Raw genomic sequence first — 56,415 nt, forward strand, 5'->3', positions numbered from 1 at the left:
AACTCATCACTGTCGCCGGCGCAAACCGGCTGGATGATCTTGGCTGAAAGGGGTTCTTGTCAGGCTCTCGACGTCCAACCTCGTGTCCCGGGCTCTGAAGTCCGGGTCGGTGTCCGTGTCGCTCTGACTCGACAAAAGTTACGGGAGCGAGAACGCAAGAGCAAATCGCCAGGTCACGCATTCAGCCGGCGCACAACGCCCCTGGTCAGGACTCGACCCGCATCGAAAACTTCGGCCCGGAAGGCACTTTCGCGAACTGTGACGCCGCACACTCACCTCGCACCGGCTCCCGGCCCATCCCCCGAATGCACCGAAGGGCGCCTCCCCCGCATCAGCGAGAAGTGGCGCCCTTCGAGAAGGATGAACGTGTGCGGCTGTCAGTCGGCGTCCGTCACCCGGACGATGTCGCCGCCGAGCGCGGATAGCTTCTCCACGAACAGCGGATAGCCCCTGTCGATGTGGTAGACGTCGTGGACCTCGGTGGTTCCGTCCGCCACCAGTGCGGCCAGCACCAGACCGGCGCCGGCCCGGATGTCGGACGACCACACCGGCGCGCTCGACAACCGGTTGATCCCGCGCACCACCGCGTGGTGTCCGTCCGTCCGGGCATCGGCTCCGAGCCGGATCATCTCCTCGACGAAGCGGAACCGTGCCTCGAAGACGTTCTCGGTGATCATCGACGTTCCGTCCGCGATCGCGGCGAGTCCGATCGCCATCGGCTGCAGGTCCGTCGGGAACCCCGGGAATGGCAGCGTCGCGAAGTTCACCGCCGTCGGGCGGGACTCCTGCACCACCCGGAAGCCGTCCGGCTCGGACGTGACCTGCGCGCCCGCGGTTCGCAGCTTGTCCAGCACCAGCGACAGGTGCTTCGGGTTCACCCCGCGCACCCGGACGTCGCCACGGGTCATGGCAGCGGCGATCCCCCAGGTCGCGGCGACGATCCGATCGCCGATGACCCGGTGGGTGACGGGCTCGAGGCGACTCACGCCCTGGATCGTCAGCGTCGAGGACCCCGCACCCTCGATCCGGGCACCCATCCGCGTCAACAGGTTGCACAGGTCGACGATCTCGGGCTCACGTGCGGCGTTGTCGATCACCGTCTCCCCGGTGGCCAGCACCGCGGCCATCAGGATGTTCTCGGTGGCACCGACAGACGGGAAGGCCAGCCGGATCTTGGCGCCGTGCAGTTCGTCGGCCTCCGCGACCAGGCAACCGTGCTGGATCTCGCTGCGCGCGCCGAGCAGGGCCAGGCCGGTCTGGTGCATGTCCAGCGGCCGCGACCCGATCGCGTCGCCGCCAGGCAGCGCGACCACCGCGCGCCGACACCGCGCCACCAGCGGACCGAGCACACAGACGGACGCCCGGAACTGGGTCACCGCGGGGAAGTCGGCGTGGTACTTCGGCTCGGCCGGCGTCGTGATCCGGACCTCGTCGCCGTCGATGACGACGTCGCAGCCCAGTCCGCGCAGCACCTCCGCCATGTACGGCACGTCGAGGATGTCGGGGCAGTTGCTGATGACGGTGGTGCCCTCGGCCAGCAGCGCCGCGGCCATCAGCTTGAGCACGCTGTTCTTAGCGCCACCCACCGAGACCTCACCGGTCAGTCTGTTGCCACCGGTGACAAGAAAGCGTTCACTCACAGTCCGACAGCCTAGTCAGTTTCCCGGCCTCCCGATGCCGCCCCGGTAGCGTGGCGGCATGGCAGTCCACCTCACCCGCATTTACACCCGTACCGGCGACGACGGCACGACCGGGCTCAGCGACTTTTCCCGGGTCTCGAAGAACGATCCCCGGCTGATCGCGTACGCCGACTGTGACGAGGCCAACGCCTGCATCGGCGTGTCGATTGCGCTCGGAAACCCGAGCGCCGACATCGCCTCGGTCCTGCAGCAGATCCAGAACGACCTGTTCGACGCGGGCGCCGACCTCTCGACCCCGATCGTCGCGGATCCGAAGTACCCACCGCTGCGGGTCACCGCGGAGTACGTCACCCGACTCGAGGGCTGGTGCGACGAGTTCAACGAGCGGCTGGACCCGCTGAACTCCTTCATCCTGCCGGGCGGCACGGTGCTCGCGGCGCAGCTGCACGTCGCACGGACGGTGACGCGGCGGGCGGAGCGGGCGGCCTGGGCGGCGGTCGACGCCAGCCCCGAGGACACCAGTGCGCTGCCGGCCAAGTACCTCAACCGGCTCTCGGATCTGTTGTTCATCCTCGGCCGGATCGCCAACCCCGACGGCGACGTGCTGTGGCGGCCCGGTGCGGGCGGCGCCGCCACCGACGCCTGACCCCACACACGAAGAAACCCCGACCGGATCCGGTCGGGGTTCTTTTTTCTGCGGCGCGTCGGGTGTCAGACGGGCCGGCCACGCATCGAGCGGCCGTCCGGGCGCGCCTCGACCCAGGACAGGAATGCGGTGAGGGCGCCGCGGTCGAGTGCGACCTCGAAACTGCAGTCGCCGTCGAGGACGGAGAGGATCGTGATCTCGTCGGTCATGATGTCGAACTCGGTGTCGCAGGGCCTACGCCGCTTCCCCAGCTCGATGCCCTGACGGGCCAACCGGAAGTCCGGTCCCGGCCGCAGGCTCGAGAGCTTGAAGAAGACGAGGGTGTTGTCGCCGTACCGGATCACGCCGTGCCGCCAGCCGGCACCGGCAGCCGCGGGCGTCACCCGCAGGATCGCCGCGGTCCCACCGCGGCGCAACACGCTCAGCCGGTACACGAAAGCCGCGACGAGGGCCGCGAGCAGCACAACCAGAATGATCAACGCAGTCATCCCGAATGTCACTGTTCGTCGGCTCCCGTCGCGGCTTTACTCGAGTAACTTACGCGCGCTCGACAGCCCGGAGCTGACCCTTGGCGACCGCAATCGCCTCGAGGTCTTCCGAGTTCTCCGCCAGCACGGCCTTGGCCGCGTCGACGTCGATGTCCTGTGCCATGTCCGCGGACTCGGCCAGGATCGTCACCGTCGTGGCCGTCACGGAGAGGAATCCACCGTGAACCGCGGCAACGACGCGCTCGCCGTCGACCGACGTGATCGAGACGGTGCCACCCTCGATGAGCTGACCGAGAACCGGCTCATGCCCAGGCATGATGCCGATCTCACCCTCGGTCGTCTGAGCGCTCACGAGCGTCGCCGCACCCGACCACAGTCGTCGCTCGACGGCGACGAGCTCTACGGTCATCTCAGCCATCGCGGACTACTTCCCGGCCATCTTCTTGGCTGCAGCCTCGACGTCGTCGAGTCCGCCGCAGCTGTTGAATGCCTGCTCCGGAAGGTGATCGAACTCGCCCTTGCAGACGCGGTCGAAGGCCTCGATGGTGTCGCGCAGCGGCACGACCGAGCCCTTCTCGCCCGTGAACTTCTCGGCGACGATGAAGTTCTGGCCGAGGAACTTCTGGATACGACGGGCGCGACCGACGAGGATCTTGTCCTCTTCCTGAAGCTCGTCCATACCCAGAATTGCGATGATGTCCTGCAGTTCCTTGTACTTCTGCAGGATCCGCTTGACCTCGTTGGCGACGCGGAAGTGCTCCGCACCGACAATGCTCGGCTCGAGGATGCGCGAGGTCGAGCTCAGCGGGTCCACAGCGGGGTAGATACCCATCTGCGAAATCGGACGCGAGAGCTCGGTGGTCGCATCGAGGTGCGCGAACGTCGTGGCCGGCGCCGGGTCGGTGTAGTCGTCGGCGGGCACGTAGATCGCCTGCAGCGAGGTGATCGAGCGGCCACGGGTCGAGGTGATGCGCTCCTGGAGCTCACCCATCTCGTCCGCGAGCGTGGGCTGGTAGCCCACGGCCGACGGCATACGACCGAGGAGGGTGGAAACCTCGGAACCTGCCTGCGTGAAGCGGAAGATGTTGTCGATGAACAGCAGCACGTCCTGGCCCTGAACATCGCGGAAGTACTCCGCCATGGTCAGTGCGGACAGGGCGACGCGCATACGCGTTCCCGGCGGCTCATCCATCTGGCCGAAGACAAGGGCGGTGTCCTGGAGGACGCCCATCTCTTCCATCTCGAGGTGGAGGTCGGTGCCCTCACGGGTCCGCTCGCCAACGCCTGCGAACACCGAGGTGCCGGAGAACTCGCGGGCGATACGGGTGATCATCTCCTGGATCAGAACGGTCTTGCCGACGCCGGCACCACCGAACAGACCGATCTTGCCGCCCTTGACGTACGGGGTCAGCAGGTCGATGACCTTGATGCCGGTCTCGAGGATCTCGGTCTTGCCCTCGAGCTGGTCGAAGGCTGGGGGCTTGCGGTGGATGCCCCACTGCTCGCCGTCGCGGCCGAGGCCCGGGGTGTCGAGGCAGTCACCGAGGGCGTTGAACACGTGGCCCTTGACGACGTCACCGACGGGAACCGAGATCGGCTTGCCCGAGTCGGTCACTGCAGTGCCGCGAACCAGGCCGTCGGTGGGCTGCATGGAGACGGTGCGGACCAGGTTGTCGCCCAGGTGCTGCGCAACCTCGAGCGTCAGCGTCTTGGCGACCGAGGGAAGCGTGATCTCGGCGTTCAAGGCGTTGAACAGTTCCGGCACAGCGCCACGCGGGAATTCAACGTCCACGACGGGACCGATGACCCGCACGACGCGGCCGGCCACGGCCGAAGCCGAACCCGCCCCGTTGTTTTCGGTTACTGCTGCGGTCATGTGCTAGTCACTTCCTGCGCTCGAGGCGAGCGCGTTGGCGCCGCCGACGATCTCGCTGATTTCCTGGGTGATCTGGGCCTGGCGAGCCTGGTTGGCCTGACGGCTCAACGTGTTCACCAGTTCGTTTGCGTTGTCCGTCGCGGCCTTCATGGCGGTACGACGAGCGGCCGACTCCGATGCCGCAGCATCGAGAAGCGACGAGAAGATACGCGTGCTGACGTACTTCGGGAGGAGAGCGCCGAGAAGCTTCTCGGGCTCCGGCTCGAAGCTGAAGTCCGCGACGGGACCATTGCTGTGGTCGTCGTCGTGGCCGTTGGTCAGCATGTCGTCACCGAGCTCGATGTGCTCCTCGGACACGGACACCTCGAGCGGCGCCATCCGGCGAACCTCGGGGGTCTGCGTCAGCATCGACACGAAGCGGGTGTAGACGATATGGAGCTCGTCGACGCCCTCGATCGTGCCTTCGCCGTTCGCAGCGGCAATCTGGCTGCCCGAACCCGCCATGAACAGCTCCACCAGGTGGCGGCTGGCCTTCGCAGCATCCGAGTAGCCCGGATCCTGCGAGAAGCCCGTCCACGCGGCACCGATGTCGCGGCCACGGAACGAGTAGTAGCCGAGCCCCTTGGAACCGAGCACGTAGACGACCGGCTCCTTGCCCTCGCTGCGGAGCAGAGCCATCAGCTCTTCTGCCTGCTTGAGGACGTTGGAGTTGTAGCCACCACACATGCCGCGGTCACTGGTGACAACGAGCACCGCAGCCCGCTTGGGCTCCGGACGCTCGTTGAGCAGCGGGTGATCGAGCGAAGCAGACGCACTCGCCAATTCGGTGAGTACCTTCGTGATCTCCTCGGCGTACGGCTTGGACGCGGCGACGCGAACCTGAGCCTTCGTGATGCGCGAAGTCGCGATCAGTTCCTGCGCCTTGGTGATCTTCTTGGTCGAGTTGACCGACTTGATACGAGACCGCAATTCGAGAATGCTTGCCATCGATCGATCACTCTCCCTTCGTGATTCGCAGAGTCATGGGCGCGTCCGTCACTTGCTGACGGTCTTGCGCTTGACGTTGATCTGCTCGTTCTCGACCTCGTCGGCGCCCAGCGCGTCTGCCTCGGCCTCGTTCACAACCCGGCTGCCGTCGGAGGCGAGGAAGCCCTGCTTGAACTTGTCGGTCGCGGCGATCAGCGCAGCAGCGTTGTCGGCATCGAGTGCCTTGCCGCCGTTGATGCTGGAGTAGACGTCCGCAGCCGAGTGCTTGAGGTCCTCGAGCAGTTCCTTCTCGAAGCGACGGACGTCGCCGATCGGGACGCTGTCGAAGGTGCCCTCGCCGGCGAGGTAGATCGAGATGATCTGGTCCTCGACGGGGATCGGGCTGTACTGGTCCTGCTTGAGCAGCTCGACCAGACGGGCACCGCGCTCGAGCTGAGCCTTGGAGGCCGCGTCGAGGTCGGATGCGAAGGCGGAGAACGCCTCGAGCTCACGGAACTGAGCCAGCTCCAGACGCAGCGAGCCGGAAACCTTCTTCATGCCCTTGGTCTGCGCAGCGCCACCGACTCGGGAAACCGAGATACCGACATTGATCGCGGGGCGAACGCCCTTGTTGAACAGGTCGGACTCGAGGAACACCTGACCGTCGGTGATCGAGATCACGTTGGTCGGGATGTACGCCGAGACGTCGTTGGCCTTGGTCTCGATGATCGGCAGCGCGGTGAGCGAGCCACCACCGAGGGCGTCGGACAGCTTCGCCGAACGCTCCAGCAGACGGGAGTGCAAGTAGAAGACGTCACCGGGGTACGCCTCGCGGCCCGGCGGGCGACGCAGCAGCAGCGAGATGGCGCGGTACGCCTCGGCCTGCTTGGTCAGGTCGTCGAACACGACCAGGACGTGCTTGCCCTGGTACATCCAGTGCTGGCCGATGGCCGAGCCGGTGTACGGAGCGAGCCACTTGAAGCCGGCGGAGTCAGAGGCCGGGGCGGCGACGATGGTGGTGTACTCCATCGCGCCCTTCTCCTCGAGGGCAGCCTTGACGCCCGCGATGGTGGAGCCCTTCTGACCGATGGCCACGTAGATGCAGCGGACCTGCTTCTGCGGGTCGCCGGAATCCCAGTTGGCCTTCTGGTTCAGGATCGCGTCGATGCAGACCGCGGTCTTGCCGGTCTTGCGGTCGCCGATGATGAGCTGGCGCTGGCCGCGGCCGATCGGGGTCATGGCGTCGATGGCCTTGATACCGGTCTGCAGCGGCTCTTCGACCGGCTGGCGCTCGAGCACCGAAGCAGCCTGCAGCTCGAGGGCACGGTTCTCGGTGCTCTCGATCTCGCCGAGGCCGTCGATGGGTGCACCCAGCGGGTCGATGACACGGCCGAGGAAGGCGTCGCCGACGGGAACCGACAGAACGTCGCCCGTGCGCTTGACTTCCTGGCCCTCTTGGATGTTCTGGTAATCGCCCAGGATGACGGCACCGATTTCGGTGGCATCCAGGTTCAGCGCGACGCCGACGATTCCACCGGGGAACTCCAACAGTTCGTTGGACATAGCCGAAGGCAGGCCAGAGACGTGCGCAATGCCGTCACTGGTGTCGGTCACTGTGCCGACCTCCTCACGGGAGGCCTCCGGGGAGTAGCTCGCGGTGTAGTTGTCGATCGCGCTACGGATCTCGTCGGAGGAGATCGTCAGCTCCGCCATGTTTTTCCTGCTCTCGGTGTCTGGTCTTCGAAAAGATCTGGAGTATGGGTTCGGCTGAAGGACTACTTGAGGTTCTTCCGCAGTGCTGCGATTCGACCCGCTGCACTGCCGTCGATAACCTCGTCGCCCACCCGGACGACCAAGCCGCTAAGGAGTTCTGGATCGACCTCGACGTGCACTGCAACCGGCTTCCCGTAGGTGCGGGTAAGAGTGCTGGCCAAGCGATCCGACTGCTCCGCGCTCAACGCCGAAGCGCTGCGAACGTGAGCAACGGTGGTATCGCGCTGCGCTGCGGCAAGGTTCGACAGCTGATCGAAAGTGTCTGCGGGTGCAGACTTCAGCCGGCCGACGGCCTGCCCGGCGAGTGCCTCGGTGACCGCGGTGACCTTGCCGTAGAGCAAGCGGGAGAGGAACTCACGCTTGCGGGCGGCGGGAACCGACAGATCCGAGAGCGTCTGCTCCAGGCTGGAGTCCCCTGCCACGATGCGGCCGAGACGGAAGAGCTCGTCCTCAACGGTGTCCAGCTGGCCCTGATCGGCTGCGGCGCGAAGCAGAGCCTCGCGGCCGAGCAGTTCGAGCGAGCTGACCAAGTCGCGGGCCGCAGACCAGTCCTGGCCGGCAGCTGCCTTCACGGTGGCGAGCGCCTCGGCGCCCACCTTTCCGGAGAACAACTGCTCTGCCAGAGCCTGACGACCCGCAGCCGGTGCCGAAGCGTCAGCCAGCGCGCCACGAAGAGCGCGCTGGCCGTCGAGTACCTCGACCACCGAGAAGAGCTCGGACCCAGCCTGCGCAGCGGCCGCAGTCGCGGCTCCTGCAGAGACTGCGCCCAGGGCGCTGCTCAGCGCAGAACGAGTCTGCGCCAAGGCTTCACGGCTCGCTGCGTACATGCTGCTCACTTCCTGGCTGAATCAACGCTGACGGCGTCGAGCTCGTTGAGGAACCGATCAACCGTTCCGGCGCGCTTCACGTCGTCGGCGAGGGACTCCCCGATGACCTTCTCGGCCAGGTCCACAGCCGTCTTGCCGAGATCCGAACGGAGCTCGGTGACGATCTGCTGACGCTGGGCGACGAGCTGGCTGTGGCCTGCGGCCACGATGCGATCGCTCTCGTCCTGCGCCTGAACCTTCATGTCAGCGATGATCTGCTGACCCTGGACACGCGCTTCCTCACGGATCTGCGCGGCCTCGGTACGGGCCTCGGCAAGCTGCGCGCGGTACTGCTCGAGCGCATCCTTTGCCTCTGCCTGAGCCTCTTCGGCCTTCTTGATCCCGCCCTCGATCTGCTCGGTGCGTTCGGCCAGAACCTTCTGGAACATCGGAAGAACGAACTTCCAGAAGACCAAACCGACAACGACGAGGCAGACGATGGACCATACGATGTCGTACGTCGCGGGCAGCAGGGGGTTGTGAACTTCACCCTCAGTTGCCGCGAGCAGAGTAATGGTGGCTGCCATGTCGGTCTCTTAGAAAATGAAGCCGGCGACAAGGCCGATCAGCGCGAGGGCCTCGGTGAATGCAATACCGAGGAACATCGTGGTGCGAACCTGTCCGGCCATCTCCGGCTGACGGACCATGCCCTCGATCGCCTTACCGACGACGATGCCGATGCCGATGCCGGGGCCGATCGCTGCGAGGCCGTAGCCGACTGCACCAAAACCCTTGTTGGTGATGGTCTGCTCGGCAACTTCCTGCGCAAGGTAAGCGACGCTCATGGTGTTCCGTTCCCTTTCTGTTGACCTACGCCGGTTTCGGCGAGGCTCAGTTCGTGGTGTAGCTGGTAAGGAGGTGTGTGGGTCAGTGCTCTTCGGCGTGCAGCGCGAGGTCGATGTAGACCGCGGCCAGCAGCGCGAACACGTAGGCCTGCAGGACGATGACCAGCAGTTCGAAGAACGTGAAGGCAATGCCTGCGGCCAGGGACGCGACGCCGAAGATCGCCTCGAAGCCGCCGTTGAGGATGAAGAAGTTCGACGCGCCCAGGAACAGCACCAGCAGGATGTGGCCGGCCAACATGTTGGCCATGAGACGAACCATCAGCGTGAACGGTCGCAGGACGAAGGTCGAGATGAACTCGATCGGGATCAACAGGAAGTGCAGGGGCAGCGGCACACCCGGCACCACGACGCTGCTCTTCACGTACTTGAAGAATCCGTACTTCTTGATTCCCACGTAGTTGAAGACGATGTACGCCAACGCCGCGAGGACCAGCGGCATGCCGATGCGGGCGTTGGGCGAGATGTTCAGGAAGGGAATGATCGCGGAGGCGTTGCTGGCGATCACGAGGAAGAAGATCGTCGTGATGACCGGCAGGAATCGCTTCCCCTGCTCCTTGCCGAGAACGTCTTCGGCGATCTGAATTCGCACGAAGTCGAGTGCAATCTCGGCGACGTTCTGCAGTCCCCGCGGAACCAGGCGCGGACTGCGCATGGCGATCGCGAAGAACGCTGCGACCAGGACCGACATCAGGATGCGGATGAGCATCAGTCGGTCGAGCTCGAAGGGGCCCGCGTGAATCAGCACGGACTCGGGGAAAAAATCGTCTAGTGACGGCGCATGGAATTCCACGGCGGCCAGGGTGGTGACGCTCAGCGTTCTCTCCCGTAGTCGGTCCCCAGCCATCATTGACTGCGGTTCGATCGGACATTGACGAAACAAGTCGACAAGGTCGGCTCGCGTATTCGCCAGTTGCTGTGGCCCCGTGGGGCCGTGCGTCTGTCGGTGTCGGCGGACTGTCGTCGACTCGGCGGCCACACCCCGACGTTCCGTCACGCCCCGGAAGGGCATGTCGACATCATCGTTCGAGGCCACCTGCGCGGTTGCGGAACGGCGCAGAACTTACCTGAACTGTGCCGTGCCTACCCTCGCTTGGGCATGACCCTACCAAGACAACTGGGAGATTGTGTAGACAGGGTCCGTCAAGCTGGCATTACTACTGGTTGTCGTACTACTTTCCGTCGGAATCGGGGTCCCCCGCGTCGGGTACGACATAAGGGGCACGCGTCTTGAGCAGCCCGTAGGTCTCGGCCCCCAGCACGATGACCAGCGCGAGCACCATGACGATGACCAGCGCGCCCTTGCTGTAGAAGTCCATCCCCTTGAGGGTGCCCAGCACGAGCACCGCGAGGATCATCTTGAGCAGCCAGCTGCCGAGCAGGACCGCGCCGGAGGTGGTCGGCGGAAGCTTCTCGGTGAACAGCACGGCCAGTGCCGTGCAGAGCACGAAACCGCCGCCGACGGCGACACCGATCAACGCCCCCCACAGCCCGGGCAGGCCGGCCACCAGGGTCGCCACAATCGAGCCGACCACCGCGAGGGCAATCAGCCCGGCGGTGCCGTAGCGCACCGCGGCGCGCAGCGGCGCGGACTGGGCGGGCACTGGGTTCGTAGAGGAAGTCACGCCCGAAAGCCTAGCTGGCTACGCCTGCCGGTCCCGATCCCCACCGTGCTCGCGCTGCACCCGCAACGACGGGACGGCGGTGACGACCAACGCGAAGACCAGCCCGCCCGCGACCAACAGGACCACGAGCCTGCGGTCGATCAACGCCGAGCCGACGGCCCCGAAGGCCAGCACTCCGACCCACAAGTAGATGAGCAGCACCACCCGACGGTGCGAGTGACCGATCTGCAGCAGCCGATGGTGCAGGTGCATCTTGTCCGGGCTGAACGGACTGCGCCCGGCCATGGTCCGGCGGACCACCGCGAGCAGCAGGTCCAGGACCGGAATGAACATCACCGCGCCCACCAGCAGCAGCGGGGTGAGCAGGCCGAGGATGTCGCGGGAACCGTAGGCGTTGAGCGAGATCCGCCCGGACGCGCTGGTCGAGATCGCGGCCAGCATCAGCCCGATCAGCATGGAGCCGGAGTCGCCCATGAAGATCCGGGCCGGATTGAAGTTGTGCGGCAGGAACCCGAGGCAGGCACCCGCCAGGGCGGCCGCGAGCATGGCCGGCGGGTAGGCGCTCACGTCGCCGCCCTGCTCGTGCAGCAGCCCGACCGAGAAGACGCAGATCGCCACGGAGGAGATCAGCCCGAGCCCCGCCGCCAGGCCGTCGAGGCCGTCGACGAAGTTCATCGCGTTGATCATCACCACCGCGACCAGCACGGTGAACAGGCCGGCCTGGAGCTGGTCGAGGATCAGCGTGCTGCCGCCACCCCACGGCAGGTACAGCGCGAACCAGCTCACGCCCATCACCACCAGCACGCCCGCGGCGGTGACCTGGCCGACGAACTTGGTCAGCGCGTCCAGGCCCCACCGGTCGTCGACGACCCCCACGAGCACGATCAGCAGCCCCGCGACCAGGGCCGCCGGGATGTCCTTGGTGTTGTACTCGAATCCCCGGGCCAGCGCGGGTAGCTGCTGGGCGAAGATCAACGCCGCCGCGAAACCGAGGTACATGCCGATCCCGCCGAGACGCGGGGTCGGGGTGACGTGCACGTCGCGATCACGCGGCACCGCGACGGCACCGAACCGGAGCGCGAGCACCCGCACCACACCGGTGGCCAGGAAGGTCACGACGGCGGCGGTGAAGAGCACCAGCAGCAGTTCCCGCAGTGGGACGCCGGCTCCGCGGTTGGCCTGGGCCACGAGCGCCGCGCCGGCCAGCAGCGCGGAATCGTCGGCGATCACGTCGACGACGGTACCCGCAGGTGCATGCAGTTCATCCCGCCGCGCCCGGCCCGAGGAGGGACTCCACCGGGACGCCGAGAACCTCGGCGATGGCCGCCGCCGGCACCGCGCCCTCGCGCAGGATCCGCGGCTCGTCCGCGGTCAGGTCCACGATCGTCGACGCCACGGCGTGGTCGGCGGGGCCGCCGTCGAGGTAGACACCGACCGCCGACCCGAGCTGGCTGCGTGCCTGTTCGACCGTGCTGGCCGGGGCGTGGCCGGAGAGGTTCGCGCTGGAGACCGCGAGCGGTCCCACCTCGCGGAGCAACTCGATCGCGACCGGATGCAGTGGCATCCGCAGCATCACCGTGCCACGGGTGTCCCCGAGGTCCCAGGCCAGCGAGGGCGCCTGCTGCACAACGAGACTCAGTCCGCCGGGCCAGAAGGCCCGGATGAGTTCGCGCGCCTGCGGGCGGACCGCGAACACCAGCCCGTCGATGGTGTTCCAGGACCCGACCAGCACCGGGACCGGCATGTCCCGGCCGCGCCCCTTGGCGCGCAACAGGCTGGCGACGGCCTCGCCGTCGAAGGCGTTGGCGGCCAGGCCGTAGAGGGTGTCGGTGGGGATCACCACCAGCCGCCCCGCGTTGAGTGCGTGGGTGGCGGCGGTGATGCCAGCCGCGCGCATATCGGTATCCCGGCAGTCGTACACAGTGCTCACCCCGTCATCCTTCCACTCGCGTGATTGCGGCCGAAGCGAGCCCACCGCACACGGCGTCGGACCCGGCCGCGTCGGGTCACCGGCGCCGCGCCGCCTCGGCCTCCGTGGCGACCCGTCGGGCCACCACGAACCGCGGCTTGCCTGCGAGATCGGCGTGCTCGGCCACCTCGCCGAAGACCCGGCGCTGGTCGAGCATCGCCGCCAGCGCGGAGCCGTTGCTGTCGTCGTGCTCGATGGCCAGCGCCCCGTCGATCCGCAGCCAGCGGGCGATGTTCGAGACCATCGGGGTGATCACCGACAACCCGTCCGGCCCACCGAACAACGCGAGTGCCGGATCGTGGTCCGCCACCTCGACGTCGAGTTGTGCGGCCTCGGGGATGTACGGCGGGTTCGAGACCACCAGGTCCACCCGACCCTCCAACTCGGCGAGCAGGGCGCGGTCGGTGACGTCACCCTGGTGCAGCGCGATCGGGGTGTCGCCGTCCCGGGCCCGGGTGTCGGCGTTGCGCCGCGCCCAGGCCAACGCCTTCGGGTCCAGTTCCACCGCGTGCACCACCGCGTCGGGGCGGGCGTGTGCGATCGCCAACGCCAGGGCCCCCGAACCGGTGCACAAGTCCAGGACCACCGGACGCTGCCCGGCGGTGCCCTCGAGCTTGGCCAGCGCCCAGGCCAGCAGCAGTTCGGTCTCCGGGCGCGGCACGAACACCCCGGGGCCAACCTGGAGGTCGATCTCCCCCATCGAGGCCACTCCGGTGATGTGCTGCAACGGAATTCGCTCGGCACGCCGGGCGACCAGACCGCGGTACCTCTCGATCACCTCGGGGTCGACCAACGGCACCAGCCCGAGTCGGGTTCGCTCGACACCGACGACGTGGGCGGCGAGCAACTCCGCGTCGACGCGCGGGCTGTGCACCCCGGCCTCTTCGAGGAGACGGGTGGCTTCGAGGATCGCTAGGCGAAGGGGTTGACGGCTCACCCGGTCAGCCTGCCAGGCGCCGATGCGTTTGGCACAGCCGTCACGAACCGGACACGTACCGATCACGTGTCGCGACGGCGCTCGCCGGTGCGGATACGGTCGAGCTGTCGGGACACAAGGAAAGGGAATCTCATGAACAGGTCAAGGTCCGTCTTCCGCCTCGCCGCCGTGTCGGCCGCCGCGAGCGCCGCGATGCTCGCCGCCCCCGCCCTGGCGTCCGCGGCACTGATCGACGTCCAGCCCACGGCGCTGCTCTGCAAGAGTGGCATCGCCCCGGTCCAGTCCCTCACGCACGCGGACCAGGAGGCCATCGAACCCGACGACCTGCTGTTCGTTGTCAACGAGCAGGGCAAGTCGGGCCCCAACGTCAACTGGATCAACATCAACACCGGCGAGACCGGGGCCGACGTCATGTCCCCGACGGAGGGCATCTTCAACGCACCTGCGGTACTCGTCGAACCCGAGGGCGGCACCGCGATCTCCGCCGTGTGGGGCATGTACGAGAACGCCAAGGGCGAGAACTGCTTCCTGCTGCCCGGGATCGACATCAGCCAGCTGGCGGGCGAGCCCGACGACTGACCCCTGCGGGGCGGCCCGGCCGGTTCCGTCACCGGCCGCACAGGTCACTCGGCCGCGAGCCGGGCCTCCCGGTCGGACTTGCCCAGCGCGTCGAGCAACGCGTCGAGGTCGCCGTCGAGCACCGCGTCGAGGTTGTGCGACTTGAAACCGATGCGGTGGTCGGTGATCCGGTTCTCCGGGAAGTTGTAGGTCCGGATGCGCTCGGACCGGTCGACGGTACGCACCTGGCTCTGACGTCCGGCCGACGCCTCGTCCGCGGCGGCCTCCTCCGCGGCGGCCTGCAGCCGGGCGGCGAGCACCTGCATCGCGCGCGCCTTGTTCTGCAGCTGCGAGCGCTCGTTCTGACAGGTCACGACGATGCCGGTGGGCAGGTGGGTGATCCGGACCGCGGAGTCGGTGGTGTTGACGCCCTGGCCGCCCTTGCCGGACGAGCGGTACACGTCGATGCGCAGATCGGTCTCGTCGATCTGCACCTCCTCCACCTCGTCGGGCTCGGGGTAGATGAGCACGCCTGCGGCGGAGGTGTGCACCCGGCCCTGCGACTCGGTCACGGGCACCCGCTGCACGCGGTGCACGCCGCCCTCGAACTTGAGCCGGGCCCACACGCCGTCGCGGGTGTCGCCCTTCGACTTGATCGAGATGGTCGCGTCCTTGTATCCGCCGAGGTCCGAGATGGTGGCGTCGAGCACCTCCACCCGCCAGCCGTGCCGCTCGGCGTAGCGGACGTACATCCGGGCCAGGTCGGAGGCGAAGAGTGCGGACTCCTCGCCGCCCTCCCCCGACTTGACCTCGAGGACCACGTCGTCGCCGTCGTGCGGGTCGCGGGGGGCGAGCAGGTCCGTCAGTGCGACGTCGAGCGCGGCGACCGTGGTCTCCAGCTCGGGCAGCTCGGCGGCGAAGCTGGAGTCGTCGGCGGCCAGTTCACGGGCGGCCTCGAGATCCTCGCGGGCGGTCTGCAGCTTGGTGATCGTCGCCATCACCGGAGCGAGCTCGGCGAACCGCTTGCCCACTCGGCGGGCAGCGGCGGGGTCGTTGTGCAGCGACGGGTCGGACATCTGCTGCTCGAGGCCCGAGTATTCGGCCAGGATGTCGTCGATGGCCGACGGCCGGGTGTTGCCCGCCATGGTTCGCTCCGCTCGTAAGGGTGATCTCGCGTGTCGAGTCTTTCTCGCACAAAAAAGCCGACGCCCGGCCTGTGTGAACACAGAACGGGCGTCGGCGGTGAAGCTAGCTGTCGGCGTCGGCCTTCTTGCCGGCGCGCTTGCCGTAGCGAGCCTCGAAGCGCGCAACGCGTCCACCGGTGTCGAGGATCTTCTGCTTGCCGGTGTAGAACGGGTGGCACTGCGAGCAGACCTCGACGTTGATCCGTCCGGACTCCTTGGTGCTGCGGGTCTCGAACGTGTTACCGCAACCGCAGACGACGGTGGTCGCCACGTAGTTGGGGTGAATTCCTGCCTTCATGGTGTCCCTTTCAATGGTCGCCGGGTCGCCCTCGCCACTCGAGGACGTGAACCGGAACCGGACATGGTTTTGCTCGTTCGCGGCGGTTGCCGTGAGACGCGAGGGTTGATTCTGCCAGAGCAGCCCACGTTGTCCTAAACGGCCCCGGCGCGAATTCTGTTCCCGCATCCGCACGACGGTGCCGTGCGGATGCGGGCCGCGACTAGTCGTCGCCCATGGCTCCCGGCGCGGTCTTGGAGACCTCCATCAGGAACTCGATGTTGCTCTTCGACTTCTTGAGCCGATTGACGAGCAGGTCGATGGCCTGGTGGGTGTCGAGACCCGAGAGCACGCGGCGCAGCTTGTGCACGACCGCGAACTCGTCCGGGTTCATCAACAGTTCGTCCTTGCGGGTGCTGGACATGTTGACGTCGACCGCGGGGAACACCCGACGCTCGGCGATCTTGCGGTCGAGCTTGAGCTCGGCGTTGCCGGTGCCCTTGAACTCCTCGAAGATCACCGTGTCGCCGGTCGAACCGGTCTCGACCAGCGCGGAGGCGATGATCGTCAGCGAGCCGCCGTTCTCGATGTTGCGGGCCGCACCGAGGAAACGCTTCGGCGGGTACAGCGCGGTCGAGTCGACGCCACCGGAGAGGATGCGTCCCGACGCGGGCGAGGAGTTGTTGTACGCGCGCCCCAGTCGGGTGATCGAGTCCAGCAGCACGACCACGTCGCGGCCGTTCTCGACCAGGCGCTTGGCCCGCTCGATCGCGAGCTCGGCGACCGCCGTGTGGTCTCCCGGCGGGCGGTCGAAGGTGGAGGCGATGACCTCACCCTTGACCGAGCGCTGCATGTCGGTGACCTCTTCCGGACGCTCGTCGACCAGGACGACCATCAGGTAGCACTCGGGATTGTTGGTGGCGATGGCGTTCGCGATGTCCTGGATCACCGTCGTCTTGCCCGCCTTCGGGGGCGAGACGATCAACGCGCGCTGTCCCTTGCCGATCGGCATGACCAGATCGATGACGCGGGTGGAGATGATGTTCGGCGTGGTCTCGAGCCGCAGCCGCTGGTTCGGGTACAGCGGGGTCAGCTTGCCGAACTCGGGGCGACGCTTGGCCGCCTCCACGTCGCCACCGTTGACGGAGTCGATGCGGACCAGCGGGTTGAACTTCTGACGCTGGCTGGAACCGGGCGCCTCGCCCTCGCGGGGGACGCGGACCGCGCCGGTCACCGCGTCACCGCGACGCAGGCCGTTCTTGCGGATCAGGTTCATCGACACGTAGACGTCGTTCGGACCGGCCAGGTAACCGGAGGTCCGCACGAAGGCGTAGTTGTCGAGCACATCGAGGATGCCGGCGACCGGCTGCAGGATGTCGTCGTCGCGGAGCTCGGGCTCGCGGTTGTCCATGCCGCCGCCGCTCTCGCCGCGGTCACGCCCACGACGACGCTCGCGGACGCGACGGCCGCGACGGCCGCGGCCCTCGCCCTCGTCGTCGCCGCCCCGGCTGTCATTGCGCGGGCCGTTGTTGCCCTGGTTGCGCTCGCCACCCTGCTGGTTGCGGTCGCCCTGCTGGTTGCGGTCACGACGGCCGCGCTCACCGCGCTCGCCACCCTGGTTGCGCTCGCCACCCTGGTTGCGCTCGCCACCCTGGTTGCGCTCGCCACCCTGGTTGCGCTCGCCACCCTGGTTGCGGTCGCCACCCTGCTGATTGCGCTCGCCACCCTGGTTGCGCTCGCCCTGCTGGGCCTGGCTGGACTCGCCCTGCTCCGTGGCCTCGCCCTGCTCGCCGGAGCCGGCAGGCCGCGAGGCGCCGCGGCGCTGACGACCGCGACGGCCGCCCTGCTCCCCGTCGCCCGACTGCTCGCCACCTGCGCGGCTGGGCTCCGACGCCTGGACCGGCGCGCTCTCGCGGGCCGGGGCCTCGGCGGTCGCCGGGGACTCGGTACGCGTGGGGGCCTCGACCCGAGCTGCCGCCGGAGCGGACTCGGGGGCCGACGCCTCGACCCGGGCCGGAGCCTCGGTCTTGACGGCCTTGGCCTCGGCGGGAGCGCTTCCGCCCTGACGATCCTTGATGGCAGCGATCAGGTCGCCCTTCCGCATACCGGAGGTGCCCTTGATGCCGAGTTCCCCGGCGAGCCCACGCAGTTCGGCGAGCACCATTCCGGACAGCCCGGCGCCGCGGCGAGCATCGGCGCGCTTCGTGGAGGCGGCCACGGCGGGCGCCGAAGCTGAAGTGAGTGAAGATCCGCTCGTCGCACTCGTCGCGGCGGAGGCCGCAGCATCGAGTTGAGGAGGAGCGATCAGTTCCGTATCGGTCACGGAGATCCTTTCCTTCCCTCGCTCGCACGCGCAGAGTCGAGGGTTCGTCCCGAAGATCAGCTCAATGGCTGAGTTCGGATGTGCCGGACGTGTTCGCTGGATGGAACTTTCGGCTCGTTCGCCCCCGTGGCCCCGCAAGCAGGCACGTTTGCAATCCATCACCGCAGAAAATTCGCGAGAGGAGCAAGCCAGGAGCAGGAACTCCACAATTCGACGCTTCCGGGATACGGAGAGCTCCGGACTTCGGGAGTTGATTTGCCCTGGTAGAGCACCGGCGACTGACGCGCACGATGGGCGGACAATGCCCACAATAGCTGTCAAGCCATTGCTCGGCAAGGTTCACGCAATTCGGTGTGCCGCGTGCCACCGCTGTCCGGCGTCCGCGCCGGCCACCTCGACGGGTGGACCGGACGCGGACGGGAGATCAGTGGACCTGGACGCCGTCCGCGACCTCGAGGTCGAGGACGACCATTCCTTCGGCCTCCGCCGCCAGGCGCAACTCGTCCGGCAGCGGCTGCTTCGCCAGTGCCAGCACCGTCGGACCGGCACCGGAGACCACCGCGGCGATGCCGTGCTCGCGCAGCAACGCGACCCACCGGGTGGTCAGCGGCAGCGCCGCCGCCCGCTGGCTCTGGTGCAGACGGTCCTCGGTCGCCGCCATCAACAGCTCGGGTCGCTCGGTCAGCGCCACCACGGCCAGCGCCGCCCGGCTCACGTTGAACGCGGCGTCGGCGTGCGGGACCAGCTCCGGCAGCAGGCTCCGGGTCAGCGCGGTGGACGAGTGCTCGGCGGGCACCAGTGCCACGATCCGGATGTCCGGGTGCACCTCGAGGCGCGTGGCGAAGAACTGACGCGGCTCGCCGGTCTCCGACGGCTCCTCGTACCAGGAGACCACCGCGCCGCCGAGCACGCTCGCCGAGGCGTTGTCCGGGTGCCCCTCGAACTCGGAGGACAGCTGCACCAGCTGCGCCTGACTCAGGGCCAGCGCCGGGTCGAGCTTGGAGACCAGCCCGTTGGCCGCCGCGAGGCCGCCGACCGCCGCCGAGGCGGACGATCCGAGTCCGCGCGAATGCGGAATCACGTTGCGGCAGTAGACGTCCAGTCCGCCAACCCAGACGCCGGCGACCTCAAGGCCGCGTTCGATGGCGCGCACGACCAGGTGCGAGGGACCGCACGGCACGTCGTCGGCCCCCTCGCCCTCGACCCGCACGGTCAGCCCCGCCTCGGTGGTGGTGACCGTGATCTCGTCGAAGTAGCCCAGCGCCAGACCCAGCGTGTCGAACCCGGGCCCGATGTTGGCCGTCGACGCGGGCACCCGCGCGGTGACCGTCAGCCCGGCCGGCAACGTCTGCGTCATCACGCCCTCTTCGATCCGCGGCATACCCACTAAACCAGCTCGAGCGACCGGGCCACCGCCACCGGGTCAACCGGAATGGGCTGCACCGCAGGCATTCCCGCCAACGCCGTGTCCGGGTCCTTGAGCCCGTTACCGGTCACCGTGCACACCACGGTGAGTCCGGAGTCCAGCCAACCCTCCTTGCGCGCGGCCAGCAGACCGGCCACGGACGCCGCGGAGGCGGGCTCGACGAAGACACCCTCGGTACGGGCGATGAGCCGGTACGCCTCGAGGATCTCCTCGTCGGTGGCGGACCGGAACGCGCCGCCGGACTGCTCCTTGGCGCTGACCGCACCGTCCCACGAGGCGGGCGAACCGATCCGGATCGCGGTGGCGATGGTCTCGGGGTTGGAGACCGGGTGGCCGAGGACGAGCGGGGCGGCACCGGCGGCCTGCACGCCGAGCATCCGCGGGCGCACCGAGGTGATGCCGTCCGCGAAGTACTCGGAGTAGCCGCGCCAGTACGCGGTGATGTTGCCGGCGTTGCCGACGGGCAGCGCGTGCACGTCGGGCGCCTTGCCGAGCGCGTCGCAGATCTCGAACGCGGCGGTCTTCTGACCCTCGATCCGGACCGGGTTGACGGAGTTGACCAGGCCGATGGTCGGGAACTCCGCGGTGGTCTTGCGGGCCAACTCGAGGCAGTCGTCGAAGTTGCCCTGCACCTGGATGATCTTGGCGCCGTGCATCACGGCCTGGGCCAGCTTGCCCATCGCGATCTTGCCCTGCGGCACCAGCACCGCGCAGGTCATGCCGGCGACGGCGGCGTACGCGGCGGCCGAGGCCGAGGTGTTGCCGGTGGAGGCGCACAGCACGGCCTTCTGGCCGCGGGCCAGGGCGTCGGTGACCGCCATGGTCATGCCGCGGTCCTTGAACGAGCCGGTGGGGTTGAGGCCCTCGACCTTGAGGTAGACGTCGCACCCGGTGAGCTCCGAGAGGTGCCCGGCGGGCAGCAACGGCGTGCCGCCCTCGCGCAGGGTGATCGTCTTCCAGTTCTCGCCGATCGCGAGCCTGTCGCGGTACGCCTCGATCAGTCCGGGCCAGGGCTTGTGGACGGGCGTGTGCGTGCGGGGGCTATTCACTGGAACCTTCCAATCGGAGAACGCTGGTGATGGCGGTGACGAATTCGAGCTTGGCAAGGGCGGCAACGGTTTCCGACAGGTCCGCGTCACTCGCCCAGTGGGTGACGACGATCAGACCGGCGCCGTCGCCGGAGCCTTCCTGTCGCACCGTGGAGATGCTGACGTCGTGCTTGGCGAACTCCGCGGCAACCGCGGACAGCACGCCGGCGCGGTCGGCGACCTGCATGTTGACGTAGTAGCGGGTGGGGATCTCGCCGATCGGTGCGATCTTGAGGTCCGCGTACTTCGACTCCCGGGGGCCGCGGCCGCCGTGAACCTTGTTGCGCGCGGCCATCACCAGGTCGCCCATGACGGCCGACGCGGTGGGGGCGCCGCCCGCGCCCTGGCCGTAGAACATCAGGCGGCCGGCGTTCTCGGCCTCGACCACGACGGCGTTGAACGCGCCGTTGACGGTGGCCAGGGGGTGGTCACGGGGCACCAGCGCCGGGTAGACCCGGGCCGAGATGCGCTCCTCGCCGTCGCCGTTGGTGACCCGCTCGCACATCGAGAGCAGCTTGATCGTGCAGCCCAGGGCCTTGGCCGCGTCCAGGTCCGCCGAGGTGATCTTCGAGATGCCCTCGCGGTAGACGTCGGCCGCGGTGACGCGGGTGTGGAACGCGATCGACGCGAGGATCGCCGCCTTGGCAGCCGCGTCGAAGCCCTCCACGTCCGCGGTCGGGTCCGCCTCCGCGTAGCCGAGCCGGCCCGCCTCGGCCAGGGTGTCGGCGTAGTCCGCACCGGTCTCGTCCATCGCGGAGAGGATGAAGTTGGTGGTGCCGTTGACGATTCCGGCGACCTTGGTCACCCGGTCCCCCGCCAGCGACTGCGTCAGCGGACGGATCACCGGGATGGCCCCGGCGACCGCGGCCTCGAAGTACAGGTCCGCACCCGCCTTCTCGGCGGCCTCGGCGAGCTCGCCGGTGTAGTCCGCCAGCAGCGCCTTGTTCGCCGTCACCACGGACTTGCCCGCGTTGAGCGCGGACAGGATCTGCTTGCGGGGCACCTCGATGCCACCGATCACCTCGACGACGATGTCGACGTCGTCGCGGGCGACGAGCGAGTCCGCGTCGGTGGTCAGCAGCTCGGCCGGGACCCCACGGTCACCCTCGGTGCTGCGTACCGCGATGCCGCGCAACACCAGGGGTGCGCCGACGCGGGACTCGAGCTCCTGGGCGTGCTCGCGCAGGATCCGCACGACCTCACTGCCCACGTTGCCGAGGCCAAGGACCGCCACACCGATCGCGGCGGCACCGTTCGGTTCAGTCATGTTGCCGTACCTCCAAGCTGAGCAGATCTTCCACTGTTTCCCTGCGTAGGACGAGTCGGGACTGACCGTCGCGGACCGCGACCACTGCGGGTCGGGTCAACAGGTTGTAGCGGCTGGACATCGAGTAGCAGTATGCGCCAGTGGCGGCAACGGCGAGGAGATCTCCCGCGTTGACGTCCTCCGGCATCCAGGTGTCGCGGATGACGATGTCACCGCTCTCGCAGTGCTTCCCGACCACCCGGGCGACGACCGGTTCGGCCTCACTCTCCCGTGAGACCAGCCGGACGTCGTACTCGGCCTGGTAGAGCGAGGTGCGGATGTTGTCGCTCATCCCGCCGTCCACGCTCACGTATCGCCTGGTGGCGGCGCCGTCCAACCGGACGTCCTTGACGGTGCCCACCTCGTAGAGGGTCACCGTGCCGGGACCGGCGATCGCGCGTCCGGGCTCGACCATCAGGGTCGGCACCGCCAGACCTGCCGCGGCCGACTCGTCCGCGACGATCTTCGCCAGCTTCGCCGCGAGCTCGTCGACCGGCGGCGGGTTGTCGCTCGGCAGGTACGAGATGCCCAGGCCGCCACCGAGATCGACGATCGAGACCTGCGCGGCACGCTCGGTGCCGAACTCGTCCTCGATCTGCCGCAGCATGCCGATCACCCGGTGCGCGGCCAGCTCGAAGCCGTCCACCTCGAAGATCTGCGAGCCGATGTGGCTGTGCAGGCCGACCAGTCGCAGGTTCTCCGTCTCGAATACCCGCCGCACCGCGTCCATCGCCGCACCGCCGGAGAGCGAGAAGCCGAACTTCTGGTCCTCGTGCGCGGTCGCGATGAACTCGTGGGTGTGCGCCTCCACGCCCACGGTGACCCGGATCAGGACTTCCTGGACCTCGCCGAGTTCACGGGCGACGGCGTCGAGTCGATCGATCTCCTGCATCGAGTCCAGCACCACGTGACCGACCCCGGCCGAGACCGCCGAGCGCAACTCGGAGACCGACTTGTTGTTGCCGTGCATGGTGACCCGTTCGGCGGGGAAGCCGCCGTGCAGCGCGACCGTCAGCTCGCCGCCCGACGCGACGTCCATCGACAGCCCCTCGTCGGCGACCCAGCGGGCGATCTCGCTGCACAGGAACGCCTTCGACGCGTAGTGCACCCGGTCCGCACCACCGAAGGCGCGCGCCATGTCCCGGCACCGGGAGCGGAAGTCGTCCTCGTCGATCACGAACAGCGGGGTGCCGTACTCCTCGGCCAGCTCGGTGACCGGTACGCCCGCGAGGCGCACGACGCCGTCCGCACCCCGGTCGGCGTTCCGCGGCCACACCGCCTCGGGCAGGTCGGTCGCCTCGGCGCCCGCGGCAGGTCGCGGCGGGAGCCCGGGGGCGTGCGGGATCTCGGCGTGCCGGGGCCCGGCCGGATGCGCGCTCACATCCGCTCCGGTGCGCTGACGCCGAGCAGTGCCAGGCCGTTGGCGAGGGACTGACGGGCCGCACCGCAGAGCGCCAGTCGCGCGGTGTTCAGATCGCCCGCCACCTCGTCGCCCATCGGCAGCACGCGGCACTCGGAGTAGAAGCGGTGGTAGGCGCCTGCCAGTTCCTCGAGGTACCGGGCGATGCGATGCGGTTCGCGCAGGTCGGCGGCGGCCGTCACCACCTTGGGGAAGTCACCGATCGTTCGGATGAGATCGCCCTCCCGGTCGTGGGTCAACAGTTCCAGCTTCGGATTGTCGGTGGCCAGGCCCAGTTCTGCGGCGTTTCGGGCCAGCGACGCCAGGCGGGCGTGCGCGTACTGCACGTAGTAGACCGGGTTCTCGCTCGTGGTGCTGGCCCAGAGCTCGAGGTCGATGTCCAGGCTCGAGTCCACCGAGGAGCGGATCATCGCGTACCGGGCGGCGTCGACGCCGATCGCCTCGACCAGGTCGTCGAGGGTGATCACGGTGCCTGCCCGCTTGCTCATCTTCACCGCGGCGCCGTCACGCACCAGGTTCACCATCTGCCCGATCAGCACCTCGACGGTGTCCGGGTCGTCGCCGAACGCGGCGGCGGCGGCCTTGAGCCGGCCGATGTAGCCGTGGTGGTCGGCACCGAGCATGTAGATGCACAGGTCGAAGCCGCGCGAACGCTTGTCCTGGAAGTAGGCGATGTCGCCGGCGATGTAGGCGGCGTTGCCGTCGGACTTGATGACGACGCGGTCCTTGTCGTCACCGAAGTCGGTGCTCTTGAGCCACCAGGCGCCGTCCTCCTCGTAGAGGTTTCCGCTGGTCTTGAGGGTGGCGACGGCCTTCTCCACCGCGCCCGACTCGAACAGCGAGTTCTCGTGGAAGTAGACGTCGAACACGACGCCGAACTCCTTCAGGGTCCGCTTGATGTGGTCGAACATCAGCGCCACGCCGACGGAGCGGAAGGCCTCGAGCTGCTCGTCGGCGTCCAGGCTCAGCGCGTCGGGGCGCTGCTCGAGCACGGTGGCCGCGATCTCCGAGATGTACGCACCGGCGTAGCCGTCCTCGGGCGCGGGCTCACCCTTGGCCGCGGCGATCAGCGAACGGGCGTAGCGCTCGATCTGCGCGCCGTGGTCGTTGAAGTAGTACTCGCGGGTGACGTCGGCGCCCTGCGCCGAGAGGATGCGGCCGAGCGCGTCGCCGACCGCGGCCCAGCGGGTGCCACCGAGGTGGATGGGGCCGGTCGGGTTCGCTGAGACGAACTCGAGGTTGATCCGTCGACCGGCCTGGGCTGCCGACGTGCCGTAGGCCGCGCCCGCTTCGATCACCTTGGCGACGATCGCGCCCTGTGCGGCGGCGGCCAGCCGGATGTTGAGGAATCCGGGGCCGGCCACCTCGGCCGTCTCGATGCCCTCGGCGGCCGTCAACGCCTCCGCCAGCCAGGTCGCCAGGTCGCGCGGATTGACGCCGGCCTTCTTGCCGACCTGCATGGCGACGTTGGTCGCGTAGTCGCCGTGCTCCGGGTTGCGCGGGCGCTCGACGGCCAGGGTCGCGGGCAGCACGGCGGCGTCCAGCCCGTGCGAGGTGAGGACCTCCGCGGCGGTCGCGCGCAGGAGTTCGGCAAGATCAGCAGGAGTCACAGGTACATATCCTATGGTCTGCCGGTTCAAAGCCTGCGCTCAGGCACAGAACGTACAGTGGGTGCGCCTGCGGGGGGACGCCCCGCGCCTGATGGACTGTTGTCCCACCACCGAAAGAGCACCCACCGATGCCCAGCGGTTCGGAAAATAGTGACGCCAAGAAGAGCGGCGCCAAGTCAGCCAAGGCGATGAAAGCCGCCAAGAAGAGCTCCGGCGGCGCCCGGACGAAGTCCGGCATGCCGAAGAAGCGGGAAATCCCCTGGTTGACGATCAGTGCGATCGTCGCCGTCATCGCGCTCGTCGGCCTGCTCGCGGTGAGCCTGGTGCCCAAGGCCCAGGAGAAGGCGGAGGCCGACAAGTTCGCCCCGTCCGCGGACAACCCGGATCCCTCGACCGGCATTGACGGCGTCGTGAAGAAGGAGTACCCGGCCGCGCTGCACGTCTCGGCGACCCAGCGGGTGGCGTACGACCAGGCGCCGCCCTTCGGTGGGCCGCACGACGCCACCTGGGCGACCTGTACCGGCATCGTCTACCCGACCGCCATCCGCACCGAGAACGCGGTGCACTCGCTCGAGCACGGCGCCGTGTGGATCGCGTACAACCCGGACACGGTGTCGGCGGACGATCTCGAGAAGCTCGAGTCCAAGGTCGACGGCAAGTCCTACATGCTGATGTCGCCGTACCCCGGCCTGGACTCGCCGATCTCCCTGCAGAGCTGGGGCCACCAGCTCAAGGTGGACAGCGCGGACGACCCGCGGGTCAACCAGTTCGTCGCGGCGCTGCGGCTGAACAACTTCGGCGCGTACCCGGAGAAGGGCGCGAGCTGCTCGACCATCCCGGGCCAGTTCGACCCCGACAACCCGCCGGCGTTCGACCCGACCGCTCCGGGCCCCGACGCGGTCTCCATGGACGGCGCGGGCATCACCCCGGACACCGGTGAGCTCGGCGGCGCGCAGGGCGGCAACCTCGGCGACCTGGGCAACCTCGGCGACCTGGGCGGCCTGGTCCCGCCGGCCGCACCCGCACCCGAGCCGGCACCGGCGCCGGCCGGTCAGTAATGACCGAGCAGAGCGGGCAGTCCGCGCCCGCAGCGGAGTCCGCCACGACCGGGCGCAGCCAGCGCACCGCCCTCGCCGTGCTCGGCATGATCGCGGTCCTGGCGATCGGCTTCGGCCTCGGTTTCCTGGCCAACGCGTTCCTGCACAAGGACCAGGCCACCCCGGTCGCCGGCTCCGTCGACGTCGGCTTCGCGCAGGACATGATCGTGCACCACAACCAGGCCGTGGAGATGGCGGCGATCTCGATCGCCAACGCCGAGGACCCCGCCGTCCGGGACCTGGCGTACGACATCCTGACCACGCAGCAGAACCAGATCGGGCAGATGTCCGGATGGCTGTCGCTGTGGGACCAGCCGCTGCTGCCCACCGGCGACTACATGGCCTGGATGGACCACGACATGTCCGACATGCCCGGGCACGACATGGGCACCACCGCCGAGGCGGCGAGCGGGACGCCCACCATGCCGGGCATGGCCAGTTCCGCCGACATGGCCGCCCTGCGGCAGGCTCGCGGCCAGGAGTCGGACGTGCTGTTCCTGCAGCTGATGCTGCGCCACCACCAGGGTGGCCTGCACATGATGGAGTACGGCGCGGAGCACGCGCAGGTGCCGACGGTCCGGGACCTCGCCCAGACGATGGTCGACACCCAGCAGAGCGAGTCCGACCGGATGACCGCTCTGCTCGCCGCGAAGGGCGCGGCACCGCTGCCGATGAACTGACCCAAGCACCGGTCCGAATGTCGCACTCGCGTCAGCTCAGCGGTGAGCGAGTGCGACATTCGGCCGGTCGGGCGGGTCCGCGTGGGCGGCCCGACGGTCTCCGCACGACCGGCCGGGAACGCGCGGAGCCCTCGGTCAAACCCGTTGCACCTGGAGTTTTTCCCGACATCGACCCGCAATTGTGGATCCGGGCAGGGCATGGGTTACGCTAACCCCGCCCAACGGCACGCCGGAAGTTTCGGCGGGCCCCCGTAGCTCAGGGGATAGAGCGTTCGCCTCCGGAGCGAAAGGCCGCAGGTTCGAATCCTGCCGGGGGCACCACGATTCACGAGAGAACCCCGATCCAGTTCACCTGGGTCGGGGTTCTTTCGTTCGTACGAACAGCGCGGGCTACCCGCCGCCGAGCGCGGTCAACGGTGCCATGTCGAAGTAGTCGCGCCAGGCCGCGATCCGGCCGTCCGCGGCGACCTCGAACACCCCCGTCACCGGCAGTTCGACGGTCGTGCCGTTGATCGTGAACACGTCGGTGCGCTCGTTGAACACCACGCCGCCGTTCGACGCCTGCCGGTGGACCCGGAACTCGATGCCGCCGAAGGCCCCGAGGAAGCCGGCCAGGAATTCCTTGATCGCCGCCTTGCCGACCACCGGCTGCATCGGAATGTTGTGGTAGACGGCATCTTCGGTGAAGTAGTCGACGAGGCTGCCGGGATCGCCCTCCGCCCAGCGTGCGCAGAATTCGGTGACGACGGCCTCTGGATCCATGGGTACTCCTCGCGATGGTCGAGCGCCCGCGCGGTCGGTCCGGGCGCAGCCCCATTCTGGGCCGCCCGGCGACGGCCGTGCGTCGGTTTCGGTCGGGAGCACCGCTCCCCGCCCGACGCCTACTCGCGCAGCTCGGCGACCACGCTGGCCATCTGCGGGTCCCGCTCGGGGTCCGCGGGCAGCGTCAGGGTCACGCCGTCGGCCAGTCCGGCCACCCGGCTCCGGACCGCCCCGGCCAGCTCCGAGTAGCGAGCCGTCGGCAGCATCGCGTCCAGGACGTCGTCGGTGACCACCTCCCGCAGCTCCGACCACGAGTCCCGGCGGACCATCCGGGCCAGCGGCTCCCGGAGGTCGCCGAGCCCGCAGCGCAGCAACTCGGCGTGGTACGCGGGCGTCGAGTACAGGAAGGCGAACAATCGGCGCTGACGCTCCCGCTCGCGGTCGAGTTCCGACTCGGTGGCCCCGGTGATCACCTGGACGCCGGCGACGATGTCGAGGTCCGCCAGGGTCCGGCCCGCGACCGCGGCGCCCGCGGCCAGCGCGGGCCGGCAGTCCGACTCCAGGTACTGCGGGCTGGAGTTCGTCGGATGGGTGACGAAGCCGTCGGCCAACTCGCCCGCGACCGCACACATCCGACGCCCGACCCCACCCAGGTAGATCGGCGGCGCCGCGGTCTCCGCGTCCGGGCCCGGGTTGAAGTACGGCTGCATCCGCCGGAACCGGTAGTGCTCACCGTCGAAGAACGTCAGCTCTCCGGTCCGGAACGTCTCGAACGCCGCCTGCACCACCCGCACGTACTCGGCCATCCGCGCGGCCGGTGCCGACCACGGCATCGCGTACCGCTCCTCGATGTTCTGCTTGATCTGGCAGCCGAGTCCAAGGTGGAACCGGCCGCCGGAGAGCTTCGAGAGGTCCCACGCGGTGTACGCGGTCAGCAGCGGGCTGCGGACGAACGCCAGCGCGACGGAGGTACGGACCACGAGCCGCTCGGTGGCCTGCAGCGCCGCCATGGCGAGCAGGAACGGGTCGTGCACGGTCTCCGAGACGTGCAGGCCGTCGTAGCCGGCGGCCTCGGCGCGTCGGGCGTACGCGCCGATGTCCGCCAGTCCCAGTCGCGGGTCCGTCCCCGTGTACACCTTCAACACTGCCAACCAACCCTCCGCCGCCACCACCCCGAATGAACGATTCCGTTCATTCGATCCAATCGAATGAACGGTACGTTCATGCGGCCGAGCGACGCCGATCAGTCCGCCACATGCCGCCGCAGGCGCCCGGGCACCGACTCCCGGCCGTCCCCGGCCGACCCTGTCGCCCTCATCGAATGAACGATTCCGTTCATTCGATGCGATCGAATGAACGGTACGTTCATGCGGCCGGACGAGCGGCCGGGTACGGCAGGGTGCGACCAAACACCTGCCGCAGCCCTGCCGATCGACGCATCAGCTCACGCGATCGACGCGTCGGGTCACGCCTCGGGTCGACGCATCGGCTCGATGATCGCGGTGATCGCCGAGATCTCCGCGCCCGAGATCGCGAAGTGCTCGGTGAGCGACACCGTGAGAGTGCCCTCCCCCGCACGCATGTCGAGCAGGAAGCGGGCCACCACCTGAGAGCCCCACTCACTCAGCTGCAGTTCGCGGATCCCGGTGATCGGCTCGTACTGGTGCCCGTTCTCGAGCTCGTCGATGATCTCCGCCGCACTGCTGCCGGTGCGCTGCCCGTTCTCCACCCGGAAGCAGTTCTCGGACAGCCGCACCTTCGACGCGTCGTGGGTGACGAGCGAGCCCAGGTACTCGCGGACCAGCGCGAGCGACTGGCTGCCCTGTGCCTCGGCCAGGGTCGCGATCTCACCCAGCAGCAGGCCCGCCACCTCCGGCCGGCAGATGAGCAGGTCCGGCAGGTACGGACGGGTCTCGTTGTAGCGCAACGCACTGCCGTCCACCCGCGAACAGTGCAGCCCCGCCGCCTGCGCGACGCCGACCGGAGCCGCGGAGTCCCACTCCCACTGCCCGCCTGCGTGCACGTAGGCGTCCGCCTCGCCCCGCAGCACGGCCATCGCCTTGGCGCCGGCGGAGCCCATCGTCACCAGCTCGGCCCCGACGCGCTGCGCCAGCTCGGCCGCGAAGGCGGGCGGGCGACTCCCGCTCACCAGGATCCGGAGCGGGCCCGGGGTCCGCTCGGCGAGGCCGACCGCCCCGGAGGTGTAGACGGCACCGAGCGCCGGCTGCGCGACCGCGGCCTCGGTGATCCCGCGACCGCGCTCCCACAACGCCACGTGCACGGCCCAGTCGTCGCGGCCCGGCAGCCCGTACTCCTTGGAGCCGTCGAGCGGGTCGATGATCCAGACCCGGTCCCGGTCGAGTCGCGCCAGGTCGTCGGCCGACTCCTCGGAGAGCACGGCATCCGCCGGGCGCGCCGCGGCGAGGCGCTCGAGCAACTGGGCGTTGGCCTCCCGGTCGCCGCGCCTGCCCAACTCGCGCGCCTGGGCCGGGTCCAGCGGCGTCGCACCGAGCTCCCCCGCCCGGATCTCGATCAACAGCTCGCCAGCGTGGGCGGCCAGGTCTGCGGCAAATTCGGCGTCGGCGTTCATGACTGAAGATATTTCACGATTCGGGCGGCCTGCGCACCCGGATCGCCGTCGGCGGGGGTGAGCACCAGTTCAGCGCGTTCGGGCCGCTCGTACGGATCGTCCACCCCGGTGAAGCCGGTGATCTCCCCCGCCCGGGCCCGGGCGTACATGCCCTTGGGGTCCCTGGCCTCGCACTGCTCGATCGGCGTGTCCACGAACACCTCCACGAACTCGATGCCTGCGGCCTCGTGCTGAGCCCGCACCCGGTCCCGGTCGGCCCGATACGGACTGATCAACGACGCCACCGCCACCATCCCGGAGTCGGCGAGCAGCTGCGCCACCTCCCCCACCCGGCGCACGTTCTCGGCGCGGTCCTCTGCACCGAAACCGAGGTCGGAGTTGAGCCCGTGCCGAAGGTTGTCGCCGTCGAGCCGGTAGGCCGGCACCCCGGCCGCCACCAGCCGGCGTTCGAGTTCAACGGCGACCGTGGACTTCCCGGACGCCGAGAGCCCCGTCAACCACACCGTCGACCCCCGGGTCGCGCGCTCCTCGCGGGCGACGGCGGCGGCGTGCCAGACCACCTTCGACTCCTTGAGCGTCGGCCCGGTGATCATCCCGGCCGCGACGGTGGCGCCGGTCGACTCGTCCACCAGGATGAAGCTGCCGGTGATCCGGTTGCGACGGTAGGGGTCGAACAGCAGCGGCTGCTGCGTCTTGAGCTGGATGCGACCGATCTCGTTGAGCGACAACGACTGCGCGGACTCGTCGCGGTGCAGGGAATTGACGTCGAGCCGGTAGTCCAGGCGCACCACCTGCGCCTTGGTGGACCGGGTGGTGTGCAGCAACGAGTACCGCGAGTTCGCACTGAGCGTGGACTGCTCGGTGAGCCAGCAGACCATCGCGTCGACCTCCTGGCCGACGAGCGGTCGGTTGTTCGGCCGACACAGCATGTCGCCGCGACCGACGTCGATGTCGTCGGTGAGCTGCACGCAGACCGCGGACGGCGCGAACGCCTCCTCGACCGGTGTCCCGCCCGGCCCGTAGACGGCGGCGACGGTGGTGGTGAACCCGGACGGCAGCACCATCACCTCGTCGCCTGCCTTGAACACCCCGCTGGCGACGGTGCCCGCGTAGCCGCGGAAGTCGCGGCGGCCGGCGTCGGCCTGCTGCTGCGGCCGGATCACGTACTGCACCGGCATCCGCGCGTCGATCAGGTTGCGGTCCGACGCGATGTGCACGTCCTCGAGGTGGTGCAGCAGCGACGTGCCCTCGTACCAGGGCATGTTCTCGGTGCGGGTGACGATGTTGTCGCCCTTGAGCGCGGAGACCGGGATGAAGGTGAGGTCATGGATGTCGAGCTTGACGGCGAACTGCCGGAACTCCTCCTTGATCTCCTCGAAGCGCTCCTGCGACCAGTCGACCAGGTCCATCTTGTTCACGCACAGCACCAGGTGCGGGATGCCGAGCAGCGTGGAGAGGAACGCGTGCCGACGGGTCTGCTCGAGCACCCCCTTGCGGGCGTCGACCAGGATCAGCGCGAGGTCCGCCGTCGACGCCCCGGTGACCATGTTGCGGGTGTACTGCTCGTGGCCGGGTGTGTCGGCGACGATGAACTTGCGCCGGGGCGTCGCGAAGTACCGGTGCGCGACGTCGATGGTGATGCCCTGCTCGCGCTCGGCGCGCAGGCCGTCGGTGAGCAGCGCCAGGTCGGCGTACTCGTCGCCGCGGGCCCGGCTGGTGCGCTCGACGGCCTCGAGCTGGTCCTCGAAGATCGACTTGGAGTCGTACAGCAGCCGGCCGATGAGCGTGGACTTGCCGTCGTCGACGCTGCCGGCGGTGGCCACCCTGAGCAGTTGCAGCGGCTGCGGGGAATGCGCCATCAGAAGTAGCCCTCTTTCTTGCGGTCTTCCATCCCGGCCTCGGAGATGCGGTCGTCGGCGCGGGTGGCGCCGCGTTCGGTGATGCGGCTGGCGGCCACCTCGGTGACCACCTCGGCGGCGGTCGACGCGGAGGACTCGACGCAGCCGGTGCAGGTGGCGTCGCCGACGGTGCGGAAGCGGACCAGCTCCTCGCGTGGTTCGTCGCCGGGCAGCAACGTCAGGAAGCGCGTCTGCGCCAACAGCATCCCGTCGCGCTCGACCACCGGTCGGCGGTGCGCGTAGTAGATCGACGGCAGCACGATGGACTCGGTCTCGATGTACTGCCAGATGTCGAGTTCGGTCCAGTTGGAGATCGGGAACACCCGAATGTGCTCGCCCTTGCGGTGCCGGCCGTTGTAGAGGTTCCACAGCTCGGGACGCTGGGCGCGCGGGTCCCACTGCCCGAACTCGTCGCGGAAGCTGAACACCCGCTCCTTGGCGCGGGCCTTCTCCTCGTCGCGCCGGGCCCCGCCGAAGACGGCGTCGTAGCCGTTCTCCCGGATCCCACGCAGCAGCGTGTGGGTCTGCAGCCGGTTCCGGCTGGCCCGCGGGCCGGTCTCCTCGACGACGGCGCCTGCGTCGATGTCGTCCTGGACGCCGGCGACGACCAGCCGCAGACCCAGCCGGGTGACGGTCTCGTCCCGGAACGCGATCACCTCGTCGAAGTTGTGCCCGGTGTCGACGTGCATCACCGGGAACGGCAGCGGCGCGGGCCAGAAGGCCTTCGCAGCGAGGTGCAGCATCACCACCGAGTCCTTGCCGCCGGAGAACAGCAGCACCGGCCGCTCGAAGGTGGCGGCGACCTCACGGAAGATGTGCACCGACTCCGCCTCGAGCGCGCCCAGGTGGGACAGCTCGTATCTCGGCGGAGGGGAACTCAGGGGCGGGGACTGTGCGGTCATCGTGGCTCCGGTTCAGGCTCACAGGATCGGACTCATCGGATCGGTACATTTATGTACCGCATCGGTACTAAATTTCGATCTGCGCCCGACCTTAGAACGTGTTGCAGAAACGGTCAATGCCCCGACGAGACCGAACCGGTGCGCCGAGGCCCTCAGCGCACCGGCGCCCGCCCGCCGATCTCCGCGGTCACCGCGTCCGCCGCCGCCACCAGCGCCCGGCCCCGGCGTTCGATCTCGGCCCCGCTGATCGAGCCGCCGACGTCGAGGGTCATCACCAGCGCCTGCCGCCCGTCCGCGTCGTAGCTCGGGGCGGCGATCAGGCTGACCGGGTACTCGACGTCCGCCGACGTCTCGCGGCCGAGGTAGACCCGCTCACCGAGACTCGAGACCATCTCGCCGACGAGTTCACGCAGCTCGGCAGGCAGGTCCCGGCCGGCCACCCCGGCCATCAGGGAGAACAGCCGTCGCCCGGTCGGGGTGAGACGCTCGACGAGGTAGCCCGTTTCCCGGCAGTCGTCGACGACGCTCCGCAACAGGTCGTGGTCGAGCACGACGGGGAACGCCGGTTCGCGCCCGAGCCACCGCGTGAACTCCTCGTCGTGGCTCCACAGGACGTACATCAGCCCGACCGGCGGCGCGAAGGGATACACCTCCCCGACCTTGGCGACGGTCCGCCCGGCCTCGACACCGGACGGGGCCGCGACCTCGACGATCATCACCTGGTCCCCCACCACCGCGGACGCCGTGCAGATCGCGCCGAACTCCGCCGCCAGCGCGTCCAGGTGCGGCCGGACGATGGGGCCGACGGCAAAACCCCGCTGCGCGGCCCGGCCGGCGACGATCAGCGCCGGCCCGAGGCCGTACTTCGCCTCGGGGTCGCGGGTGAGGTACCCGCCGCCGACCAGGGCGGTGAGGATGCCCAGGCAGGTCGGCTTGCTCATCCCCAGCGCCCGGGCGAGTTCGGAGAGACCGAACCGTCGCTCGGGCCGGGCGACCAGGTGATCGAGCACCTGGACCACCCGATCGGTCGGGGGCGAACGGCGCCCGGTGACGGCATCCGGCTCGACAGCCATTGACCACTCCTTAGAACACGTTCTATGGTCGGGGCAACAAATTCCCTACCACTTGGGTACATATTTGTACCACCTGAACGCGAGGAGCGGGAGTGCTGACAGATCCACTGGCCGAGGCGATCGCCGAGGCCGAGAAGCTGGTCGAGGCCGCGCCGCACATCCGGTCCGAACAGGACCTGCTCGAGGGCTACCAGTACCTCGCCGGCGGAATCCTGGCCACCGTGCATGCGGCCTGGGCCACCGAGAAGACGCACCCTGGCTTCATCCAGGGCACCGGTCCGTACACGAAGATGGGCCTGGACAACCCCGACACCCTGTACTTCGGCACCCGCGTCAACGACGACGCCGAGTACGTCGTCACCGGCACCCGGGGCACCACCTGCGACCTCAGCTTCCAGGTGCTCAGCGGCAACTACACCGATTCCAACGTGCCCGGCAGCGCCTCGGCGTTCGACGACCGGGACATCGACATCGACGCCGACGGCAACTTCGAGGTCCGGTTCGGGCCCGCGGGCGGGGCATGGGCCGAGAAGAACGCCGGGCGCCGCAACCACTTCACGCTCGCGCCGGGCGCGTCACAGCTGGTGGTGCGCGAGGTCTACAGCGACTGGTCCCAGCGCCGCGGCACCGTCCGCGTCGAGCGCGTGGACCGCAGGGGCGTCCCGTTCGACCCGCTGACCGCCGAGGAGACCGCCAAGCGCTTCGCCCGCGCCGGCAAGGCCCTGGTCAGCCGCGTCAAGACGTGGCTGCAGTTCCCGGAGTGGTTCTACCTCAAGCTGCCGGTGAACACGATGACCGAGCCGCGGCTGACGCCGGGCGGCCTGGCCACCCAGTTCTCCTCGGTCGGGCACTACGAACTCGCCGACGACCAGGCGATGATCATCACCGTCCCGAAGTCCGACGCGCCGTACCAGGGTTTCCAGCTCGGGAGCATGTGGTACATCTCGCTGGACTACACCGGCCACCAGACCTCGCTGAACAACACCCAGGCCCAGACGGACCCCGACGGCATGATCCGCATGGTGGTCTCGGAGCGGAACCCGGGCGTCACCAACTGGATCGAGACCGTCGGTCACCCGCGCGGCATCCTGCAGTTCCGCTGGCAGCGCACCTCGCGGGAGTTCACCCCGGCCGACGGCCCGACCGTCGAGGTGGTCGGCATCGACGAGGTCGCCGCGAAACTCCCCTTCCACGAACAGAACAAGATCACGCCGGAGGACTGGACCGCCCGCATCGCGGAGCGCCAGGCCGCCGTCGCCAACCGCATGCTCGGATAGGACTTACGAAGTGACAAACCTGCTGCAGGACAAGATCGTCGTCATCTCCGGGGTCGGACCCGCACTCGGCCGGACCCTCGCGCTGCGCTTCGCCGCCGCCGGCGCCGACCTGGTGCTGGCCGCCCGGACCCAGACCCGGCTCGACGAGGTGGCCAAGGAGGTCACCGACCTCGGTCGGCGCGCGGTCACCGTCGCCACCGACATCACCGACCAGGACTCGGCCGAACGCCTGGTCGCGGCCAGCGTCGAGGCGTACGGCCGGGTGGACACCCTGGTCAACAACGCCTTCGCGATCCCGTCGATGAAGCCGTTGGCGCGCACCGACTTCCAGTCCATCCGTGACGCCGTCGAGCTGACCGTGCTGGGCGCGCTGCGGCTGACGCAGCTGTTCACCCCGGCACTCGAGGAGTCCAAGGGCTCTGTGGTGAACATCAACTCGATGGTGCTGCGGCACTCGCAGGAGCGCTACGGCAGCTACAAGATGGCCAAGGCGGCCCTGCTGGCGATGTCGCAGTCGCTCGCAACCGAGCTGGGCCCCAAGGGAATCCGGGTCAACTCGGTGGCACCGGGCTACATCTGGGGCGACACCCTCAAGGGGTACTTCGCGCACCAGGCACAGAAGTACGGCATGACCGTCGAGCAGATCTACGAGGCCACCGCAGCGAACACCGACCTCAAGCGGCTGCCCGAGACCGAGGAGGTCTCCGACGCGGTGCTCTTCCTCGCCTCCCCGATGGCCAACGCCGTCACCGGGCAGTGCCTCGACGTCAACTGCGGCGAGTTCCACCACTAGAGGCCGACAGACACCAGAGAGCGATACAGATGACTGAACGCACGCACGTCGGCACGGTCGAGGACCTGCAGGCCTCCGCGACGAGGATGACCGGGCTGAGCGACTTCGGCCCCGACGACTACACCGAGGCACTCGGGGTCCTGCTCGACTCGTACGAGCGGGACGAGGACCTCACCCCGTTCGGCAGCAAGATCTCCCGGGTGTTCCTGCGCGGCGCCCTGGTGGCCCGCCTACTCAGCGAGGCGGCCTGGCAGCAGCACCCCGGGCACGCGGACGTGAAGATCGAGCGGCCGATCTTCGTCACCGGCCTGCCCCGGACCGGCACCACCGCCCTGCACCGGCTGCTCACCGTCGACCCGGCGCACCAGGGCCTGGAGATGTGGCTGACGGAGATGCCGCAGCCGCGGCCGCCGCGGGAGAGCTGGGACTCCAACCCGGTCTTCCAGGCCATCGAGTCACAGTTCAGCCAGCACCACGTCGAGCACCCCGAGTTCATGGGCGTGCACTACATGTCGGCCGGCGAGGTCGAGGAGTGCTGGCAGCTGCTGCGGCAGACCTTCAAGTCCGTCTCGTACGAGTGCCTGGCGAACCTGCCGACGTACTCGAAGTGGCTCGAGGGGCAGGACTGGACCAACGCCTACTCGCGGCACAAGAAGAACCTGCAGCTGATCGGGCAGGCGGACCAGGACCGCCGCTGGGTGCTCAAGAACCCCAGCCACCTGTTCGCACTGGACGAGCTGCTCGCGACCTACCCGGATGCGCTGATAGTGCAGACACACCGCGCGCCGAGCACGATCATCCCGTCGGTGTGCAGCCTGGCCGAACAGGCGACGGACGGCTGGTCGAACAAGTTCAAGGGCGAGGTGATCGGGCGCAGCCAGCTCGAGCTGTGGGCCCGCGGACTCGAGACCTTCAACGCCGCGCGGACCCGGCACAACCCGGCCCAGTTCATCGACGTCGACTACCACGACTTCGTCGCCGACCCGCTCGGCACGGTCGAGGGCATCTACAGCACGTTCGACCTTCCGCTGACCTCCGCCGCGCAGGGGGCGATGGAGTCCATGCACGAGGAGAGCCAGAGCGGGCCGCGTCGTCCCTCGCACAAGTACACCCTCGAGGAGTTCGGGCTGACCGCCGCCGAGGTCGAGGAGCGCTTCGGCGGCTGAGGCGGGCACCATCGCGCGGCGGGGAGCAGGTCGGCATCGCGCCGTCGATCTGCTCCCCGCCGCCGTTCGGCAGCCTTCGTGTTTTCGCGCGACGGCACGTGTGACCACGACAAAGTGTGTGTGATGCGCCGGCGTGGCGTCGACGCCTTCCGTGGCGGTGACCACGCGGGGGACGAGAAACAGGTAGGTACCCGGGTAGATCGGCCGTCGTCCGCGGGGGCCGACGCGGGCACAGTGTGATCCAGTTCACCAACCCGCCGAGCACCTGCCGAGGTTCCGATGCACACAGCCCAGCACTCCGCCCGACCGCGCACCCCGATGCGGGCGGTCCGCGCCGACGACGCCCCGAACGCCGGGGCCGGTGACGGGAAGGACGCCGAGCGCATCCGGGGGTGGCGCCGACTGTGCAGGTACCTCGAACTCAACGGTGCGGTCAGCCCGTACTCGGGATGGGTGATCGGCTTCGCCATCACCTGGGCACCGTTCGGCGGCGCGAACCCCGCCCAGTTGCTCGAGACGTTCGGCGTCACCCCCGCGCGGTACCGCCAGCTGCTCAAGGAGGCACTCGATCCGCGCGGCGCCACCGACTCCGTCGCCGAAGTCAAGAACCAGTTGGCCGCGTCGCTGCTGCGGGCCTGGGCGGGGGCAGGCGCACCCCGGCCCGCGGTCCGACGGGCGGCCTGAGGCCCGGCAGACCGGGTCGGACGCCGCCTACGCGGACCCTCGACCGACCCGATGAGGTTAGGCAGCCCTACCCAACGCGACATTCTTAGCGTAGCCTCGCCTTGGAAGACGTCATATCGAGGAGTTCCGCATGTACGTGTGCATCTGCGCAGGCACCACCGAGGACCAGGTGCACCTGTGCATCACAGCCGGTGCGCGCACCACCAAGCAGGTCGCGATGGGATGCGGGGCCGGCCGGGGCCGGGGCTGCGGAACCTGCCACAGCAGGATCCGGTCGATGATCGAGGATCACTACTCCGACTGCGAGAGCGAGCAGATCAGCGAGGTCGAACAGATCAGCGCGTGACGCCGCGTCACCGCGTCAAACCGCCGATTGGGCACTAGGCTTCGGCCAAGGTTCAGCCCACCGTCAGCGGAGGTGTCACCATGCGCGGAGACGACGAGGTCATCGCACTTCTCAACGAGCAGTTGACCAGTGAACTCACGGCCATCAACCAGTACTTCCTGCACTCGAAGATGCAGGCGAACTGGGGCCTGACCAAGATCGCCGCGAAGACCCGCGAGGAGTCCTTCGAGGAGATGCGGCACGCGGAGCTGCTCACCGACCGGATTCTGATGCTCGAGGCGCTGCCGAACTACCAGCGACTGCTACCGCTGCGGGTCGGACAGACCATCCGCGAGCAGTTCACCTCCGACCTGGCCGTCGAGGTCGAGGTCGTCGAAAGGCTGCGTCCCGGGATCACCATGTGCCGGGCGAAGGGCGACCACACCAGCGCAGGCCTGCTCGAGCAGATCCTCGCCGAGGAGGAGGAGCACGTCGACTACCTCGAGACTCAGCTCGAGCTGATCGACAAGCTCGGTGAACAGCTCTTCCTCGCACAACTGGTCGACCAGCCCCCCAGCGTGGGCTGACACCCACCCGGTCGACCGGCGCGGCTCAGCTCGGCCAGCCGTCCTCGAAGTCGTCGTTGTGTTCGCCGAGGGCGGGCGCGGGCAGCCGAACTTCGAACGGCGCGTCGTCGACGAGGCCGGGCATGCCGACGTAGGTGAAGGGCCCGGCGACCGGGTGCTCGGCGTCCACGAAGACGCCCCGATGCCGCAGGTGCTCGTCGCCCTTCATCTCGTCGAGCGTGCTGCGGACCGGCCCGATCGCCAGGCCGGCGTCGATCGCGACCGAAATCCACTGCCGCTGGGTCCTCGTCGCGAAGATGTCGGTCAGCGCACGTTCGAGGTCCACCCCGTCCGGGTTCGCATCGACCAGGTCCTCACGGCCGACGGCGCGGCAGAACCTGGCCCAGAACTTCGGCTCCAGCGCGGTGAACGCCACCGCCTGCCGATCCGCGGTCGCGTAGAGCCGGTACCGCGGCCCGCCGGTGCCGTCGCTGAGCAACGGCAATGTCGTGGTGTCGGCAATCCGGCCCCGGTTCGCCTGGTAGACAACGGGAATCATCGACTGCGCCAGCAACGCGTCGGCACCCGAGATGTCGATCCGTGCGCCGATGCCCCGGCGTTCCCGACGCACCAACGCGGCGCAGATCGCCGTCGCCGCTGCATTGCCGGCCGCGACGGCCGCATCCCCACCCCGCCCGCTGATCGACGCGCCCTCGCGCTCCGCCGCGCCCAGGGTCCCGTCGTCGGACACCGTCGTCGGGTTCGCGCCCACCAGGGCGCTCATCATCAGCCCGTGCGTCGGTATCGCCGAGTACGGACCGCTCACCCCGTACCCGCTGACCGAACAGTGCACGAGGCCCGGATTCAGCTGCGCCAGCACGGGATCCGGCAGCCCCAGCTTGGCCAGGGTGCCCGGTGCGTTGCCGTCGACGAACACCGCCGCGCCCTCGATCAGCCGACGGAACCGGGCGGCCCCGTCGGGCGTCCGCATGTCGAGGGAGATCGCGCGCTTGTTGCGGTTCAACTGCAGGTGCGCGGGGCTGTAGCCGGCGGTCACCTGACCCAGCGCCCAGCGGATCAGGTCGCCGTGCGGCGGTTCGACCTTCACCACGTCGGCCCCGAGGTCGGCCAGCATCATCCCGACCGCGGCACCGGTCAGCAGGCTCGCCGACTCGACCACGCGGACCCCGGCCAGCAGCGGCTCAGACATCGCCGTCCAGGAGCCGCAGTCCGTGGTCGGCACAGCCGTCCGCCATCGTGGCGAACAGTGCGGCCGCCTCGGGGCGACCGCGGCGCGTGCCGACCGCCACCCGCCCCTCCAGCACCACGGCCAGCCGGGCCATCGCCAGGCCCTGGTAGAACGGCAGCAGCTCGATCGACCGGCCGCTGACCTGTGCGTACCGCTCGGCGAGGTACTGCCGGGAGGGCAGCAGGTCGTGCGCGGCGGGGTCGGGCCCGCCCAGCGCGAACGCCGCGACCAGCGGGTTCTCCTCGGGGCGCACCCACCGCGCGGTGAGGTACCCGATGTCGATCATGGCGTCGCCGACGGTCGCCGTTTCCCAGTCCAGAACGGCCTGCACCGCCGGCCGCTCGCGCGAGACCATGATGTTCATCGCGCTGTAGTCACCGTGGATCAGCCCCAGGCTGTAGGCCGAGGGTTGGTCCCTGCGCAACCGGTCGAGGAGCTTCTCCAGGGCCGGGGTGTCGCGGGTGCGGAACCCTTCGAGCATCGATGCCGCCTTGTCGAACTGGCGACCGAGGTAGCCGTCGGGCCGTGCGATGTCGACGAGTGCGGTCGAGCGCCAGTCGACGGCGTTCACCCGGGCCAGGGTGTCGACGATCGACTCCGCGACGGCCCGGCCGTCGCGGGGGTTGGCGTACGCCTGCGGCAGCGTCCGGTCGAGGGTGATCCCGTCGACGAACTCGCTGACCAGGAAGTCTCGGCGCGTCGGTGCGGACCCGTCGCGAACGGCGACCGCGGACGGGTGCGGGACCCCGCTGCCCGCGAGGGCGTCGAGAATCCTGGCCTCCCGGCTCAGGTCGAAGCCGCCGCCCACCGACGCCTCCGGATGGTCGGGCGCGACCCGGAGCACCCACCGCAGCTCGCCACGGGTCAGCAGGTAGACCGCGTGCGAGTGCCCGGCGGCCTGCACCAGTGTCGCCGCCGTCACCGGGCCCACGCCCGGCAGCCTGTCGGCGAGCCAGCGGGAGAGCTCCTCGACCTCGGCATCGGCGAGCGCTCGACTGTTCGTGGTTTCCGACATCAGAACCGGAATCCCCCGTTGAGGCCGACGGTCTGACCGGTCAGCCAGCCGGACTCCCCGCCGACCAGGTGGCTCACCAGGGCGGCCACCTCCGAGGGTTCCCCCACTCGCCGAACCGGCGCCTGCATGGCGTAGAAGTCCATCACCTGCTGATTGGTCACCGCCCGCGCCGTCGCGGTGTCCACGAGGCCCAGTTGGATGGTGTTACAGGTGATTCCGCGTCCGCCGAGCTCGCTGGCCGCGGTGCGGGTGATCGACTCGGCGGCCGCCTTGCTCGCCGCGTACGCGGCCCCGCCGAACAGCCCCTGCACCGTGGCGACCGAGGAGATGTTGACGATGCGGCCGCCGTCGGCCATCCGCTGCGAACACTCGGCGGCCGCGACCAGCAACGCGTGCGCGTTGAGTGCGAACACCCGGAGGTAGTCGTCGTGCCGCTGGGTCGCGAGTTTGGGGAGCGACCCGAACACGGCGGTGGCCGCGTTGTGGACGAAGGCGTCGAGGCGACCGAACTCGTCGATCGCCGTGTCCACCAGCTGTCGCACTCCTTCGGGCTCGGTGAGGTCGGCCTGCACGGTCACCGCGCGCACCCCCGACTCCCGGCAGTCGTGTGCGGCATCCTGGGCACCGGATTCGTTGGCGCAGTATGCGATCACCACGTCGAAACCGTCGGTGGCCAGTCGCCTGCTGATCGCCGATCCGATGCCGCCGCCGCCACCGGTGACCACCGCGGTGCGCTGCTGGTCCCCCATCTCAGAACCACCGCATGACGACGACCGCGCCGCTGACGCCTGCGCCGGCGGTGACCATCGCGACGATGTCGCCCCGTTCGATCTTCCGCTCACGCGCGGACATGACGGTGCCGATCGGCAACGACGCGGCCGCCGTGTTCGCCACCCACTGCCCGGTGGTCGGCACCTTCTCGGGCGCGAGGCCGAGAACCTGCCCGAACAGTCGCACCATCTGCACGTTGGCCTGGTGCACGAAGAGGTGGTCGATGTCCGCCACCGTCAACCCGGCCTCGTCGAGCGACTCCCGGAGCAGCTCCGGCAGTTCTCGGACGAACACTTCCGCGAGTTGGCGACCGTCCATGTGCAACGGTTCGACCCCGGCCGAACTCGGGGTTCGGTACGGGGTGTGCAGGGCGTCGACGAAGGTGCTGTCCGTGACGAGTCGGCTGGCGAGCATCCCGTAGCCCGGCGGCACGGGGCCCATCAGGTAGGCGCCTGCCCCGTCGCCGAACAGCGGCGCGGTCTTGCGGTCGGACGGGACCAGGAAGTTCTCGATGCGGTGCGCGCCGATGACCAGCGCGGTACCGGCCTGCCCGATCTGCCGGTATGCGTCGGCAGTCACCATCGCCTGCGCGAACCCGGCGCAGCCGCCGTCGAGGCTCAGGGTCGGCATGGGCGCCAGCCCGATCCGCGCATGCACGTCCGAGACGGGGGCGGGCACCTGCCGGTCGGGCGTGGACGTCGCCACGATCAGCATCCCCGGTTCCTCGTTTGCCTCCACCGTCAACGACAGTTCGCGCGCGTGCTTGAGCGCCTGCCGGCCCGCCTCGGCGGCCATGTCCGCGGTGTTCTCCCCCGGCGCGGTCCGTCGGCGCTCGAGGACCCCGGTCTTCTCGACGATCCACTGCTCGGTGACACCGGCACCGTCCGCGACCTCGGCGTTGGTCGCCACCCGCTGCGGGACGTACATCCCCATGCCGAGGACGCCGTACCCGGCCCGATCCCCGGTGCGCCTGCTTTCGGACAGCATCACTGGCCTCCTGATGAGTGGACGCCCCCCGACAGCGCTGAAAGCCGTTCTACTCCACCCGCTGACCTCCGGGCGTCGTTTCGGTGGCATTTGTCCAAATCGGCCTCACGTCAACAACCTTCATCGCTCCTCCCAGAGCCCGCGCAGGTACTCGGCGGTGTCCGGACGCGCGGCGTCGACGGCCATGACGATGCGTTCGCGGCGATCGTCAGCGAGCACGGCGAGCGCACCGACGAACTTCGGGAGTTTCTTCCTCCGACGCCGGAGCACCGCATTGAGAAAGTCAGGTACTTCCCGCCAGCGCCCGCCGTGGCCGAGTCGATCCGCACCATGAGTCGCGATCGACAGGCTCGACGAGCAGCTCTACCTCGCGCAACTGGTCGACCAGCCGCCCAGCGTGGGCTGACGCCCTCCTCGGGCGACTCCGCCTGCACGTCCTCGTCGAGCTGGCCGGGACATCGGGCGCGACGGTGGTCAGCGCGCGTGCCGACCCCCGCGCGGTCGGGCGTCCGTCTGCCCGCCGGGTCCGACCGGCACGGTTGCCGTTCCCGACCCCATCGGCCTCGCCAGCATCACCGCGATGCCGGTGGTCAACGGCACGGACAGGGCCAGCGCGATGCCGCCGACCGCGGACCGCACGATCTCGACGGCCACGGCGTCTCCGGTGAGCACGTCGCCGATCGACCGCCCGGCGACGCTGAAGAGCAGCAGCAGCGGCAGCGCGCCGCCCGCATACGCCAGCACCAGCGTGTAGACGGTGCTGGCGATGTGGTCGCGTCCCACCCGCATCGCCGCGCCGAAGATCTCGCGCCGGTTCGCGTCCCGGTCCAGGTGCGCCAACTCGAACGCCGACGACGCCTGCGTGATGGTGACGTCGTTGAGCACGCCGAGCGAACCGATGATGAACCCGGCCAGCAGCAAACCCGTGATGCTCACGTGCTGGATGTAGGTCTGCACGTTGGTGTTCTGTTCCTCCGACAGCCCGGTCAAGTGCGTCATCTCGATCGCCACCCAGGACAGCACGGCGGCCAACGCCATCGACGCCAGCGTGCCGAGCAGGGCGGAACTGGTCCGCAGACTGACGCCATGCGCCAGGTACAGCACCGCGTAGAGGATGACGGAGCCGCCGACCAGCGCCACCGGGATCGCGGGTTTGCCGTCGAGCAGCGCCGGCAGCATGAACCCGACGAGCACCCCGAACGCGACGAACAGTCCCAGCAGCGCGCGCAGTCCCCGCCAGCGGGCCACCACGACGATCACCACGACGAAGGCGGCGACGATCAGCAGCAGCGGCAGGCCGCGGGCGTAGTCCTCGAACGAGTAGATGGTGGTGCCGGACGGATCGCTCTGCAGGACCAGCCGGATGTTGTCGCCGACCCGAAGATCCGGTTGCCCGGCGCCAGGCGCGATCTCGAGCAGGGTGTGGGTGCCCGCATCCGGGCCGGACCGGATGTCGACCATGCTGCGCTGGCAGTGGTACGAGGTCTCCGGCGCGGGCAGCGGTGGGCCGGTGAACGCGCGGCCGGCGGACGGGCTGCCGCACGCGCCGAGGTCCTGCGAGACGACGAGGCCTGCCTCGGTCACGACGGCGCCGCCGCCGGCGGTCTGGAAGGGCAACGGGATCTCGACGGTGTGCTTGCTCGGCCAGAGCACAGCCGCTCCGATGAGCACGGCGATGCCGATCGCGGTCAGCAGCCCGACCACCACACGGGCGGCAACGGGGCCGACGGGGACGGGGCCGCTGTGTCCGTGTCCGTGTCCGTGTCCGTGGCTCATCGGGCCTGATTCCGCATGCCGGCCAGGGTACCGAGATCACCTGCGAGATTAAGTTGGGGCTGACCACTGCTGGCCAGCCCCAACGCCCGAGCGGATGACGGGATTCGAACCCGTGTGAACGGCTTTGCAGACCGGTGCCTGACCACTCAGCCACACCCGCATCGACTACTGACTGTGCCGGACGGCCGGGCCGGCGACCAGGGTTCGGATCAGCGTGATCCGAACCCCGTCACGACCGCGCCCACGCGAGCCGCGCGCTGAAGGCCGCCGCGCACAGCGCGAACACCACCGCCACCGCCGCGAAGGCCGACTCGCCCAGGGTGGTGGTGCCCAGCACGGTGGTGCCTGCGCCCGTGCCGAGGTAGAGCACCGAGTTGTTCCAGGACAGCGCCGGGCCGCGCCGTTCGGCCATCACGGTGGTCAGGTACACCTGCGCCGAGCTGAAGAAGGCGGTGCCGGCGAAGAACGTGAGCACGAAGCCTGCCAGGGCGAGCTGCCAACTCGACGCCGTCGTCGCCACCGCCAGCGCGGCCGCGAGCAGCAGGCCCCAGCCGACGTTGAGCACCGGCACGTGACGCCCCGTCGACGACCACCAGTCCACCAGCGGGCCCGCGGCGAGCGAGCCGGCCAGCGACCCGATGCCCACCAGCGCGCCGACGAGACCCAGCACCGCGGTGGAGAAGCCGAACTTCGACGCGAACAGCGCGCCCGCGTACGCGTAGGTGCCCAGCCGGGCCGCCTGCAGGAAGAAGTTCCCGGCCATGATCGTCCGGAACACCCGGACCCGCCACAGGCCGAACGACGAGCGCAGCGCGGCCGCCGGACTGCGCGGCGACGCGGCGACCACCGCCGCGGACTCCCGCAGCCGCAGCCAGATCAGCGTGCCTGCGACGGCGAGACCCGCGGCGACCGCGCCGAAGGCCAGGCGCCAGCTGGATCCCGACGCGACGAAGGTCGCCAGCGGCACCCCGACAATCTGCCCGCCGGCGTACGCGGACGCCCCGAACGCGATCGCCTTCCCCCGATGGCTGGGCAGCGAGGTCTCGGCGAGATAGGCCCACATGGCGGGCCCGATCAGGGCGCCGCCGACGCCGCCGACCACCCGGGCGCCGATCAGCCAGCCCAGCGACGGCGCGGCCGCACACGCCAGCTCACCGGTCATGAACACCGCGATGCCGGTGAGGATCACCCGCTTTCGCGGCAGGTGTTCGGTGAGCGCCCCGGCGAACGGGCTCGCCACGGCGTAGGACAGCCCGAACGCGGTGACCACCCATGCGGTGCTCGAGATCGAGGTGCCGAAGCCGTCGGCCATGGTGGGCAGCAGCGGCGAACTCAGGAAGAGCTCGGCGCCCATCAGGAAGAACACCAGATGGATCAGCCGGTGCTGACGCCACGGCGTGTTCGCTTCGATCACGTGTCATCTCCTCGGCGTCGGACGTTACCCGCAACGCGCCCGCGCCCGCCCCCGCAGCGGTCTCCCACTGACGGGGACGACCGGTGTCCGCCCCGCCGCCGGCGCCCCTAGCCTGCAGCCATGAGGGCAATCGACCTGCGGGACCTGGCAGACACGACCGCGGTGGTCACCGGCGCCGCCTCCGGCATCGGCGCCGCGATCGCCCGCCACGCCGCGGCGCTCGGAATGCGGGTCGCGCTGGCCGATTTCGACACCGGCGGGCTCGACCGGGTCGCCGCCGAGCTGACCGAGGCCGGCGCCGAGGTGCTCGCCGTGCGCTGCGACGTGACCGTGGCCGACGACGTCGAGCGACTCGCCGCGGCCGTCACCGAGCGCTTCGGTCCGGTCCGGCTGCTGGTCAACAACGCCGGCATCGAGAGCACCGGCCGGCTGTGGGAGCTCGACCCGGCGCACTTCGCGCGGGTCCACGGCGTCAACGTCGCCGGCGTCTTCCACGGAATCCGGTCGTTTGTGCCGCGGATGCTGGCCGCCGGGACGCCCGCGACCGTCGTCAACACCGCCTCCATCGGCGCGGTCACCACCGTGGCGGCGCAGGCCGCCTACGTCGCGAGCAAACACGCCGCGCTGGCCCTGACCGAGTGCCTGGCGCTCGAGCTCGCCGAGTCCGGCGCCCCGGTCACCGTCGCCGCCCTGCTCCCCGGCCCCGTCGACACCGCCATCTACGCCAACGCGGGCGCCGACGGCGCGGCGGGCGATGCCCTGCGCGCCCGGATGCAAGGGTTCCTGCGCGAGCGCGGCGTCACCCCCGAGGCGGCCGCGCAGTCCCTGTTCGACGGCCTGGCCGCGGGCGAGTTCTGGATCTACACCGATCCCGAGCGCGCGGACGTGCTGCTGCGCCAACGAGCCGAACGGCTGACCGGGCACCTGCCGCCGGCCTGAAGGCGCTACGCACTCGTGCGCGGTTACCGGGTCCGGGGACCGTCAACCGCGCACGAGCAGCGGAGCTGCCTACTCGTGGGATGATGGCGAGTATGTCGCGCCCGCAACCGCTCCCCCTCGACCCGATCGAGGAGGCCCACCGTCAGTGGGAGGCCCACGGCTGGGGCGACGTCGCCGACGGCATGGCCGCGGTCACCTCGCTGATGCGCGCGCAGCAGATCATGATGGCGCGGGTCGAGGAGGTCCTCAAACCGAGCGGGCTGACCTTCTCCCGGTACGAACTGCTGACGCTGCTGACCTTCACCCGCAGCGGGGCACTGCCGATGGCCAAGGCCAGTGCGCGCCTGCAGGTTCACCCCACCAGCGTCACCAATGCCGTCGACCGGCTCGAGTCCGCGGGCCTGGTCCGCCGGATGCCGCACCCGAGCGACCGCCGCGCCACCCTCATCGAGATCACCCAGGACGGCCGCGATCTGGCGCTGCGCGCCACCGCGCAGCTCAACGAGCAGGTCTTCGCCAGGCCCGGGCTGTCCGGGGACAAGCTGGACACCCTGGTCCGCATCCTGGCCGAACTACGGCGCAGCGCCGGGGACTTCGACACCGGGGACACGCCCACCAAGTGGTGAGCTGACGGCGCCCCGAACACACGACGAGCCCCTCACCCGCGTGCGGGTGAGGGGCTCGTCGGGTCCGACGGGTCAGCCGCCCACGAACTTCGGCGCCCGCTTCTCGACGAATGCGGCCATGCCTTCCTTCTGGTCGGCCGTCGCGAACGTCGAGTGGAAGACCCGACGTTCGAACTTCACGCCCTCGGCGAGGGTGGTCTCGAAGGAACGGTTCACCGCCTCCTTGGCCATCATCGCGATCGGCAGCGACATCGACGCGATCGTGGTCGCCGCCTCGAGGGCGACCTCCAGCAGGTCCGCCGCAGGCACGACGCGGGCGACGAGCCCGGAACGCTCGGCCTCCTCGGCGCCCATGGTGCGCCCGGTTAGGCACAGGTCCATCGCCTTGGCCTTGCCGACCGCCCGCGTCAACCGTTGCGAGCCACCGATTCCCGGGATCACGCCGAGCTTGATCTCCGGCTGGCCGAACTTCGCGGTGTCCGCGGCGATGATGAAGTCACACAGCATCGCGAGTTCGCACCCGCCGCCGAGGGCGTAGCCGGCGACCGCCGCGACGATCGGCGTGCGGGCCGCCGAGAGCCGGTCCCACTGCGTGAACAGGTCATCCGTGTAGACCTCGGCGAAGGTCTTGGACTGCATCTCCTTGATGTCCGCGCCGGCCGCGAACGCCCGCTCGGAACCGGTGATCACGATCGCGCCGACCCCGGGGTCGTGGTCCAGGCCCTCGACCGCCGCCACGACCTCGGTCATCAACAGCGAGTTGAGCGCGTTCAGCGCCTCGGGACGATTGAGGGTGATGACGCCGACCCGGCCGTGCCGGTCGAGCAGGATGGTCTCGAAGTCGTTCACCCGTTCTCCTTGCTGGCACGGTTGCGGATGTCGGTGACGATCGCGGAGAAGTCCAGTCCGCCGCCGGTCTCCTGGTGGAAGCGGGCGTAGATCTCGGCGGCCGCCAGGCCCAGCTCGCCGGGAACGCCGTTGCTGCGCAGCGCGTTCGCGGCCAGGCCGAGGTCCTTGTCCATCAACGCCGCGGCGAACCCGGGCTGGTAGTCGTTGTTGGCGGGGCTGGTCGGCACCGGGCCGGGGACCGGGCAGTTGGTGCTCAGCGCCCAGCACTGGCCCGAGGCGTTGGATGCGACGTCGAACAACGCCTGGTTGCTCAGGCCGAGCTTCTCGCCGAGGACGAAGGCCTCGCTGATCGCGATCATGGAGACGCCGAGAATCATGTTGTTGCAGATCTTCGCAGCCTGCCCGACGCCGGGGCCGCCGCAGTGCACCACCTTGCGGCCCATCACATCCAGGAGCGGCCGGGCCGACTCGAAGTCGTCGTCTGCGCCGCCGACCATGAACGCCAGGGTGCCGGCCGTCGCGCCGACCTGGCCGCCGGAGACCGGGGCGTCCACCGCGCGGTGCCCCGCCGCGACGGCGAGGTCGTGCGCGGCACGGGCGTCCGCGACGTCGATGGTGGACGAGTCGATGAACAGCGTGCCCGGGGTCGCCGCCGCGAGCAGCCCACCGGCGTACAGGTCGAGGACGTGCCTGCCGCTCGGCAGCATGGTGATCACCACGTCGGTCCCGGTGGCCGCGGCCTCTGCGGAGTCCGCAACCGTGATGCCGTCACGCCGAGCCTGTTCCAGCGCGGCGGGCGCCAGGTCGAATCCGATCACCTCGTAGCCGGACCGGGCGAGGTTCGCGGCCATCGGACCGCCCATGTGGCCAAGCCCGACGAAACCGATCCGGAGATTGTCTGCGGCGCTCATCTAGTTTCCCTCCCCAACGTTGGTTGACTGACTATGACCGAGACCGAGTTCGAGGTCCCCGAGTTCGACGAAGAATCCGTCGACCTGTTCGGCGGTGACCTCCTCGAGCGTCGCCGGCGACCACGCCGGGTTGCGGTCCTTGTCCACCACCTGGGCGCGGATGCCCTCGACCAGGTCGTGGGACGACAGGCAGGCCGCCGACACCCGGAACTCCTGGTCCAGCACCGCCCCGAGCCCGTCGAGCTCGCGGGCCTGACGCAGCGACCGCAGCGTCACCTTGGCCGCGGTCGGCGACTTCGCGAGCACCTGCTCGGCCGCGGCGGCGGCATCGGGCGACCCGTGGGCACGCAACCGCGCGACGATCTCCTCGACGGTGTCCGCCGAGTAGGCGGCGTCGATCCACTCGCGCTGCGCAGGCAGGGCGGATTCCGGTGCGGGTTCGGCGAACTCGGCCACCGCGTCCGCGACGGTGCCGCCGGAGAGGGCGGCGACGAAGGCGTCCAGCTTCTCGGACGGGACGAAGTGGTCGGCAAGTCCGCAGTAGATCGCGTCGCCCGCACCGAGCCGGGCCGTGGTCAGCGCGATGTGGGTGCCCAGCTCGCCGGGGGCACGGGACAGCAGGTAGGTGCCGCCGACGTCCGGGACGAATCCGATGCCCACCTCGGGCATCCCGATCACCGACCGCTCAGTGACGATGCGGACGCTGCCGTGCGCGGAGACCCCGACACCGCCGCCCATCACGATGCCGTCCATGATCGCCACGTACGGCTTGCGGTAGTCCGCGATCGCCGCGTTGAGCACGTACTCGTCGCGCCAGAACTCGCGCGAGCCGACGCCGCCGGTCCGGGCGTCGTGGTAGATGGAGACGATGTCGCCGCCCGCGCACAGGCCGCGCTCCCCCGCACCGGTCAGCACCACCGCGTGCACGGATTCGTCGTCGCTCCACTCGACCAGCGCGGACGCGATCCGCCGCACCATGTTGTGGTTGAGCGCGTTGATCGCTTTGGGCCGGTTGAGGACCAGGTGGCCGAGGCCGCCGGACACCTCGACCAGGACCTCCGGCTCGCCGATGGACTCGCTCACTGCCTGCACACTCCTTCTCGAATCGATCGCGGCGCTCACGCGGTGCCCGCCGAACCGACGACCGCGCGGGCGATGACCACCCGCATGATCTCGTTGCTGCCCTCGAGAATCTGGTGCACCCGCAGGTCGCGGACGATCTTCTCTAGGCCGTACTCGGCGAGGTAGCCGTACCCGCCGTGCATCTGCAGCGCCCGGTTGGCCACCTCGAACCCGGTGTCGGTGCCGAACCGCTTGGCCATCGCACACAGCTCGACCTTGTCGGGGGCATCCGCGTCGAGGGCCGCCGCAGCCCGCCACAGCAGCGTGCGCGCGGCCTCGAGCTCGGTGCGCATGTCCGCGAGCTGGAACTGCAGGGCCTGCGAGTCCAGCAGCGCCGCCCCGAATGCCTTGCGCTGGGCCAGGTACTCGACCGCCTTGGTCAGCGCGGCCTGCGCGCCGCCGACCGAGCAGGCGGCGATGTTGAGCCGGCCGCCGTTCAGCCCGGACATCGCGATCCGGAAGCCGTCGCCCTCGTTCCCGAGGAGGTTGGCCGCGGGCACCCGCACCCCGTCGAGGACCACCTGGCGGGTGGGCTGCGCGTTCCAGCCCATCTTCTTCTCGTTGGCGCCGAAGGAGAGCCCGTCCGCGCCCTTCGGCACCACGAAGGCGGAGATGCCCCGCGGGCCGGGCGCCCCGGTGCGGGCCATCACCACGTACACCTCGGAGGTGCCCGCGCCGGAGATGAACTGCTTGACCCCGGTCAGCACGTAGTCGTCGCCGTCGCGAACCGCCTTGGTGCTCAGGGCCGCCGCGTCCGATCCGGCGCCCGGCTCGGTGAGGCAGTAGCTGCCGAGCTGGTCCATCGAGCACAGCCCCGGCACCCAGCGGTGGCGCTGCTCGTCGGTGCCGTAGGTGTCGATCATCCAGGTGACCATGTTGTGGATGGACACGTAGGCGGCGATCGACGGGTCACCGGTGGCGAGCTGCTCGAAGATCCGGACGGCGTCGAGCCGGGTCAGCCCCGAGCCGCCGACGTCCTCGCTGACGTAGATCCCGCCCATGCCGAGCGCGGCGGCCTTGCGCAGCACGTCGACGGGGAAGTGCTTGTTCTGGTCCCACTCGATTGCATTGGGCGCCAGGCACTCCGCAGCAAACTCGCGAGCGGTATCGCTGATCGCCCGCTCGTCGTCGGTCAGGGTGAACATGTCCGTCCTAGTCCATCGTGGGGATGACGAAGTGGTCGGTGGCGTGTTCCTTCTTGCCGGAGGGCCACCGCTGCGTGACCGTCTTGGTCTTGGTGTAGAAGCGAATCGAGTCCGGCCCGTGCTGGTTCAGGTCGCCGAAACCGGAGGCCTTCCAGCCGCCGAACGTGTGATAGGCGATCGGCACCGGGATCGGCACGTTGATGCCGACCATGCCGACCTCGACCCGGCTGGCGAAGTCGCGGGCGGTGTCCCCGTCGCTGGTGAAGATCGCGACGCCGTTGCCGTACTCGTGATCAGTCGGCAGGGCGAGCGCCTCCTCGTAGTCGCGCGCGCGGACCACCTGCAGCACGGGTCCGAAGATCTCCTCCTTGTAGACCCGCATGTCCTTGGTGACGCGATCGAGCAGCGTTGCGCCGGTGAAGAACCCGTCGCCGGCACCGTCGATCACCTGGGTGCGGCCGTCGACCACCACCTCGGCGCCCTCGTCGATCGCGATCTGCACGTAATCGGTGACCCGCGTGACGGCGTCGGCGCTGACGAGCGGGCCGAAGTCGACACCCTTCTCGTCGGAACGTCCGACGTTGAGCTTGTGCACCCGCTCGGTGAGCTTGGCGACCAGCTTGTCCGCGGTCTCCTCGCCGACCGGGACCGCGACGGAGATGGCCATGCAGCGCTGACCGGCGGAACCGTAACCGGCGCCGATCAGCTGGTCCGCGACGTCGTCGAGATCGGCGTCGGGCATCACGACGGCGTGGTTCTTCGCGCCGCCGAAGCACTGCGCGCGCTTGCCGTTCGCGGTGGCCGTCTCGTAGATGTACTGGGCGATCGGGGTGGATCCGACAAAGCCGACGGCCTTGACTCGCGGGTCGTGCAGCAGCGCGTCGACGGCCTCCTTGTCGCCGTTGACGACGTTGAACACGCCGGCGGGCAGGCCCGCCTCGAGGAACAGCTCCGCGAGCCGCAGCGGCACCGAGGGGTCCCGCTCGGACGGCTTGAGCACGAACGCGTTGCCGCAGGCCAGCGCCGGTCCGGCCTTCCACAGCGGGATCATCGCCGGGAAGTTGAACGGCGTGATGCCCGCGACGACGCCGAGCGGCTGACGCATCGAGAAGACGTCGATGCCGGTGCCGGCGCTCTCGGTGTACTCGCCCTTGAGCAGGTGCGGGATGCCGATCGCGAACTCGATCACCTCGAGGCCGCGCTGGATGTCGCCCTTGGCATCGGGGATGGTCTTGCCGTGCTCGGAGGAGAGCAGCGCCGCGAGCGAGTCCATTTCGTCATTGACGAGTGCGACGAATCTCATCAGCACGCGGGCCCGCTTCTGCGGGTTGAAGGCCGCCCACTCGCGCTGCGCCTCGGCGGCGTTCGCGACGACGGCCTCCACCTCGGACTTCGACGCCAGCGGAACCCGGGACTGGACCCGGCCGGTGTTCGGGTCGAAGACGTCACCGAACCGGCCGGAGGTGCCGGCGACAGCCTTGCCTGCGATGAAATGAGTGAGCTCAGGAACCATTTTCGTCAACCCGTCCTCATGAGGGAGCCCGCGGCGTCGCGCGGCGATGTCCGAATACATTGTCATCCTATAGTTGGATGTCCATCTAAGTCTAGGGTCGACTTCGGCGGCCGCTCAGTGGGAGGCGGGGATTGCGCCGCCCCCGGAGCTGGCGGAGTGTCGGGACATGCCTGAATCACCCGTGTCCAACCTCGCCTCCCCCACCACCGCGGTCATCGTCACCGGCGGCGCCTCCGGCATCGGCCTGGCCTCGGCCCGTGCGCTCGCCGAGGCCGGGCGCCCCGTCGCGCTGTGGGACATCAACGAAGCCAAGGCCAAGACCGGAGCGGCCGCGATCGTCGCCGACTTCGGGGTCGACGCCATCGGTGTCGGCGTCGACCTCAGCGACCCGGAGCTCTACGCCGACGCCCTGGCCACCACCCGCGCGGCGCTGCCGAAGATCGGCGGCCTGGTGCACGCCGCAGGCGTGGTGGACACCGGCTCGCTCGAGGGCGTCACCGTCGACGTCTGGGAACTCGGCATCAACACCCACCTGCGTCCGCTGATCCTGCTGGTCAAGGAGCTGCTGCCGGACCTCACCGCGAACCCGGGCTCGGCGGTCGTCGGCATCGCCTCGATCAACGCGACCCTCGGCAACGCGATGAACCCGGTCTACAGCGCGGCCAAGGGCGGCATGCTCGCGATGGTCCGCTCGCTGGCGGACCGGCTTGGCCCGGACGGCATCCGCATCAACTGCGTCTCCCCCGGACAGATCCTGACCCCGATGCTGCAGCCGACCGTGGACCTGCTGCCCGACGGTACGTTCGAGCGGCGCATCCTGCTCGGTCGCCTCGGCCGTCCGGAGGAGGTCGGACGTGCGGTCCGCTTCCTGCTCTCCGACGAGGCCAGCTACATCACCGCCAGCGAGCTGGTGGTCGACGGCGGCAACATCTCCTCGCAGCGCTGACGCGGCAGGCCGGCTACTCCCCGCCGAGCGCGCGGTAGTAGCCGGCCAGCCGGTGCGCCGCGTCGGCGACGACGCGTTCCTCGACCCCGGCCGCCCGCAACGCCTTGCGCAGGGGCGCCGGGGCGAGGTCGTCGGGGGCGGGACGGAAGTCCGCCTGCGGCAGCGCAGGCAGCTCGATCCGGTCACCGAAGTAGTCGTCGAGATCCAGGGCCGGCTCCGACTCCTCGTCGTCGAGACCGCGGATGAGGGTGTCGAGGTCCAGGCCACGCAGGGTCAGCATCACCGTCGGGTTGTTGTCGAGCCGCTCCGCCGCGAGGTACACGATCGCCGCCGCGTGCTTGCACGGCCAGCCCTGGTCGGGGCAGGTGCACCCGAAGTCCAGTTCGCGGGACTCGGTGGGCAGCAACAGGTCCGCCAGTTCCTGCGGGACCGAGCCCGACGCCAGCGCGGCCAGCATGCCGGGGGTGGACCGCACCCGCTCGACCAGCGCGTCCACCGCCTCGGGTTCCAGGCGCCGCAGCGTGAAGGTCGCGGTGAACGGGTCCACCTGACTGCCCTGCACCTCCCCGACCACCGCGCCGGGCGCGACCCGGAAGCTGATCACCTGACCGGCGCGCGCGTAGCTGCGCCCCCGCGCCAGCCGGCCCGGGTCCGAGATCCGCTCCATCGACGCCACCAGCGCCCGGCCCCACCAGGACTGGGCGAACGCCCCGCGCCGCGACGCCGCGGTGACGCCACCGCCGGTCCGTCTGGGCCGGCCGTGGTCCCCGCCGCGCCGCGTGCCGGTCACTCCCCCACCGCCTCGTCGCCGAGCGTCATCAGCGCGCGCAGCTCGTCGTTGCTCATCTCGGTGATCCAGTTCTCCCCGGTCGGCACCGCGAGGTCGGCCAGTTCCGCCTTGTTGCCGAGCATCGCGTCGATCCGTTCCTCCAGGGTGCCGACGCAGACCATCTTGCGGACCTGCACGTCGCGGCGCTGCCCGATCCGGAACGCCCGGTCAGTGGCCTGGTTCTCCACCGCCGGGTTCCACCACCGGTCCAGGTGCACGACGTGGTTGGCGGCGGTGAGGTTGAGCCCGGTGCCGCCGGCCTTGAGTGAGAGCAGCATGATCGGCGCGGAGCCGGGGCCGCCGGACTGGAAGTCGTGGACCATCGCGTCCCGCCGGCCGCGCGGGACGCCGCCGTGCAGGAACGGCACCTCGGTGCCGAACCGTTCGGCCAGGTACGGGGCGACGATCGACCCGAACTCCCGGAACTGGGTGAACAGCAGCACCCGTTCGCCGTCCGCGAGCACCGAGTCCACGATGTCCTCGACCAGACCGAGCTTGCCCGAGCGGTGCCTGCCGCGCCGCAGCACCGGCGAGCCGTCACCGAGGAAGTGCGCGGGATGGTTGCAGACCTGCTTGAGCCGGGTCAGCGCGGCGAGCACCGCCCCCTTCCGGGCGACGCCCTCCTTGTCCTTCAGCTTCTCCATCATGTCGTCGAGCACCGCCTTGTAGAGCGCGGCCTGCTCGGCGGTGAGGTTGGCCCGCACCGTCATCTCGAACTTCTCCGGCAGGTCGGAGATCACCTCGGGATCGGTCTTGACCCGGCGCAGCACGAACGGCGAGGTGACGGTCCGCAGCCGGGCCAGCGCCGTCTCGTCCTGGGAGCGCTCGATGGGGATGGCGAAGCGGGCCCGGAACTGCTGCGGGCTGCCGAGCATCCGCGGGTTCGCGAAGTCCAGGATCGAGCGCAGCTCGTCGAGCCGGTTCTCGACCGGAGTGCCGGTCAGCGCCAGCCGGTGCGCCGCCGGGATGGCCCGGGCCGCCCGGGCCTGCGCGGTCGCGGAGTTCTTGATGTGCTGAGCCTCGTCGAGAACCACTCGGCGCCACCGCAACTCGCGCAGCACCTCCACGTCCCGGGCGAGCAGCGCGTAGGTGGTGACCACGAGGTCGTGTCCGGCGACGACGGCGCCGAGGTCGTCCCCGCGCAGCCGGTCCGCGCCGTGGTGGACGTGGACCCGCAGGCCCGGGGTGAATCGGGCGGCCTCGCGCTGCCAGTTGCCGACCACCGACATCGGGCACACCAGCAGCGTCGGACCCGCGACGCCGGTGGCCTGCTCGTGGGCCAGCAGGGCCAGCAGCTGCACGGTCTTGCCCAGGCCCATGTCGTCGGCGAGGATGCCGCCGAGGCCGAGGCCGCTCATGTACGCGAGCCAGTCCAGGCCGCGCCGCTGGTAGGGGCGCAGCGTCGCCTCGAGCCCGGGTGGGACGGGGATCGTGGCCGGCGCGACCGCCGAGTCCAGCAGGCCCGCAACCCAACCCGTGGAGGTGATCTCGTCGACCGGGATCGGCGGCGCGTCGAGGACCGCGAGCTCGCCGAGCAGGTCGGCCAGGGTCGAGTCCTCGCCGGCGCCCCGCTTGGTGACGTACGCGACGGCGTCCGCGAGCGCGCCGCCCTGGGCCTGCACCCACTGCCCACGCAGCTGCACCAGGTCGGCCTTGGTGCGCGTGAGCTCCGCCATCTCGCGGGCGCTGA

General features: G+C 69.5%; 54 protein-coding genes and 2 tRNA genes (1 of these 56 only partly in view). 14 read left to right on the forward strand and 42 right to left on the reverse strand.

Features of this window, described 5'->3' with window-relative positions:
• Nucleotides 1-377: 377 nt before the first annotated feature.
• A complete protein-coding gene (murA, locus tag ACFO6S_RS18670) occupies nt 378-1,640 on the reverse strand; it encodes a UDP-N-acetylglucosamine 1-carboxyvinyltransferase (RefSeq protein WP_378419476.1) in 1,263 nt (420 codons plus the stop codon).
• A 58-nt stretch (nt 1,641-1,698) separates the two neighbouring features.
• Between murA and ACFO6S_RS18675 the strand changes: the two genes are divergently transcribed.
• Complete coding sequence (locus ACFO6S_RS18675) at nt 1,699-2,286, forward strand: cob(I)yrinic acid a,c-diamide adenosyltransferase (protein ID WP_378419477.1); 588 nt, start codon at nt 1,699-1,701, stop codon at nt 2,284-2,286.
• 65 nt (nt 2,287-2,351) lie between these two features.
• On the opposite strand, the gene ACFO6S_RS18680 is transcribed toward ACFO6S_RS18675, so the two are convergent.
• From ACFO6S_RS18680 to prmC, 13 genes are all read right to left on the reverse strand, one after another.
• On the reverse strand, nt 2,352-2,774 hold the full coding sequence (locus tag ACFO6S_RS18680) for a DUF2550 domain-containing protein (RefSeq protein WP_378419478.1): 423 nt from the start codon (nt 2,772-2,774) through the stop codon (nt 2,352-2,354).
• A 49-nt stretch (nt 2,775-2,823) separates the two neighbouring features.
• Nucleotides 2,824-3,192, reverse strand: coding sequence for a F0F1 ATP synthase subunit epsilon (locus ACFO6S_RS18685; RefSeq protein WP_378419479.1), 369 nt, complete (start codon nt 3,190-3,192; stop codon nt 2,824-2,826).
• Between the two features lie 6 nt (nt 3,193-3,198).
• Nucleotides 3,199-4,650 carry a F0F1 ATP synthase subunit beta gene (gene atpD / locus ACFO6S_RS18690; RefSeq protein ID WP_378419480.1) on the reverse strand — a complete coding sequence of 484 codons (1,452 nt, stop codon included), beginning with the start codon at nt 4,648-4,650 and terminating at the stop codon, nt 3,199-3,201.
• Between the two features lie 3 nt (nt 4,651-4,653).
• Nucleotides 4,654-5,637 (reverse strand): F0F1 ATP synthase subunit gamma, encoded by a 984-nt coding sequence (locus ACFO6S_RS18695; protein ID WP_378419481.1) that lies wholly within the window; start codon nt 5,635-5,637, stop codon nt 4,654-4,656.
• 48 nt (nt 5,638-5,685) lie between these two features.
• Complete coding sequence (gene atpA, locus ACFO6S_RS18700; RefSeq protein ID WP_378419482.1) at nt 5,686-7,329, reverse strand: F0F1 ATP synthase subunit alpha; 1,644 nt, start codon at nt 7,327-7,329, stop codon at nt 5,686-5,688.
• 62 nt (nt 7,330-7,391) lie between these two features.
• A complete protein-coding gene (locus tag ACFO6S_RS18705) occupies nt 7,392-8,216 on the reverse strand; it encodes a F0F1 ATP synthase subunit delta (RefSeq protein ID WP_378419640.1) in 825 nt (274 codons plus the stop codon).
• 5 nt (nt 8,217-8,221) lie between these two features.
• The gene (locus ACFO6S_RS18710) at nt 8,222-8,782 is read right to left on the reverse strand and encodes a F0F1 ATP synthase subunit B (RefSeq protein ID WP_378419483.1); all 561 of its coding nucleotides are present in this window, start codon (nt 8,780-8,782) and stop codon (nt 8,222-8,224) included.
• A gap of 9 nt (nt 8,783-8,791) precedes the next feature.
• A complete protein-coding gene (locus ACFO6S_RS18715) occupies nt 8,792-9,040 on the reverse strand; it encodes an ATP synthase F0 subunit C (protein WP_378419484.1) in 249 nt (82 codons plus the stop codon).
• Between the two features lie 82 nt (nt 9,041-9,122).
• Nucleotides 9,123-9,947: a F0F1 ATP synthase subunit A gene (gene atpB / locus ACFO6S_RS18720; protein WP_378419641.1), complete on the reverse strand. Its 825-nt coding sequence runs from the start codon at nt 9,945-9,947 to the stop codon at nt 9,123-9,125.
• Between the two features lie 322 nt (nt 9,948-10,269).
• A complete protein-coding gene (locus tag ACFO6S_RS18725; RefSeq protein ID WP_378419485.1) occupies nt 10,270-10,722 on the reverse strand; it encodes a hypothetical protein in 453 nt (150 codons plus the stop codon).
• 18 nt (nt 10,723-10,740) lie between these two features.
• A complete protein-coding gene (locus ACFO6S_RS18730) occupies nt 10,741-11,952 on the reverse strand; it encodes a glycosyltransferase family 4 protein (protein ID WP_378419486.1) in 1,212 nt (403 codons plus the stop codon).
• Nucleotides 11,953-11,983: 31 nt separating this feature from the next.
• Nucleotides 11,984-12,652 (reverse strand): L-threonylcarbamoyladenylate synthase, encoded by a 669-nt coding sequence (locus tag ACFO6S_RS18735; RefSeq protein ID WP_378419487.1) that lies wholly within the window; start codon nt 12,650-12,652, stop codon nt 11,984-11,986.
• A 76-nt stretch (nt 12,653-12,728) separates the two neighbouring features.
• Entirely contained in the window at nt 12,729-13,628 is a 900-nt protein-coding gene (prmC, locus tag ACFO6S_RS18740) for a peptide chain release factor N(5)-glutamine methyltransferase (protein ID WP_378419488.1), read from the reverse strand.
• A 132-nt stretch (nt 13,629-13,760) separates the two neighbouring features.
• On the opposite strand from prmC, the gene ACFO6S_RS18745 reads away from it, so the two are divergent.
• Nucleotides 13,761-14,207 (forward strand): hypothetical protein, encoded by a 447-nt coding sequence (locus tag ACFO6S_RS18745; RefSeq protein ID WP_378419489.1) that lies wholly within the window; start codon nt 13,761-13,763, stop codon nt 14,205-14,207.
• Between the two features lie 44 nt (nt 14,208-14,251).
• Here the strand turns inward: ACFO6S_RS18745 and prfA are convergent, their stop codons facing one another.
• From prfA to argS, 8 genes are all read right to left on the reverse strand, one after another.
• Nucleotides 14,252-15,331: a peptide chain release factor 1 gene (gene prfA / locus ACFO6S_RS18750; protein ID WP_378419490.1), complete on the reverse strand. Its 1,080-nt coding sequence runs from the start codon at nt 15,329-15,331 to the stop codon at nt 14,252-14,254.
• 103 nt (nt 15,332-15,434) lie between these two features.
• Nucleotides 15,435-15,668 (reverse strand): 50S ribosomal protein L31, encoded by a 234-nt coding sequence (gene rpmE, locus ACFO6S_RS18755; RefSeq protein WP_378419491.1) that lies wholly within the window; start codon nt 15,666-15,668, stop codon nt 15,435-15,437.
• 202 nt (nt 15,669-15,870) lie between these two features.
• The gene (gene rho / locus ACFO6S_RS18760; protein WP_378419492.1) at nt 15,871-17,970 is read right to left on the reverse strand and encodes a transcription termination factor Rho; all 2,100 of its coding nucleotides are present in this window, start codon (nt 17,968-17,970) and stop codon (nt 15,871-15,873) included.
• 424 nt (nt 17,971-18,394) lie between these two features.
• Nucleotides 18,395-19,327 (reverse strand): homoserine kinase, encoded by a 933-nt coding sequence (gene thrB, locus ACFO6S_RS18765; RefSeq protein ID WP_378419642.1) that lies wholly within the window; start codon nt 19,325-19,327, stop codon nt 18,395-18,397.
• 29 nt (nt 19,328-19,356) lie between these two features.
• Nucleotides 19,357-20,445, reverse strand: coding sequence for a threonine synthase (thrC, locus tag ACFO6S_RS18770; RefSeq protein ID WP_378419493.1), 1,089 nt, complete (start codon nt 20,443-20,445; stop codon nt 19,357-19,359).
• Nucleotides 20,438-21,751, reverse strand: a complete 1,314-nt coding sequence (locus ACFO6S_RS18775; protein ID WP_378419494.1) for a homoserine dehydrogenase — start codon at nt 21,749-21,751, stop codon at nt 20,438-20,440. The genes thrC and ACFO6S_RS18775 overlap by 8 nt, the downstream gene beginning before the upstream one ends.
• Complete coding sequence (gene lysA / locus ACFO6S_RS18780) at nt 21,744-23,171, reverse strand: diaminopimelate decarboxylase (RefSeq protein WP_378419495.1); 1,428 nt, start codon at nt 23,169-23,171, stop codon at nt 21,744-21,746. The genes ACFO6S_RS18775 and lysA overlap by 8 nt, the downstream gene beginning before the upstream one ends.
• Nucleotides 23,168-24,820: an arginine--tRNA ligase gene (argS, locus tag ACFO6S_RS18785; protein WP_378419496.1), complete on the reverse strand. Its 1,653-nt coding sequence runs from the start codon at nt 24,818-24,820 to the stop codon at nt 23,168-23,170. Before argS ends, lysA begins: the two co-directional genes overlap by 4 nt.
• Before the next feature lie 128 nt (nt 24,821-24,948).
• On the opposite strand from argS, the gene ACFO6S_RS18790 reads away from it, so the two are divergent.
• From ACFO6S_RS18790 to ACFO6S_RS18800, 3 genes are all read left to right on the forward strand, one after another.
• On the forward strand, nt 24,949-25,878 hold the full coding sequence (locus ACFO6S_RS18790) for a DUF3105 domain-containing protein (protein ID WP_378419497.1): 930 nt from the start codon (nt 24,949-24,951) through the stop codon (nt 25,876-25,878).
• Nucleotides 25,878-26,597, forward strand: coding sequence for a DUF305 domain-containing protein (locus tag ACFO6S_RS18795; RefSeq protein ID WP_378419498.1), 720 nt, complete (start codon nt 25,878-25,880; stop codon nt 26,595-26,597). Before ACFO6S_RS18790 ends, ACFO6S_RS18795 begins: the two co-directional genes overlap by 1 nt.
• 245 nt (nt 26,598-26,842) lie before the next feature.
• A tRNA-Arg gene (locus ACFO6S_RS18800) sits at nt 26,843-26,918 on the forward strand.
• 69 nt (nt 26,919-26,987) lie between these two features.
• Here ACFO6S_RS18800 and ACFO6S_RS18805 read toward each other — a convergent pair.
• The 6 genes from ACFO6S_RS18805 to ACFO6S_RS18830 all read right to left on the reverse strand — a co-directional run bounded on the left by ACFO6S_RS18805 (nt 26,988) and on the right by ACFO6S_RS18830 (nt 33,822).
• Nucleotides 26,988-27,359 (reverse strand): limonene-1,2-epoxide hydrolase family protein, encoded by a 372-nt coding sequence (locus ACFO6S_RS18805; protein WP_378419499.1) that lies wholly within the window; start codon nt 27,357-27,359, stop codon nt 26,988-26,990.
• 119 nt (nt 27,360-27,478) lie between these two features.
• Nucleotides 27,479-28,504 (reverse strand): TIGR03617 family F420-dependent LLM class oxidoreductase, encoded by a 1,026-nt coding sequence (locus tag ACFO6S_RS18810; protein WP_378419643.1) that lies wholly within the window; start codon nt 28,502-28,504, stop codon nt 27,479-27,481.
• A 320-nt stretch (nt 28,505-28,824) separates the two neighbouring features.
• Nucleotides 28,825-29,949 (reverse strand): 3'(2'),5'-bisphosphate nucleotidase CysQ, encoded by a 1,125-nt coding sequence (locus ACFO6S_RS18815; protein WP_378419500.1) that lies wholly within the window; start codon nt 29,947-29,949, stop codon nt 28,825-28,827.
• Nucleotides 29,946-31,808, reverse strand: a complete 1,863-nt coding sequence (cysC, locus tag ACFO6S_RS18820) for an adenylyl-sulfate kinase (RefSeq protein ID WP_378419501.1) — start codon at nt 31,806-31,808, stop codon at nt 29,946-29,948. Before cysC ends, ACFO6S_RS18815 begins: the two co-directional genes overlap by 4 nt.
• Complete coding sequence (gene cysD / locus ACFO6S_RS18825) at nt 31,808-32,749, reverse strand: sulfate adenylyltransferase subunit CysD (RefSeq protein WP_378419502.1); 942 nt, start codon at nt 32,747-32,749, stop codon at nt 31,808-31,810. The genes cysC and cysD overlap by 1 nt, the downstream gene beginning before the upstream one ends.
• Nucleotides 32,750-32,901: 152 nt before the next feature.
• Nucleotides 32,902-33,822, reverse strand: a complete 921-nt coding sequence (locus ACFO6S_RS18830; protein WP_378419503.1) for an IclR family transcriptional regulator — start codon at nt 33,820-33,822, stop codon at nt 32,902-32,904.
• 92 nt (nt 33,823-33,914) lie between these two features.
• Between ACFO6S_RS18830 and ACFO6S_RS18835 the strand changes: the two genes are divergently transcribed.
• The 6 genes from ACFO6S_RS18835 to bfr all read left to right on the forward strand — a co-directional run bounded on the left by ACFO6S_RS18835 (nt 33,915) and on the right by bfr (nt 38,654).
• A complete protein-coding gene (locus ACFO6S_RS18835; protein ID WP_378419504.1) occupies nt 33,915-35,099 on the forward strand; it encodes a hypothetical protein in 1,185 nt (394 codons plus the stop codon).
• A gap of 10 nt (nt 35,100-35,109) precedes the next feature.
• On the forward strand, nt 35,110-35,892 hold the full coding sequence (locus ACFO6S_RS18840) for an SDR family oxidoreductase (protein WP_378419505.1): 783 nt from the start codon (nt 35,110-35,112) through the stop codon (nt 35,890-35,892).
• 29 nt (nt 35,893-35,921) lie between these two features.
• Nucleotides 35,922-37,058: a sulfotransferase family protein gene (locus tag ACFO6S_RS18845; RefSeq protein WP_378419506.1), complete on the forward strand. Its 1,137-nt coding sequence runs from the start codon at nt 35,922-35,924 to the stop codon at nt 37,056-37,058.
• Between the two features lie 279 nt (nt 37,059-37,337).
• Entirely contained in the window at nt 37,338-37,742 is a 405-nt protein-coding gene (locus ACFO6S_RS18850) for a hypothetical protein (RefSeq protein ID WP_378419507.1), read from the forward strand.
• 130 nt (nt 37,743-37,872) lie between these two features.
• A complete protein-coding gene (locus tag ACFO6S_RS18855) occupies nt 37,873-38,088 on the forward strand; it encodes a (2Fe-2S)-binding protein (protein WP_378419508.1) in 216 nt (71 codons plus the stop codon).
• An 80-nt stretch (nt 38,089-38,168) separates the two neighbouring features.
• Nucleotides 38,169-38,654 carry a bacterioferritin gene (gene bfr / locus ACFO6S_RS18860; protein WP_378419509.1) on the forward strand — a complete coding sequence of 162 codons (486 nt, stop codon included), beginning with the start codon at nt 38,169-38,171 and terminating at the stop codon, nt 38,652-38,654.
• A gap of 25 nt (nt 38,655-38,679) precedes the next feature.
• Here the strand turns inward: bfr and ACFO6S_RS18865 are convergent, their stop codons facing one another.
• The 7 genes from ACFO6S_RS18865 to ACFO6S_RS18895 all read right to left on the reverse strand — a co-directional run bounded on the left by ACFO6S_RS18865 (nt 38,680) and on the right by ACFO6S_RS18895 (nt 45,845).
• Nucleotides 38,680-39,843, reverse strand: a complete 1,164-nt coding sequence (locus tag ACFO6S_RS18865) for a CaiB/BaiF CoA transferase family protein (RefSeq protein ID WP_378419510.1) — start codon at nt 39,841-39,843, stop codon at nt 38,680-38,682.
• Nucleotides 39,836-40,897: a phosphotransferase family protein gene (locus tag ACFO6S_RS18870; RefSeq protein ID WP_378419511.1), complete on the reverse strand. Its 1,062-nt coding sequence runs from the start codon at nt 40,895-40,897 to the stop codon at nt 39,836-39,838. Before ACFO6S_RS18870 ends, ACFO6S_RS18865 begins: the two co-directional genes overlap by 8 nt.
• Complete coding sequence (locus tag ACFO6S_RS18875; RefSeq protein ID WP_378419512.1) at nt 40,897-41,646, reverse strand: SDR family NAD(P)-dependent oxidoreductase; 750 nt, start codon at nt 41,644-41,646, stop codon at nt 40,897-40,899. The genes ACFO6S_RS18870 and ACFO6S_RS18875 overlap by 1 nt, the downstream gene beginning before the upstream one ends.
• A 1-nt stretch (nt 41,647) precedes the next feature.
• Nucleotides 41,648-42,655, reverse strand: a complete 1,008-nt coding sequence (locus ACFO6S_RS18880) for a 3-oxoacyl-ACP synthase III family protein (protein ID WP_378419513.1) — start codon at nt 42,653-42,655, stop codon at nt 41,648-41,650.
• Nucleotides 42,656-43,129: 474 nt separating this feature from the next.
• Complete coding sequence (locus ACFO6S_RS18885) at nt 43,130-44,431, reverse strand: YibE/F family protein (RefSeq protein ID WP_378419514.1); 1,302 nt, start codon at nt 44,429-44,431, stop codon at nt 43,130-43,132.
• A gap of 89 nt (nt 44,432-44,520) precedes the next feature.
• Nucleotides 44,521-44,591: transfer RNA gene (locus ACFO6S_RS18890), tRNA-Cys, on the reverse strand.
• Nucleotides 44,592-44,660: 69 nt separating this feature from the next.
• Nucleotides 44,661-45,845 (reverse strand): MFS transporter, encoded by a 1,185-nt coding sequence (locus ACFO6S_RS18895; protein WP_378419515.1) that lies wholly within the window; start codon nt 45,843-45,845, stop codon nt 44,661-44,663.
• A gap of 120 nt (nt 45,846-45,965) precedes the next feature.
• Here ACFO6S_RS18895 and ACFO6S_RS18900 point away from each other — a divergent pair, with 120 nt between their 5' ends.
• Together ACFO6S_RS18900 and ACFO6S_RS18905 are read left to right on the forward strand one after the other, a co-directional pair.
• Nucleotides 45,966-46,784, forward strand: a complete 819-nt coding sequence (locus tag ACFO6S_RS18900) for an SDR family NAD(P)-dependent oxidoreductase (protein ID WP_378419516.1) — start codon at nt 45,966-45,968, stop codon at nt 46,782-46,784.
• 92 nt (nt 46,785-46,876) lie between these two features.
• Nucleotides 46,877-47,410 (forward strand): MarR family winged helix-turn-helix transcriptional regulator, encoded by a 534-nt coding sequence (locus tag ACFO6S_RS18905; protein ID WP_378419517.1) that lies wholly within the window; start codon nt 46,877-46,879, stop codon nt 47,408-47,410.
• 72 nt (nt 47,411-47,482) lie between these two features.
• Here ACFO6S_RS18905 and ACFO6S_RS18910 read toward each other — a convergent pair whose 3' ends face one another.
• The 5 genes from ACFO6S_RS18910 to ACFO6S_RS18930 are packed head-to-tail and all read right to left on the reverse strand — an operon-like array spanning nt 47,483 to nt 52,950.
• Nucleotides 47,483-48,259, reverse strand: coding sequence for an enoyl-CoA hydratase (locus tag ACFO6S_RS18910; protein ID WP_378419518.1), 777 nt, complete (start codon nt 48,257-48,259; stop codon nt 47,483-47,485).
• Entirely contained in the window at nt 48,256-49,170 is a 915-nt protein-coding gene (gene mmsB / locus ACFO6S_RS18915; protein ID WP_378419519.1) for a 3-hydroxyisobutyrate dehydrogenase, read from the reverse strand. The genes ACFO6S_RS18910 and mmsB overlap by 4 nt, the downstream gene beginning before the upstream one ends.
• Nucleotides 49,171-50,253: an enoyl-CoA hydratase/isomerase family protein gene (locus tag ACFO6S_RS18920; RefSeq protein ID WP_378419520.1), complete on the reverse strand. Its 1,083-nt coding sequence runs from the start codon at nt 50,251-50,253 to the stop codon at nt 49,171-49,173. It abuts the gene before it with no gap.
• A gap of 35 nt (nt 50,254-50,288) precedes the next feature.
• Complete coding sequence (locus ACFO6S_RS18925; protein WP_378419521.1) at nt 50,289-51,437, reverse strand: acyl-CoA dehydrogenase family protein; 1,149 nt, start codon at nt 51,435-51,437, stop codon at nt 50,289-50,291.
• Nucleotides 51,438-51,444: 7 nt separating this feature from the next.
• Nucleotides 51,445-52,950, reverse strand: coding sequence for a CoA-acylating methylmalonate-semialdehyde dehydrogenase (locus ACFO6S_RS18930; RefSeq protein ID WP_378419522.1), 1,506 nt, complete (start codon nt 52,948-52,950; stop codon nt 51,445-51,447).
• 166 nt (nt 52,951-53,116) lie between these two features.
• Here ACFO6S_RS18930 and ACFO6S_RS18935 point away from each other — a divergent pair, with 166 nt between their 5' ends.
• A complete protein-coding gene (locus ACFO6S_RS18935) occupies nt 53,117-53,896 on the forward strand; it encodes an SDR family NAD(P)-dependent oxidoreductase (RefSeq protein WP_378419523.1) in 780 nt (259 codons plus the stop codon).
• 13 nt (nt 53,897-53,909) lie between these two features.
• Here the strand turns inward: ACFO6S_RS18935 and ACFO6S_RS18940 are convergent, their stop codons facing one another.
• Entirely contained in the window at nt 53,910-54,686 is a 777-nt protein-coding gene (locus ACFO6S_RS18940; RefSeq protein WP_378419524.1) for an SWIM zinc finger family protein, read from the reverse strand.
• Nucleotides 54,683-56,415, reverse strand: partial view of a DEAD/DEAH box helicase gene (locus ACFO6S_RS18945; RefSeq protein WP_378419644.1) — the 3' portion only. The gene runs 1,087 nt beyond the window's last position; the window shows 1,733 of its 2,820 coding nt (coding positions 1,088-2,820); its start codon lies beyond the right edge, outside the window; its stop codon occupies nt 54,683-54,685. The genes ACFO6S_RS18940 and ACFO6S_RS18945 overlap by 4 nt, the downstream gene beginning before the upstream one ends.

Origin of the sequence: Rhodococcus kronopolitis (genome assembly GCF_042654025.1) — a bacterium.
In the GTDB taxonomy this organism is placed as follows: domain Bacteria; phylum Actinomycetota; class Actinomycetes; order Mycobacteriales; family Mycobacteriaceae; genus Rhodococcus_G; species Rhodococcus_G kronopolitis.

Bases quoted from the DNA above. Each gene is read 5' to 3' on its own strand.
- ACFO6S_RS18675 (WP_378419477.1), top strand. From the start codon at position 1,699: ATGGCAGTCCACCTCACCCGCATTTACACCCGTACCGGCGACGACGGC.
- ACFO6S_RS18680 (WP_378419478.1), bottom strand. From the start codon at position 2,774: ATGACTGCGTTGATCATTCTGGTTGTGCTGCTCGCGGCCCTCGTCGCG.
- ACFO6S_RS18685 (WP_378419479.1), bottom strand. From the start codon at position 3,192: ATGGCTGAGATGACCGTAGAGCTCGTCGCCGTCGAGCGACGACTGTGG.
- atpD (WP_378419480.1), bottom strand. From the start codon at position 4,650: ATGACCGCAGCAGTAACCGAAAACAACGGGGCGGGTTCGGCTTCGGCC.
- ACFO6S_RS18695 (WP_378419481.1), bottom strand. From the start codon at position 5,637: ATGGCAAGCATTCTCGAATTGCGGTCTCGTATCAAGTCGGTCAACTCG.
- atpA (WP_378419482.1), bottom strand. From the start codon at position 7,329: ATGGCGGAGCTGACGATCTCCTCCGACGAGATCCGTAGCGCGATCGAC.
- ACFO6S_RS18705 (WP_378419640.1), bottom strand. From the start codon at position 8,216: ATGTACGCAGCGAGCCGTGAAGCCTTGGCGCAGACTCGTTCTGCGCTG.
- ACFO6S_RS18710 (WP_378419483.1), bottom strand. From the start codon at position 8,782: ATGGCAGCCACCATTACTCTGCTCGCGGCAACTGAGGGTGAAGTTCAC.
- ACFO6S_RS18715 (WP_378419484.1), bottom strand. From the start codon at position 9,040: ATGAGCGTCGCTTACCTTGCGCAGGAAGTTGCCGAGCAGACCATCACC.
- atpB (WP_378419641.1), bottom strand. From the start codon at position 9,947: ATGATGGCTGGGGACCGACTACGGGAGAGAACGCTGAGCGTCACCACC.
- ACFO6S_RS18745 (WP_378419489.1), top strand. From the start codon at position 13,761: ATGAACAGGTCAAGGTCCGTCTTCCGCCTCGCCGCCGTGTCGGCCGCC.
- prfA (WP_378419490.1), bottom strand. From the start codon at position 15,331: ATGGCGGGCAACACCCGGCCGTCGGCCATCGACGACATCCTGGCCGAA.
- rpmE (WP_378419491.1), bottom strand. From the start codon at position 15,668: ATGAAGGCAGGAATTCACCCCAACTACGTGGCGACCACCGTCGTCTGC.
- thrB (WP_378419642.1), bottom strand. From the start codon at position 19,327: ATGACGCAGACGTTGCCGGCCGGGCTGACGGTCACCGCGCGGGTGCCC.
- ACFO6S_RS18775 (WP_378419494.1), bottom strand. From the start codon at position 21,751: ATGACTGAACCGAACGGTGCCGCCGCGATCGGTGTGGCGGTCCTTGGC.
- ACFO6S_RS18790 (WP_378419497.1), top strand. From the start codon at position 24,949: ATGCCCAGCGGTTCGGAAAATAGTGACGCCAAGAAGAGCGGCGCCAAG.
- ACFO6S_RS18795 (WP_378419498.1), top strand. From the start codon at position 25,878: ATGACCGAGCAGAGCGGGCAGTCCGCGCCCGCAGCGGAGTCCGCCACG.
- ACFO6S_RS18805 (WP_378419499.1), bottom strand. From the start codon at position 27,359: ATGGATCCAGAGGCCGTCGTCACCGAATTCTGCGCACGCTGGGCGGAG.
- ACFO6S_RS18815 (WP_378419500.1), bottom strand. From the start codon at position 29,949: ATGAACGCCGACGCCGAATTTGCCGCAGACCTGGCCGCCCACGCTGGC.
- cysC (WP_378419501.1), bottom strand. From the start codon at position 31,808: ATGGCGCATTCCCCGCAGCCGCTGCAACTGCTCAGGGTGGCCACCGCC.
- cysD (WP_378419502.1), bottom strand. From the start codon at position 32,749: ATGACCGCACAGTCCCCGCCCCTGAGTTCCCCTCCGCCGAGATACGAG.
- ACFO6S_RS18830 (WP_378419503.1), bottom strand. From the start codon at position 33,822: ATGGCTGTCGAGCCGGATGCCGTCACCGGGCGCCGTTCGCCCCCGACC.
- ACFO6S_RS18845 (WP_378419506.1), top strand. From the start codon at position 35,922: ATGACTGAACGCACGCACGTCGGCACGGTCGAGGACCTGCAGGCCTCC.
- ACFO6S_RS18850 (WP_378419507.1), top strand. From the start codon at position 37,338: ATGCACACAGCCCAGCACTCCGCCCGACCGCGCACCCCGATGCGGGCG.
- ACFO6S_RS18855 (WP_378419508.1), top strand. From the start codon at position 37,873: ATGTACGTGTGCATCTGCGCAGGCACCACCGAGGACCAGGTGCACCTG.
- bfr (WP_378419509.1), top strand. From the start codon at position 38,169: ATGCGCGGAGACGACGAGGTCATCGCACTTCTCAACGAGCAGTTGACC.
- ACFO6S_RS18865 (WP_378419510.1), bottom strand. From the start codon at position 39,843: ATGTCTGAGCCGCTGCTGGCCGGGGTCCGCGTGGTCGAGTCGGCGAGC.
- ACFO6S_RS18870 (WP_378419511.1), bottom strand. From the start codon at position 40,897: ATGTCGGAAACCACGAACAGTCGAGCGCTCGCCGATGCCGAGGTCGAG.
- ACFO6S_RS18875 (WP_378419512.1), bottom strand. From the start codon at position 41,646: ATGGGGGACCAGCAGCGCACCGCGGTGGTCACCGGTGGCGGCGGCGGC.
- ACFO6S_RS18880 (WP_378419513.1), bottom strand. From the start codon at position 42,655: ATGCTGTCCGAAAGCAGGCGCACCGGGGATCGGGCCGGGTACGGCGTC.
- ACFO6S_RS18885 (WP_378419514.1), bottom strand. From the start codon at position 44,431: ATGAGCCACGGACACGGACACGGACACGGACACAGCGGCCCCGTCCCC.
- ACFO6S_RS18900 (WP_378419516.1), top strand. From the start codon at position 45,966: ATGAGGGCAATCGACCTGCGGGACCTGGCAGACACGACCGCGGTGGTC.
- ACFO6S_RS18905 (WP_378419517.1), top strand. From the start codon at position 46,877: ATGTCGCGCCCGCAACCGCTCCCCCTCGACCCGATCGAGGAGGCCCAC.
- mmsB (WP_378419519.1), bottom strand. From the start codon at position 49,170: ATGAGCGCCGCAGACAATCTCCGGATCGGTTTCGTCGGGCTTGGCCAC.
- ACFO6S_RS18925 (WP_378419521.1), bottom strand. From the start codon at position 51,437: ATGTTCACCCTGACCGACGACGAGCGGGCGATCAGCGATACCGCTCGC.
- ACFO6S_RS18930 (WP_378419522.1), bottom strand. From the start codon at position 52,950: ATGGTTCCTGAGCTCACTCATTTCATCGCAGGCAAGGCTGTCGCCGGC.
- ACFO6S_RS18935 (WP_378419523.1), top strand. From the start codon at position 53,117: ATGCCTGAATCACCCGTGTCCAACCTCGCCTCCCCCACCACCGCGGTC.